Source organism: Mycobacterium sp. 29Ha (assembly GCF_032883055.1).
Taxonomy (GTDB): Bacteria; Actinomycetota; Actinomycetes; order Mycobacteriales; family Mycobacteriaceae; genus Mycobacterium; species Mycobacterium gallinarum.
Map to the genome: position 1 here is coordinate 1 of NZ_JAMQTI010000016.1, position 57671 is coordinate 57671.

Consider the following 57671-nt stretch of genomic DNA (forward strand, 5'->3'; position numbering starts at 1 on the left):
TCCAGCAAGGACGAATCCTCACAGGTCAGGAGTCAACCAAACTGGGGGCAGTCCCGACTGTGCACACTGCAGCAGCGACTCGTCACGCACAAACACCCAAAGTTGGGCAAGCGAGCCGCCCATATTTGAAGCACCGTCGCGGTGACCGTCTCCGCAAGTCGGCACAGCATTCCGTCCGCAGGGCCGCCGATGGGCAGGCGCTCGAATGCTCAGCGAAGTCGACCGCCGAATTGGATGCGCGACAACGATGCTTGTGCTGACGAAACTAGAAGTGAGAATCTGCCTTACGAGACGCGTGGGAAGTAGGGCAGGTTCGCTGGTAGGCCACGCTTGCAGAGTCCGGTGCCCGCCCTGCCTGCGATGCAGCACGTTCCGGTGTGGGTGCCGGCCAACACCGTTCCCCTCGCGTCGAGGTGCAGCAGCGGCGGCACCAATGCTGTAGCGGGCCGACGGGACCGCGATCGATGTCGGGGCATCGCAATCGGCGCGCGGCGGCGGGGCGGTTCCGCAGGCCGCCAGCATCAACACCGCGACAGCGACGCGTTCGGCCACGAAAGGATCTTCTAGGTATCGGTACTGACTGATGCACCTCTGTCGGCGCGGATGTGGCGAGTGGCTTGTCGGGTGTGGGCCAAGTGGGCGGGGTCCAGATCGAGGCGGCGCAACAGTTGGGCGTTGAGCGCGACGACGATCGTCGAGACCGACATGAGCACCGCCGCCGCGGCAGGCGGCAGCACCACCCCGATCGGAGCGAGTACACCGGCGGCCAACGGTACGGCGATGATGTTGTATCCGGTCGCCCACACCAGGTTCTGCCACATCTTGCGGTAGCTGGCGTGGGACAGCTCGATGATCGACAGCACTGCGCGCGGGTCGTTGGCTGCCAGCACCACCCCGGCGGATTCGATCGCGACATCGGTACCGGCGCCGATGGCCACGCCGACGTCGGCGCGGGCCAACGCCGGTGCATCGTTGACGCCGTCGCCGACCATCGCCACCCGGTGCCCGCGGTTTTGCAGTTCGGCGACCTTGGCGTCCTTGTGTTCGGGCAGCACCTCGGCGAACACCTCATCGATGCCCAGATCGGCGGCGACCGCGTCGGCGACCTGTTGGGCATCGCCGGTGATCAGCGCAACCTTGACGTTTCGTGCGTGCAACGCATCGATCGCCTGACGCGATTCCTCCCGGACGGCGTCCTCGAGCGCCACCGCGCCCAGCACCTGGTTATCGCGGGCGATGTGCAGCACCGACGCGCCACGCTGCACCCACCCCCCGGTCATCGCGCTGACATCATCGGGGACCGACAGTCGCAGGTCAGCCAGCATGGCCGGGCCACCGACAGAAACATCCAGCCCGTCGACGCTGGCCCGCACCCCCCGGCCGGGCAGGGACCGGAAGTCGCTAGCGACAACCCGCTCACTGGACGGCACTCGTGATTGGGCCGCGGCCACGATGGCCCGGGCGACCGGATGCTCACTGTCGGACTCGACCGCGGCGGCCAGCGCGAGCAGTCGCTCTTCGCTGATCCCGGCGGTGGCAACGGTGCCGGTGACCTGATGTCGCCCCTCGGTCAAGGTGCCGGTCTTGTCGAAAAGCACCACATCGACCGTGCGCATCCGTTCCAGCGCCAGCCGATCCTTGACTAGCACCCCGGCGCGGGCGGCGCGTTCAGTGGAGATCGCGATGACCAGCGGAATCGCCAGCCCGAGCGCATGTGGACACGCGATGACCAGGACGGTGACCATGCGGGTCACCGCATAGTCGAGGTTGCCCAACAACGTCCACACCGCGAAGGTGATCACACCGGTGACGGCGGCGAAATAGAACAGAAACGCGGCGGCCTTGTCGGCGAGTGCCTGCGCCCGCGAAGACGAAGCCTGCGCGGCGGCGACCATACGCTGAATACCGGCCAGGGCGGTGTCATCGCCGACCGCGGTGATCTGCACCCGCAGAGCGCTGTCGGTGGCCACGGTGCCGGCCACCACGGTATCGCCGACCTGGCGGGTCACCGGCTTGGACTCGCCGGTGATCATCGACTCGTCAACCTCGGCGCGGCCGTCGGTGACGGCGCCGTCGGCTGGCACCCGGGCGCCGGCACGCACCAGCACCACATCGCCTAGCCCCAGCTCTGAGAGAGGGACCTCGCGGACTCCGTCGTCGGTGACCTTCTCGGCGGTGTCGGGCAACATCGCCGCCAATGCGTCCAGCGCCCCCGATGCTGAACCCAAGGCCCGCATCTCCAGCCAATGCCCCAGCAGCATGATGACGATCAGCAACGCCAGTTCCCACCAGAAGTCCAGGTTGAAACCCCCGATCCCCAGAGTGGTGACCCACGAGGCGACGAACGCGACGCTGATCGCCATCGCGATGAGCAGCATCATCCCGGGACGACGCGATTTCAGCTCGGCCCAGCCGCCGGTGAGAAACGGCATGCCACCGTAGACAAAGATCACCGTGCCCAGAATCGGGGCGATCCATGTCATGCCCGGAAAGTCCGGCCGGGTGTAGCCGAACAGTTCGGCGATCATGTGGCTGAACACCACCACCGGTACCGACAGAACCAGGCTGAACCAGAACCGCCGGCGAAACATCTCCCCGTGCGCGCCATGGCCGGCATGTCGATCATGACCGTCATGTCCGGCCTGGCCATCTTGTCCGATGTAAGCCAGATGCTCTCCGTGCCCAGCGTGGGGATCTTCGTCGCTAGGCGCTGGGCTCTGTGCCTGGGTGGCATGCTCGTATCTGGCGGATCTCGGATGTGGGCCGACGTGTCCCTTCTCTGGGTTGGACATCACAGCTCCTGACAGCAAGTAGGTGGGATGAAACTAATGCAGGTATTCACCGGTCAACCCTGCGCGCTCGGTTGAATCGGTACTCTCAACGTCTACTGACCGCCATAGTACGATAGCGTCCCGCTACTCGAATCTTTCGGGACGTCGCCGGATTGCGTCCGATTGTGGCATCATCCGCACAAGCTCAAGTCGATGGCGTAATGGTCCGCGCCGGCGCTCGAAAAATCAAGGCGCACGCAATCCGTGTAGAGCCGATCATGTTCGCGGGCATTGCCGTTTCATGGACGCGGAATCCGGGATTTGCAAGTTCCGTCATGCACGTAGTGGACAACCGATAACCAGCTCTAGATAGATAACACTACAGTCCTTCGGCAAGAACGAGATCTGGCTCGATCTCGCCGCCCTGGCCTACGAGCTGCTGACCTGGACCCAATTGCTGGCCTGGCCCGCCCCCCGCAGCTGGGAACCCAAACGATTACGCCTGCGGCTACTGAGCCTGGCCGGGCGGATCATCACCACCGGCCGCCGCCACATCCTGCGCCTGAGCCGACGATGGCCCTGGTCAGAGCTGCTGATCAACGGACAACGAAACCTCGCCGCGCTCAACTGAATCCACCACCAGCAACCCCACCACCAAGGACACAGGAGAATCAGCGACACAGCGCCGAGGACCACCCACGCCCAGTCCACCGCACCCGACACAACCGACCCAACCCCCAACAACTGAGCCCTTAACGTAGATCGAGGCTAGGGGAGGCTAGGGGCCGATTTCGAGCACGTCGGTTAGCGGCCGCCGCGGTGTGGGAGTTGCCGGCGGATCGATTGGCGGCGCGCTGCCGATTCGGATCAACACCTGCGGCTCGGCGGTTCGTCTGGTGAGGCGGCGCACGATTTCGCGGCTGGCGGCCGCTTCGATCATGTGTGTCAGGGTGCAGGTGCCCAGATCGGCCATGGTGGCCTCCAGCAGCACGACGGAGAGCACTTCGCCGCAGACCAGCACGGAGTCGCGGCTGTCATCGTAGGTGGACAACACCAGAATCTTGGCGTCATCGCGATCGATGTCGGCGCGCCGGTTGGTCTCGCCGCGGACAGGAAATGCCCGCCCCACATCCACCCGAGCCGATTCAGCGCCGGAGGCCAACGCGGTCGGCGGGATGCCCTGTGTGGATGGCGGTTGTGTTGTCCACCATGCTAATTCGGCGTGGTAGGACGCATCGTAGCGTCGCAACTGCTCAGTGAGCCGCGACGCGTGTGCCAATTGGGAGCGGGCATCCGCGTCGAGGACATCCAGATGCGTGCCGTTGCCGATGACCGTTGCGCGCAACACGGTTTCAAACGCCTCCCAGCCCGCGGGGACCGCGAACGCAAGCCGATCGGTGCGCCGGTGGGCGATGGCCGCCGCGCGGCCGCGTTGGGCATCGGTGACGAACACCGCACGCGCGAACTCAACTGTTGCCAGGTGATCGCGATCGTTCGGGTTGGGGAAGCGCTCGGTGAGGCTGTCCCAGCCCGCCGCGGCCATGGCCACCCGTAAATGATCCAACACGGCACCACAACTGAGCAGCACCTCCTTCCCGGTGTGGTCGCTGCCGTGACCGATACGGGAGGGATCCGCATGCAGATCAAGCACCCCGTCGTGTAGCACCCATCGCCAGGGTTGACTGTTATGCAGCGACGGCGCCCGCACCGCCAACTCCAGCGCATCCTGGATCACGTCCAACGCCACCATGTGTTCGTTCACGGCCACTCCCGAATCCTTCGCGCCTGTCCCCCACACTCAAGACTGGAGGCCGCTGGGGCGTCAACGCAGTGGTACTAGGACACGAAATCGAGGGTAGAAGGCCCTTTTCAAACCGCGGGGAGTTCGTCAAAACCGCTGGGCCCCGACGGTGCCACGTCGGCTGGGCTATTGGGGCGCCTGGATCATCGCGCGTAAGCGCTCGGTTTTGTCGGCGGTCCATGCCGGTGGTCTGCAAGACCAACGCCCAAGCGTCACAAGGTCTTTGACGCAGCGGTGGCCGTGGCCGTCGGGGACCCCGGTCGCCACGGCCATGTCCGCGGCGACTGCAGGAATGTCACCACCGGAATCCACTGCACTGCACGCTCGCCAACACGTCATGGCCGCGGTCCTCTTTGAGCCAATCCGGTTTGCGCAACGCCAGATCGGGATCCCACCAGGCGATGGGATCGGAGGGGTGCTGCAGATAAACGATGCGCGGGTGATCCCACCCGGCGTCGGGCCGGGAGAGATCTGCAGCGCGGGCAGCGAACCGCACGTTCTGGCCGCGCTGGTAGACCGGCAGCCACTGCGGTGAATCCGCGTCGCGGTCCTCGGTCAGCCCTGTCCACATCGTGTTGTTGAACGTCGGGCCGGAAAACACCGCCCCATCCGTGCGGGCGATGAGGTTGTTCAGCGACGAGAACGCCGCCTCGGCGCCGAAGGAACCGAGGCTTTCCCCGAACACCACGAGATTGGGCCGCTGCCCGTCGGGCAGCGTGCGCACCCGCGCGGAGACCGCTTCGAACAGGGCCTCACCGGCGTTCGGTGCGACGGTGCGCCCGATGGCGGTTCGGTGTGCGGCGTGAAAACGTTTGACGCATCGGCTTTGCGGCGACGGATTGGGTCCACAACGCCCTTACCGTCAGTGGCGTGGCTGGCGCGTGCACCAGGCGATCCCGCGCAAGCCTCCATGCGCGCCGAAAACGGCGACAACCATGCTTCGCTCGTCACGGTTGATCAGCATGTCTTCCGACTTGCCGGTTGCATCGGCCCTCGCGCTGCGTCTGATCCGCGGTGTCTTTGGTGGTTATGGCCGCCCGGCGGAGTCGCGATGAACGTGGCTGTCGGTGGACTCACGATCGGAACCATGGCCATGGCCATGGCCGCCGCCCATTCCGCCCATCATGAACATCATCATCACCGGGCATGCCAGCAAGAGCAGGGCCAGCAGGACAAGCGACGCCGGAGCGCCCAAGACGATCGCGGCCAACGCGACGGCGACGACCGCAGCGCCATACCAAAGAGCGTGCTGAGTCTTCATCGGGAATCCTTTCATCGGTGCTACGGTGTCGATTTTGCGCTACCCACCGGGGCGCGCGAACAGCACAACGTCCACTACCGGCGGGCCAATTGGGCTCTATCGCAACCGACCAAAGTCCCCGGCTGTGCCCGACGGGGCGCAATGCCGGCGCATGCCGGCCAGCGACATTCGCCCCTCGTCTAATACTGTTTGAATTGGCAGACGATGGCGACACCGAAGCGCCGGCAACGTTGCATGCGGTGGGTGAGGACACTGCGAGGTGTACGCGGTACTTCGCTCCCCAGGCGGTGCCGCTGAGGCGGCTCGATAACATCCCACGCCTTCTCGCTGGGCCGTTCGCAGGCGATGATGAGCGCGGCATCCATGCGAGATCACCGAAAGAGATATCGCGCCCCCGGAGATCATCGCTGAACGGGTTTCTCGCACTTATGCTCAAGCGACTGCAGCGACTGTTCTGTCGTGTTACGGCGACGTGCTGCGGCGGGCGAGGATGACCGCTGCGGCAATGACTAACCCGGCGAGCCAGGAGGCCAATCAACAGCGGGCCGATCTGGTCGAATTGTGCGGTGAGGCCGGTATCCAAGACCACCTTCGTCCAATCGTATCCGGGCAGCGCCCGCGCCCCTGGTGGCGGCGCAGGCCGAGGCATAGGGCTTTGGACGTTCGTCCCGGATCCGGCGGTGGTTTGCCGTGGTGGCGGTGAAATTCGCGTCCTCCCCCGTCCTACCCGACCCTCCGCGCCGTAGCGGTGAAAGCCGCTTCTGTGTCCGCATGTCCTTCAGGACGAAATTCATTGGCTTGATTCGGTTGTCGACCACAGCCGCAGAGACAACCTGACATTCTGCCCAACGTGAATCTGTCGACGACACCAGAGATGTGGCAGCGACGAACAGCCGACACTGTCGGTGACAGACACAACTGACCGGAGTTGGCGCAAACGTGTGCGGTCACCACTGGTTGTTTTCGGCGAGGCTATCGCCGCGGCCGCGGCCGCCATGATCGACCGCTTGGGGTCCACCGCGCCGAAGTGATCGCAACCAACGGAACACAAAGCTGCAGTTGACCGTTGCGCTGACTTCGGCGCAGGCCGTCCCCGGGTTGTATGTGCATCCTGATCACCGGCGTCGACGACGCCGGCCGCTTGTTCGGAGTGCGTTGGATGGCCGAGTAATTATGACCGCACATCGAGCATTCAATGTCGCATGGTTGGCGGTATCGGCTAAACACGCCCCAGCGGTGACCGCGGCGGTCAAGACGGTTTTCGCCCACACCGACCCCGCCGACGTCGCTGCCCCGAGGGCACGCGTGAAGTGTTGAGTACCGCGGTGGGTGACAGTGAGTCCTACGAGTTCTGGCGCGAGTTTTTGGCCTCGCTGCGCGCCCGCGGCCTGGCCGGGGTGCATCTGGTCATCTGCAATGCCCACGCCGGGCTGAAAGCCGCTGTGGCCCAACAGTTCACCGACTCATCATGGCAGCGCTGCCGGGTGCATTTCATGTGCATCTGCACACCGCGGGGTACCACGGCGCAAAAGCTTGGTAGCGTCCGAGCCCATTCGGTCTCAGCCTCGAAATCCAACCACCCCAGGGGGCTTACCCCCGCAACCAGCCAGGTCCAGGCGCCGGCGCCACGTTCACCCTCAGGTTGCCCATAGCCACCACGTCCACGCGACAGCTACCAACGCCGCCCCTGACAGCCACGTCAGGCCCGGCTTTAAATGAGTGAGGCCCCGGCCCCACCGACGAGTGTTCCACACTCTTACCCTGGCCAGGTCCATTCGGCGACGTCGGGAATGTCGGCGCCGTACTGCCGGGTCCATGTCCTCGCCCGAAGGCGAGCATCGGCCATTTCCTGGCGCAGCCCGGCGGCCCGGGTGCCTAGTGCGGGAACACGGTCGATGACATCGATGACCAAGTGGTACCGGTCCAGGTCGTTGAGCATCACCATGTCGAAGGGTGTTGTGGTGGTGCCTCTTTCCTTGTAACCGCGTACATGGAGGTTCTTGTGGTTGGTTCGGCTGTAGGTGAGTCGGTGAACCAGCCACGGATAGCCGTGGAAGGCGAAGATCACCGGACTGCTTTCGGTGAACAGGCTGTCGAATTCGTAGTCGGGCAGGCCGTGGGGATGTTTGTCTTCGGGCAGCAGTCGCATCAGGTCCACGACATTGACCACACGAACCCGCAAATCTGGGAGGCGGTCCCGGAGGATCGATGCGGCGGCAAGGGTTTCCAGTGTTGGGATGTCACCAGCGCAGGCGAGTACGACATCGGGCACGGTTCCCACAACATCGTTGTTGCCGGCCCACGACCAGGTCCCCGCCCCACGCGCGCAGTGCAGGGCCGCGTCGGTCGCCGACAGCCAATTGGCTTGTGGTTGTTTGCCCGCGACGACCACGTTGACGTAGTGCCGTGAGCGCAGGCAGTGGTCATAGGTCGAGAGCAAGGTGTTGGCGTCGGGGGGCAGGTAGACCCGCACGATCTCGGGTCTTTTGTTCATCACCACATCAAGGAAGCCTGGGTCCTGGTGAGTGAAACCGTTGTGGTCCTGCCGCCAAACATGTGATGACAGTAGGTAGTTGAGGCTGGCGATGGGGCGGCGCCATGGCACAGCCATGCTGGCTTGCAGCCACTTGGCGTGCTGGTTGTACATGGAGTCGACGATGTGGATGAACGCCTCATAGCAGGTGAAGACGCCGTGTCGGCCGGTCAGCAGGTACCCTTCCAGCAGCCCTTGGCACATGTGTTCGGACAGCACCTCGATCACTCGGCCGTGCGGATCGAGCCCTTCGTCGAACTCGCCGATATCGGCCTGCCAATTACGGCCGGTCACCTCCAGAATGTCCTGCAGCCGGTTGCTGGCCAATTCATCAGGCGCGAAGGTCAAAAAGTTCGAGCGATTCCAGTCGGTCACATCGCGAAGCCACCGGCCCAACACCCGGGTGGCCTCGTGCGAGGTGGCCCCCGGAGCCGAAACCTCGACACTGTACTCGCGCCAGTCGGGCAGCAGCAGATCGCGCAACTGAGTTCCGCCGTTGCTCACCGGATTGGCGCTCATTCGCCGATCACCGTCAGGCACCAGCTCCGACAGCGCGGCCACCGGGCGCCCAGCTTCGTCGAAAAGCTCCTCCGGACGGTACGACTGCAACCACTCTCGGAGCACCTCGCGGTGTCGGGTATCGGTGCGGGCGGCCGGCAGGGGCACCTGGTGGGAACGAAACGTACCCTCGACCTGCTGCCCGTCAACCATGGGCGGACATGTCCAGCCCTTCGGCGTGCGCAACACAATCATGGGCCAGCGCCGGTCGGAGGGCCGATCGGTATTCAACCGGGCCGACTCTTTGATCTGTGCGACCTGGTTCAGACAGGCATCCAGAGCCGCGGCCATCGCTTGATGCACCGCCGCGGGATCATCACCGCTGACCACATGTGGGTCATAGCCGTATCCGCGCAACAATTCCAACAGTCGAGATTCGGGCATACGGGCGAAGATGGTGGGGTTGGCGATTTTGTACTCGTTCAGCGCGAGAACCGGTATTACCGTGCCGTCGCGGACCGGATTCAAGAACGTGTGCGCGTGCCAACTGGTCGCCAGCGGCGCGGTTTCGGCTTCACCATCACCGACGACGCAAAAGACCGTCAAGTCAGGATTGTCCAGCGCTGCCCCGAACGCATGAAACAACGAATAACCCAACTCACCGCCCTCATGGATCGAACCCGGCGTCTCCGGCGCACAATGGCTCGGAACGCCCCCTGGATACGAGAATTGGGTGAAGAACGCCTTCATCCCGGCGAGATCCTGCGGGATGTGGCTGTAGAGCTCGGAATAGGTGCCTTCCAACCACGCGCACGCGTTGGGCCCCGGACCACCATGCCCGGGCCCGGCAACAAACAAGGCGCTCAGCTCACGGCGAATTATCTGCCTATTGGCGTGTGCCCACACCAAATTCAGTCCGGGCACGGTGCCGAAGTGACCGAGCAGACGTGGCTTGATGTGGTCGGGCTGCAGCGGCTCACGCGCCAGAGGATTGTCCAACAGATAGATCTGCCCTACCGACAGGTAGTTCGCCGCACGCCACCACGCATCGACCAGGTTCAGCTCATCGCGAGTCAGCGGTCCGTCAGCATCCCCCAGGGTGTAAGGCTGCGGTGCGATGGATTCCCCGGTGCTCGTGTCCACGTCGTCGGCCGACGTGTCCCCTCCCATACTCGCTAACTGCCCCATCTAAGGACCCTTCTCCTCGTTGTCATGATCAAGTCTGAGTTTGTCTCCGATGTCGGCTCAGCCATCACCCCTGATGTGCTGCGGCCGGGTCGTGATGCGCCCGGCAACGGCGACGATCGCCAGCGCGGTGACCACCGTCGCTGCACCCAGCAGTTCGGCCAAAGCCACCCTTTCCCCGACCACGACGACGCCCAGCGCCAAACCCACCACAGGCACCAGCAACGTCCACGACGTCACCGCAGTGATCGACGCGCGCCGCAGCTCGACAAACCACAACAGGTAGGGCAGCGCGGTGCCCCCAACAGCCAGCACGGACAACGCCACCCAGCTGCGCGCCGACATTCCCACGGTCGGTGGCCCATCGATCACTCCGGCGAGGACGGCCAGAGCGGCACCGCCGACCAGAAACTGCCAGTAACCCAACTTCAGCACATCGACGTCTGTCAGCCGCCGAGCCAGCAGAGCGCCCGCCGTGACCCCTACCGCCGCCAGCAGCGCCAGCCCGTAACCCTGGCCACCGCCCGAGGGCACCGCAATGATAAGCAGGCCTCCCACCCCGAACACCACCGCGGCGATTTCGGCGGTTCGGGGCCGCTCGCCGAACAGCGCCCACGCCGGCAGGACCACCAGGAGCGCCTGTGAATTCGCCAGCACCGTGGCCATACCTGTGGCGATGCCGGTGGAGCTGGTGGCCATCGCCGCAAACGACACCGTGACATTCATCAGTGCCAGTACGCCGATCAACGCCCACGTACCCAGCCTCATCTGCGGCGATGGTGCCCCAGGAGTCCAGTTGACCGTTGCACCAAGGGCCCACAACACCAACCCGGCCACGATGGCGCGCCAGGTGACGAACCACAGCGCCGATACACCGTCGAGACCCCAGTCCAGCAACGGGAAGCAGGAGCCCCACGCTATGGCGATCACCACCATCCGCCACGGCCGCACCCCTCCCTTCGAGACGCCAACGCGGACGACATCGCTCACAGGCTCGCCTTCCACTGCGTGCGAATAACGCGCAGTTGACACGTCGGGCGCCGAGAAGATCTCCTACTATCGAAGATAGTACTAACCAAAGACGTGCTGGGCGACACCAGTCGTCAGTTGGCTGACAACGCACAGACCATCGCGACGGCTGCCCCCATCAGCAGCAGCGCATGACTTCTTGGAAGCGGATTGAGAGTTCCTCCCTATCGACGTATTCACCCTCTTCCTCGCGGTAACGCCGGCCCGGCCGTAGTCACACGACACATAGGTGGGCGCAATGGATCATGAGAATCGCTTTGCCAGCGGCTTACACGCGGTCATCATCGATGCCGGCGCGATCCGGGCGGACGAATCAGTGGCGAAGCTGGTGCGCACTTTCCACTCGGCCGGCGTACCCACCGCGGTTGTCCTCAAAGAGCTCCCCGCCGACGAAAGCCTCGAGGATGCCGCTGCCCTCGACGCGTGGCCCCTGCGCGTCGAGGGCACCGACGGCCCACCGGTTTTGCGCAGTAACAACTCCGACCGCGCAGTGTTTGTACAAGCCGCACGTCGCCTGCGCACAACGCCGGCGGAAACGGTCGTGGTGACGCGCAATGCGGCGGGTGTGCGCACTGCGGCGGCCGCGGGGATCGGCTTGATTGTCGGGGTGGACACCACGGGCGACCGTTCGCAACTGACCTCATCGGGCGCGGACGTGGTGGTGACCGACGTGGCCCAGGCCAACCTGACCGGTCTGCTCAGCGGTACCGACCCCGAGCGTGCCGCCAGCCCGTCGGACGGCGCCGGCGACCAATGGTGCGGCGGAGCGGACCCGGCAGTCAGTGGCTGGCTTCTCAGCTACGACAGTTTCGATCCCGAACACGAGGGAACCCGCGAAACGCTGTGCACCTTGGGAAACGGCTATTGGGCCACCCGCGGTTCAGCACCGAGCAGTACTATCGACGAAACTCACTATCCCGGAACCTATTTCGCAGGCGTATACAACAGGGTGATCAGCGATATCGGTGACCGGCTCGTCGAGTCCGAACACATGGTCAACGCACCCGATTGGACCTACGTCAGAATCCAGGTAGCCGACGGCCAACCCATGTGTCCCGGAAGCACCGAGATGATCAGTCATGACCAACGCCTCGATTTGCGCCATGGAGTGTTGACCCGCACCACTCGTTACCGCGACAACCACGACCGCATTACCCGAATCACCAGCCGACAGCTGCATTCGCTGGCAACGCCACACCTAGCCGCTCTCGAGATCGCAATCCAGGCGGAGAACTGGGCCGGACAGATCCAAGTGCGTTCAGCGGTCAACGGCGACGTGAGCAACAGCAACGCCGCCGACGACGCGCCGTTGAATCATCACCACCTGACGATTGTCGATGTGATTCAGCCAGACGCAAAGACGGTGGTCGTCGAAGCCGTCACCAACCAGTCGGGGATCAGCCTGGCTACCGCAGCACGAACCCGGCTACGTCAGGGCCAGGTCCCCGCGGCCGATGGAGAGGGTTTCACCGAAGCCGCGCTGGCCGGCCATGATTTCGTGCTCGACGTCAAACCCGATGCTGAGGTGATCATAGAAAGGTCGTCGCGGTCGCTACCTCACGCGACCGGGGCACCTCAACAGCACCGTTAGCTGCCACCGACCGGATCCAACAAGCACCCCACTTCGACCAACTGCTCACCGCGCACGTCAACACATGGCAACAGTGGTGGTCCCGGTTCGGCATCGGCATGCTGACCGGAGCGCGCCAACGACTCGCCCTGAACCTGCACATCTTCCACACTCTGCAAACCGTGGCGGCCACCAGCCCCGAACTCGACGCCGGCGTACCCGCACGCGGCCTGCACGGCGAGGGCTATCGCGGACACATCTTCTGGGACGAACTGTTCATCTACCCGATGCTCACATTGCGCCGACCCGCACTGACCCGCTCGCTGCTGCTCTACCGCTACCGCCGACTCGCGAAGGCGCAAACCGCCGCGCGCACTGTCGGGCTGGCAGGGGCGATGTTTCCATGGCAGAGCGGAAGCGACGGCCGCGAGGAGACGCCCACCGAATTGTTCAATCTGCGCAACGAGCAATGGATGCCCGACAATTCCCACCAGCAACGTCATGTCGGCCTTGCCCTGGCTTACAGCGTATGGCAGTACTACCAAGCCACCGCCGATATCGATTTCCTCGTCAATCACGGTGCCGAGATCGTGGTGGAGGTCGCCCGGTTCTTCGCCGACCTTGCCACCCATGACAAGGCAGATGACCGCTTCGACATCACCGGCGTGATGGGCCCTGACGAATTCCATGACGGCTACCCCAACGCCCCCGGCGAGGGAATACGCAACAACACCTACACCAACGTGCTCGCATCCTGGGTACTGACACGAGCGCGCGACATAATTGACCTGCTACACCAGGGCGACTGCGGCCCATCGCTGTCTCGACTCGCAGTCAACGCCGAGGAACTGAACCGATGGGACCGGATCAGCCGGCGGCTGCGGATTCCGTTTCATGACGGCGTCATCAGCCAGTTCGAAGGCTATGAGGACCTCGCCGAATTCGACTGGGACCGCTACCGCCAACGTTATGGCAACATCGGGCGCCTCGACCTGATTTTGCAAGCCGAAGGTGACAGCACCAACTGCTACCGACTGTCCAAACAGGCCGATGTGCTCATGCTGTTCTACTTGTTCTCCGCCGAAGAACTACGGGCCGTCTTCACCCGCCTCGGCTACCAGCTGCCACCAGAACTCATCCCCCGCACCGTGCACTACTACCTTTCCCGCACCAGCCATGGGTCCACCCTGAGCCGACTGGTGCACAGTTGGGTGCTTGCTCGGTCAGACCGTGCGCATTCATGGTCCCTGTTCACCGAGGCATTGGACAGCGACCTCGCCGACATCCAGGGCGGGACAACACGCACGGGTATCCATTTGGGTGCGATGGCCGGCACCGCGGACATGGTGATCAGATGCTACGCCGGAGTCGAAACCCGTGACGATGTCCTGCGCCTTCACCCACTGCTGCCCCGCCAGCTCGGCGCCGTCACCTTCCAAATGCGCTACCGCGGCCAACCGATCGACGTCGAACTCAGCAGCAACCGTGTGGTGCTGGACCTTCATCCGTGTGCGACCGGCCCGATCCGGGTTTGCCTCGAAGATGTCACACGAACACTGATCCCAGGCCAACGCTGGGAAATGGCCCTGTCCGATCCGAGTCACACACCAGTAGCTAGCTTAGCTAGGCAACAGGCACGCGCGACCGATGCTACGAAGTAGGCAACTGGACGAAGCCCAGCCGTTCATCGGATCGCGGGATTTTCAGTTATTCCGAGAGTGGCGCCGTATGTGTTCTCCCGCTGCACTTTCTCCGCCGTCGGCGTTGCGTTCCGCGCATCAGAAGCGCTACCGTGGTTGACACCGACGATACCCCTTAGGGTATCGAGTCAGACGACGCCTAACCTAACCAAAGTGTTCTGCCCTCACGGAAAAAGGATGTACTGACCCCGATGATCATCGGAACGTATCGGTCGTATTGAACCGAACAAGCTGGCTGCAAACGGTCACACGAGCCTCCGGGATTATTAGCAATCTTCAAAATAGTGGCAATGTATGCGCATAGTCTTGCCTGGCGATGACAAGATATTTTCTTCGCTTCTTGTCCCAGGAACGGAGGACTTCCATAGCTGACCTGTAACCGATTCTCTCCGCATAGCCATTGAAGGTGGCCAGAGATCGCAAAAGATGCCAGGCAACCCTACCTAACCGTGACGGTTTGAACCCTGTTATATGAATAATGTCCCACCCCGGAAGGAAACCGTCGTCTTGTAAGAGGCGTTCCCTTTCGAAACCAATCATCCTTTCTACAGAGTCATTTTTCCAAAAATGCGTGATAACAGGTCGTGAAAACTCATACTGCTCTCTATAATATTCGGCGCGTGTCTCAAATCTCGACACAACGTATTCCATTATGTGCCAAACAGGAGAGCTTTTGGCTCCACCGCCTCGGGGATAGTACATATCCATGCCTGGTTGAATAAGAAGAACTTCTGCTCGCAATAACGTCCTCGGTACCGCGGAACTGCGTATCGATTGCCAAACGATGTCGGGGTCCGTGTCAAACGCAAGGACAATAACCCAATAGTCAGTCCAGAAACTTTCCACGCTTTCTGTTCCTAATGGCTTATGGCGGAATGGAAGCAGCCCCACAATTTTCCTGGACGTATGCAGTGCAACTAAACTGGGTATCAGCTCTTGATCTACATCTCTATTAAATTGCATACGGCGGTTTTTGGGGACGCGCCACGTCAACCCAATCGCCCTATCAGTCATGTTGTTGGCTCTTGACCTCGATCTTTCACCCAATTCGGTCTGATCGGGTGTCGTAGACCCGAAAGGTGCACTGCCTCAAGGATATCGGAGCTACTCACACAACGAATCTCCACGAGGAAGCGCACCTGTCAGGTGAAGACTACTACGGATTGGTCGAAAGCTCCCTTTCAAGCTCGCGAATGCGGCGGGCCGGGGCGATTCGTCATAGAACGCGCGCCGCAAACTGGTCGCGGCTCCACCCTGTAGCGCGCATCGGGTTGACAGCCCGCAGCAGGGGTAACGTGCGGTTCTCCGCGGGCGAATCCTCCCAAAGTAAGGACGAAAGACAGGAGGTGGAGAGTCCGGGAAGGTCGGTTGCGGTAGGTCGGCCAGAAAGGGTGCCGGCCATCCGCCCATTGCTTCGGGTTGGGTCATCCATGTGGCGCGCATGTGACAGCGCGGCGCACCGTCACACCAGCTTTGAACCAATCCCAAGGGCTGCATCAGTTTTCGACATCGACGCCTGAGGGTCCTGATCGCGACTTGTCAGAGCTCGTATGGCATCGATCGTATCGGGAACGACGATGGCCTGGTTGTCCACCATGTAGGCGTAGAAGGCTTCGCCCTCGCTCACCGCCACCATGTCTTCCCACAACGCGACCTCGTAGAGATCGTCACGCGGGCGCCCGAGGTCTGCCATCAATTCCTTGACAGTGTTGAGCGCTGTCAATCCGTCGTCCACGCGGATCATCGCGATACGCGAGGACTGCCTGAAGGCGTCGATAACCTCTTCGGCGGTGGAGTTCCGGGTGAGCTGAATCGACCAGCTGTGCATGTGAGCGAGCGTCTGCGGCACCTTGACCGCGATCGTCACCACGTCAAGCTCAGCATCCACGGTCTGCGCGTCCGGCGCCTGATGGCTGGGTATCTTGGCCTCGGGCACCAGCGTGTTCATGATGCCGCCCTCGTGACTCTCCCAAGGGTCAGTTGCCCGCCGCATCAACGTCCCCCGTGCCTTCTTCAAAAGGCCGACGCGTTTGAGCGCGATCAGCGTCCGCACGATCGAGGTGGTGTTGCAGGAGACGACGCGAGTGGACTCTCGGCCTACCGCACTGGCGTAATTCGCATCGGCAACAAAGGAGTGTCCGGTAACCTCATGCTTCTCACCGCCTTGAACTATGAACCTCACCCCGTGCGCGCGGTAGTACTCAGCGTTCTGCGCGCCCAATGGTTTGGGCGTGCAATCGACTACCACTTCGGCATCGCGGAGTAGGTCGTCGAGATTGCCCGCGACTTGCAGACCTCGATCGCGCATGGCCTCGGTACGGTCGTCAAGGGAGGCGAAGATTCGGAACCCTTTTTGCTCCGCGATTCTCATTCGCCAACCGGCGTCGACATCGGCGATACCGACCAGTTCCATGTCTTCCTGATTCGCCACCGCGTCGGCGACCCGCTTGCCGATGACGCCATATCCGTTCACCGCAACCCGAACTCTTGCCGACTGTGTGGTCATATCTGCTCCGTCTCTGATGTTCTTTTGCTGCCGGCCTCCGCCGAATCAGCGGCGCTTGCCGGTTCCGCGTCGCAAAGTGGACGCCTTGGCGCGTTCGCATCGGTTCAACGATGCTGCAGCTACCGAGCATCGTGGTCGGATTGCACGGATTTCGCATGCGGGTGCGGAGCCACGGTCCGAAATCACCCGACAGCAGACGTTGTAGAAGGATACATGGACGATGGCGAGTAGACGCTTCCCGGCGCCGTGACGCACCGCGGCCCGGCCACCGTTGTGCTTACCCTTCGGCCGCAGGCCTCGCCGATCTCGGCCTCAAACATCGCGGCCGTCACCGCCATCCGGGCGGCCACGCTCGTCGCCATCAGCCCTCACGTGCGGCGCCGACGATACCGAGAGCGTGCACTTGATTGGAGCGCGGAGAACTTTCCGTCGATTGGTGAGATGTATTTCCGCCGCGCGTGGGACCATCGTGTGGCGATGCCAGAGTCAATAGAGCACCCTCCAGCGACTTGCGACGAGGAACTGCTGCGTTGGTTGGGACCGGACTTCGCTGCACTGGCCGGCGGTGACCCCGACCGGGTGACCCGGATCCGGGACGAAGTGACGTCCGGATTTACGGCTTTGGCGAACGTCACGAACGCCGTGTCAGTTTTCGGCTCCGCGCGCACGCCGCCGGATCACCCGCACTACAAGCTGGCGCACGCGCTGGCTGCACGGCTGGGCGCGCTGGGTTTCGACATCATCACGGGTGGAGGACCCGGGATTATGGAGGCCGCCAACCGCGGCGCACGCGAGGCTGGCGTGCGTTCGATCGGCCTTGGCATAGAGCTCGCCCAAGAACAGGGCATCAATCCCTTCGTCGATCTCGAGCTTCACTTCCAGTATTTCTTTGTCCGCAAACTGATGTTCGTCCGCTACGCGAACGGGTTCGTAGTCCTTCCGGGAGGCTTTGGAACGCTCGATGAGCTCTTCGAGGCCTTGACTCTGATACAAACCGAAAAGATCCGCCACTTTCCGGTCGTGCTCGCGGGATCGGCGCACTGGAGTGGACTGCAGCGATGGATCCGCGAACGGCTGCTTGAGCCGGGAATGGTTGCGGCCGATGACGTTGAGCTACTTGTGCTCAGCGACGATCCTGACGAGATCGGCGAGATTGTCGATCGTTGCCGCCATCGTCAGTTGCAGACCTACCGATCGTCTGGATCGTGAGTTGAGCGGGACTATGGTGTTGCCTGTTTCACCGCACAATTGTTCGGCGTCGTCTCGATTGAGGGCAGCGGAGGCGATATTGCGATTACTTCGAGGTGCCGCAGCCGACGAGCACCAATGTGGAACGATGAGCCTCCCACCAAGCCAGGCCAATCCGCGCCTCAGCTGCCCGGTTCAGTCAGAGTGGGCGGTGGGCTCAGTGTCGAAGAGGACTTTGGTCCAGCCGTATCCGGGCAGCAAATCCGCCGTCGACCGAGAATGAAAGACGGTGCCCGAGCCTTGCGCGGTCGAACACGCGACAATGACCAGCCGCGGGTGTGGACTACATGTGCCGATCGGTTTCCGGTAGTACTGAAGTATCCGACGATGCCAGGCCGCGCAGAACTTCTCCAATTTCGTTGGAAGTCCACATGAGTCGGGCTGATCGGGCGACTGTTGCTAGTGCTTGCGCCGTGGTTTGCTGGTTCGCTTACCACGGTTGCGGAGCCAACAGCTTTGCGCCGGACAGTGCCGCTTTTAACGGACGCTCTGGTGTTCGGCACGCGAACGACGGTCGATCGTGACGCGGCAGCACAGGTTATATGCCCAGACGAACACCACCCCGGCGTACACGCTGTAGACGATGCTCCAGCCCATGCCGGTCAAGAATCCGACGACACTCCAGCTGAAGCCGGGAAATGCGGCGGCAAAGGCACTGTCGGTAAACGTCGAGTGCGCCAGAGCCCGCCAGATAAAGCAGACCACGTAGGTGATGACGCCGAACACCGCCAATGCTGAGCTCACGCGCGTGATGCTCAACCTCTTGTTAATCACCTGACGTCCCCTCGATGTATGCATTCTGTGTGTATGAACAACGACTGTGACTTAGAAGTGCGACACCGGCAAGAGGACTTCTGATCACCACGCGGGGCCGAAAGCTCTCATTGCTTCAACCGCCCGGCCACTGGCGAGCCCAACTTCGACTCGTGGCGACCGACCGCCAGTCCCAAGGTACCTGCTCACATCATGTTAGATCTCGCAATACGCTTCGCTGGTTGTCTTCATAGAGACGACGCACTTACCGGATCGCAGTGCGGTGTTGGCATAGTCTCCTCGATCGCAATGCCCCGCGTAGCGGCCCCGTTTTGCAACTACTCAACCTCCGTCGGGGACGTCGATGCGCAGGCGCCGGGCTGGCGCGGCTATTTAGGTTCCCTAATGACTCTAGTACTGGTATAGATAGTACTGATATGTCACGTACTGATGATGCAAATAGTACCTCAAGGGTGCGCACGGACACGTACGGAGATCGGGACCTGGTGCGATGCGCTCAGTTTGTTCCGGCGCATTTCGGAGCCGTTGGCAGGCCTAAGACTAAGCCGTCATGTCTGAGCAGGGCGCAACCGGTGAGGGGCCGCCTCGCAGACGTCGTTGACGGCCTTGCGCGGGACGCCACCATCGCTAATATGGACATTGTTAGTACTAGGTCACCCAATGGAAACTTCCAGCGGGCCTCAACGGCAGAAAGCATCGTGATGGCTATCGACAATCCCGTGCGGCGGCTTTTTGTGAGGGCGTGGATTGCAGCCGCTGCTGGGCTCCTCCTGTTGGCCCTGGTCCCGGCTGTGAACAGCGAGCCGACCGCGTCAGCGCAACCGTGTGTATCCGGCGAGGAACCAGATCCGTTGACCGGGACGTGTGTGCCCCACCTCGTTCCCAGAACACCGCAAGGCGCCATCCCCGGGAACCCCGACGTACCAGCGGTGCTGGGGCGGCCCTGCACTACACCCGCGGAATGCGCCCGCCTGGGGCGGGATCTGGGGACTCTGCCCCCCCAACCGGTTCCGCATTCCAAGACCGGCCACGACGGTAATGCAAGCAGTCACCCATAGCCACAGCGCGTCGGCCGCAGTTTCCGAAGACGACCACACCCCTGCGATCCGGGACGAGTCGGACATCTAGAAAACGAACGTTCCGGCGTGTCGCCCCGCGGCGCGAACTTGCGATGTGGCTCGCGCTCAGTAGGCAATGACGACCCGACGAGGATGAAGACGGCGAGCGAACCCCGCGGTTACCCAGCTCGATGACGACGTCCTGCAGGAACATCGTGCCCTCGCTGTGTCGAGTGCAAAGCCTTGATTTCATCGACCGCGACCTCGGTAAAAATTGGAGATCCGCTCCCCGCGACACCGACACGCGTACACCTCGGCCAGGTGCATCATGATATCGGGGGTAGCTATGCCGCGCGGATACAGCGACAGCACAATGGAATTGATGCTGTCGAACCGGCGGTCTTTCTTCGCCGCAAATCGCCGGATCAAACGACCCGTGCGGTCGCGGGGCGAGTCAATCTTGACGCGACCATTGAACGTGGTCACCGTTTTCGGCGTCGTGCCGTTCGCGAGAATACCCGAGCCAGGCCCTGCCGGATCGCCGGCCTCATACCCGAAGATATGGGTCAGCTCCGAGTTCAGCGCGCGTTCCAGCACGGCCTTGGTCAACTCGTTTCGCAAACCATCAGCGCCGTCGATCGTGGTTCCCTCTTTGACCGCATCCTTGATCAGCGAATCCAACTCGGCGGTAGGCGTCTCAGCGGTAAACGTCTCCGCCAATCGCCGAGGCGCGTTCCGCCGTACCCGCCACCTGACGTGGTCTTGCCCGCAAAACATCCTTACTGTCTGCCCGAACGGCGCTCCGCTGATGGACTACCCCGGCCTTACACAGACGGAATGACACGGCCCGTGGGAGGGCTGGCCTCGTACAGGTGCCCGCGGAGAGCGCGCAGCACTTTGGTGCCGTCGGGGAGCTGGTGATCAGTCCAGCCTTCGAGCCCGGTGATGAAGAGTCTTGATCACATGATGAGTGCGGCAGTGGTGTAATGCCCGGTGCTGCTGATACCTCGTTAGTATGTCTTCCGGTCGGTCCACCTGTGGCGAGTGGTGTGGTCATGCGATGCGTGCAAGCCCGTCGCTGGCCGCGACCGATTTGAACGCCTGTCAAACTGCAGTCGGTGTGGTCTGTGGCTAATGCCCATGGTCGTCGGGCGACTCTTCTTGACTGCTGGTAGCCGGTTCTGGCAACTTCAATGTCGTGGTTGTGGACGCGCCCGGTGCGGGGCGGCGGATTGAATAGCTGATGCCGGTGGGTTCGGCGCCGGTTGGAACCGTTGACGCCACCGAGGACGTGGCTAATTCGATAACCGAGACTGTGTCGCTGTAGCTGTTGGTCACCCATGCCCGTGTGCTTGTGTCATCGATAACGACACCGTGGGGTCCGGAACCGGTGTTTACTCTGCTGCGCACGGTCATTGAATGGGTGTCGATCACCGACGCGGTGTTTCCCGGCTGGTCGCGTGTGCCCTGGTCTGCGGACACGACGGTTTCTCCATCGGGAGCCAGAAAGACCTGGACTGGCGGGGTCGGCACGGATACGGTACCGACCACCGTCCGAGTAGCCAGATCCACCTTCGCCACCGACGACGGATCACTGATTCCTGTGTAGGCGTAGCGGCCATCGGCGGTGACGGCCACCTGAGCCGGGCCCGCGCCCACGGGAACCGCGCCCAACAGCGTGTCAGTGGCGGGGTCGATCACATCGAGCGCGCCGGCCATGGTGTTGGCCACGACGATGATTGAGCCGTCGCCGGCGGGTCGCAGACCGTGCGGCATCCCGCCAAGCGTGATGCGGCCGGTCGGCTGCAGTTCAGGGGCCCGGTACACCGACACGGTGCCATCTGCCGCATTGGTCACGTAGACCTTGCCGTTGGCTTCGATGACGTGCGCAGGCTCTGCACCGGTTGGGGCGGTTGCCTTGACCGCAAATGTCGCTGCGTCGATCGCCACCAACAGATTTTCGCTACCGCTGACCGCGTACACGGTGTCCCCGCCAGGGCCCATTTGAACGTTGTGCGGCTCCTCGATCCCGTCGAGCGTGGCGATCACGGCGTTCGTCGACGCGTCGATGACCGTGATGCTGTCGCCGTCCTCATCTGCTACCCATACCGAGCCGGTTACGCTGCCAGCTGGCTCGGGCGATGCGCCTTCCTGTCTCGCGGGTCCATCCGCTTCGCCTGAGCAACCCGTCAATGCCATTGCCAGCGTCACGACTAGGGCTATCGGATGTAGCGGAACTCCCCTTTTACTCATGGTTGAAATTGGCTTCAGCCGATGCGGCACATAGTGAGTCCATCGGAACACAGCCGGTCTCGCCGAAGGCAAAAGACTTCCCAAGCGCCAGACGAAAGCCGTTCATGGTGCTGCTCTATGTTTCCTGAGCACGCTGAGGCGCCGACGGTACTCGTCGTGATCCAATTCACCCTGCGCGTAGCGTTCGGCGAGCACATCTTCGGCCGGGCCGAAGGGTGAGTAACGAGGCGGCGAGGAAGTGCTGTTACGAGTCAGAAAGCGCATGGCCAGCACCACGACCGTGAGGATCGCCGCCAACACCAACACCATCGCGATAACCATTAACGCCCAGCCGCCCCAGCTCCAGCCGTCATGCCACATCCACCCGTCATCGCCATGCATTCTGCGGCCACCTCTCCTACTGTCTTGTTTCCTTGTGCGTTCGCGTGCTCGCTACCACGCTGTTCCGTAGTCCGATGGTCGTGGGAGTGTTGAGCTCGCCAGGTCGCGCCCCGATACGCGACCACTGCTCTCGTTGCCGGCGCTTCGATGGGCGGGCACGTGGATACTCCACCACGTAGAAGACGCTTGAGGCCGGGTCAGGCCCTGCTGATATAAAGGCCTCGGGCATTCGAGCTCGCGAATAATTCGACACGGTCCCCGATCGTCCTTGGGACTCCTCGTTTCTGGCCAGACGACGAAATGTTCCATGCGGCTAGGTCGCCTGGAGTTCGCAGCACGCACACGGCGTTGCCGATTCCTTACACTGGCAATCGCCCATCTGCATGCCCGGCCCCATTTGCATGTCGAGCATGGGTCCGCTGCAGCACCACATCATCACAGGTCGTGGCGTGCCGGTGGTATAGATCAGGGCAACAGGGTCGTCAGCGGTGACGTCGAAGTACAGTTTGCCCGTCGAGGTCTGTCCGTCTGCAAGGGTCGTACTGGGGATTCCGTTGGGGCTGGGCACCTGCCAGAGCGCCGGATACCGGACGCCGGAACGCGATACGGCCTGAAAATTGGGGATGATCGGTGTGACCGCTCCGTTCATGGCGCTCACCGACACGCCTGCCTCCCACAGCTTGCCGACTGCCGAATATCCAGGCAGGAGGTCGGCGCCTCGCTGCAGATCGATGGCTGTCCACTCTTGCACCACCGGCGCACCGGCGTCAGCCACTCGCTGTTGGGAGCCGAACATGTGAGGACACTTCGCCGCTGCAAACGCGGCTGGTATGCCGGTGCCCACCAACAGCATCATCGCTGCGGCCGCCGCCATCACAATCACGATATTTCGCACTGCCTGTCCATTCTTTACGCCGCCGCAGGCATACGCAGCTGCTACGTACTTCTACGACCATGCTTACCAGATGCGGCACCGCACGCGGAAGGCGTCCAGTAATCGGTCGCATGAACTTCGAGGCGAAGGGACCCGGTTCAGATTTGCACCGACAGGCAAGAGCGACAATGCTTCTCGTGACCTCGACGGCCCTCGCATCAGCGCCGGCTGGCATGTAAGGAACGACTGAGGCGCCACCCGAGCTAGGGAGATCGGACCGGCGCCCCAGCCGCCCCGACACATACTAACCTAAATAGTAGATAGCGAAAGTACTTCCTGAGACAGATACCGAAAGTTCGCGTATAGCCGTGTCGTTCGTGGCAAACTGCCACGGCTGCAGATACCGAGGCGGCTTTCGAAGGGCGCTGGAAGCGTCCGGAGCGTCACCCGCCCCCGGCGCCATTCGAGCGGTTGCAGCCTCCCTGAATCGCCATGGGGAGCCGTGCCAGAGAGCTGCCGTTCTCGACGCTTGTCAATAAGTAAGCGCCACCCGCGTCAGCACCTGGGCTGGTTTCGGCTGAGTGTGCCATCGTGGCGTGCCGCCGCTGTGGACACTACCTGGACGGTACTCATGTCATCCGCACGGCGGTATATCCGGACTCGTCTACGGCCGCCATTATGGCCGCATCGGCGATGGGCTCCTCACTGGTGACGACCAGTTCGCCGGTGGCAGCGCTCACCTCGACATGCTTGACGCCGCCGAGGGATCTGACTTCCTCGCGGACCGACATCTCACAGTGACCGCATGTCATCCCGGAGACGCGTATTCCGCTGTGGCCATTGGTGTATTCCTCCTCATGGGGACGATCGGCCAGCTCACTTCGTTTAGGAAACCGGGGCAGGTCAGGCTCTGCGTGTCATGCCGCAGAAGCGGGCCGGGCCCATACTGAATCACAGAAGCCAACGATGCCATCGGCAGGCTGGCTACCCTCGGGAGGCTTCGCAGCGATCAGCCCAGCGATGAGAGCAGCTGTTCGCACGCCTGCCCGCAACGCCGACACACCTCGGAGCAGATTCGGCAGTGCTCGTGGTGCTCGGCATGCCTAGCGCATTCATCGCCACAGGACTGACACGCCGTGGCGCAGGCCTGCAACACCGAACGGGTCAGATTGGCATCGTAGCCGGTGTGGCGCGAAAGCACCCGACCCGTCGTCTCACACAGATCTGCACAATCGAGGTTGGTGCGAATGCAGGTGGTCAGCTCTTGGACCGATTGTTCACTCAGACAGGCATCTGCGCATGCGGTACATGCCTGTGCGCATTCGATACACGCCTCGATGCACGCCGTCAATGCCGCACGGTCGATGCCGCCGAGATCCTGCGGGTAGGTTTCCAGCATTTCAGCCGCGGTGCTCATTTGCCTCACTCCATCACTGTTGTCAGGTGTTGTGCCGCGAGGTTTCATCAAGACGCGGCTATCCGTGTGACCGCGGCCAGCCTGACGGCACAGCCACAACTCATGGACGACAGGCGCATACCCCACACATCTACGGTGAAACTCCGTAGGCCAAGCGTAGGGCAAGGGCGTGCCGTCGACAAGTACCCCGCGCGCCGCATCGGCCTGCATCGAACGCCGGCGGCTTGGATACCGGGACGCGATACGCCAGTTAGCCTGCACCACACCGACGCGATGAACGCGACGCTGACGCGATACCGATCAGCAGCATCATCCCCGGGCGACGGACTTCAGCTCGGGCCCACCCGCCGGTGAGATAAAGGCATACCGCCGGAGACGGATAAGCGTGCCCCAGATTCGGTGCGATCCACGCGACACCACGCTGCCCGCCATCCGAGGTAGCCGAACAGTTCGGCGACCATGTGGCTGAACAGCACCACCGGTACGGACAAAATCAGGCTGCCCCAGAGAACCTGCCGCGCAACACATCCCCGGACGTCCCCGTGCCCGCCATGGCGGTCATGGCCCGAGCCCGGGCTATCTTAAGCGACGTAGGCCAAGTGTTCGCCGTGTCCGGCCTGGGGGTCGTGTTCGCTCAGGATAGGACTCTGTATCTGAGGGGCCGTGGTGTCCGAGCCGTTCGAGGTGTCGGTCAGCATGTCCGTGCTCCGGGCGAGAGATCACAACTCCTTCTGTGGGCCGCCGTGTGGCCGGTGGCGCTGTCGCCAGCCCGTTCGCGGTCGCGTGTCCGGCGGTCGAGTCGGATACCGTGATCTTCTACTGGCCGTCTTAGTAGGACAATGTCGGACTCCGCAGAGTTCTAACTTGTCTGCATCCGAGTTGGCGATGATGTCGGCTGAACAACGCTTGACAGAGCTAAAATCGGTTGCGGGCCTGCGTCGGACGGGCCGCACATGTTCGCCGGAGCAGCCACCGGCCACGCGGTTTGCCCTACTACCAGGCCAGCGCGCGGTCGGCGGCCACACCGATCCTCGGGTCTTCTGCTTGCGCGACATTCGTGGAGCTAACCGCACATCAGCGTGCCCGATGCCATCAACGCAAGAATGAGCAACGGTCCGCCGGCCATCAGCGTCGATGCGCTGGCCAATGCTGCCCGGGCGCGTATCTGCGTCGGCGGTGTTGCAGGAACCGCCAGACGTTCGGCCCTGCTGAGCACCGCCACATCGGCCGCCCCCAGTGATCCTGCCGGCGCTGCTCCGACCAGTGACATCAATCCCAACAGCAGCGCGCGGTGACCGAATCGACGGGCCGCCGCGTCGTCGGCACACATCTCCAGTATCCGCGAGACCTCAGTGGCACCCTGTGTCATCAGCGAGAGTTTCGGGAAGACCACCGCCAGACTGCGGAGGGCGGCTATCACTTGATGATGGCGTCCCGCCAGATGAGCGCGCTCGTGTGCGAGCACGGCGCCCAGCTGATCGTCGTCCAGGGCCGCCAGCGCACCGGTCGTCACCACAATGACCGGTGGGCGACCCGATACGCAGTAGGCGGCACGCTCGGAAGCATCGATCACGAACACGTCCTGGCCAACCGGCCGACCTACCAACCGCACCCCGTCAGCGTGCTCGAGCGCCCCTGCCCGCAGGCGAGCAAGAGCGCGGGCAATTCGGGCACCGGCGAGCGACGCGGCGATGACACCGGCGGCTGCGGCGGCGAGCAACAGTACTTGAGGGATGCGACCGGCATACCCAGTCAGCACGTCGCACAACACGGCAAGACACGACGCCACCACACCGTTGCTGTGTTCGCCGCCGGTGACAAGGTCCCCGACGATGAGCACTGCGGCCATCAACCAGCTGATAAGCACACTGCCGATGGCAGTCAGCCATGCCGCCACACCGTAGCGAGGAGCATGCCCTTCACGGGTGAGCCGACGCAGAATCGGCGGGCCGACCACGCACACCACGAAGCTGTAGAGCAGCAGGCACGCAGCGACGCTCACCGTTTACCTGTCCGCTTCTTCGGCAGCCGCCGCAACGCCGTGCGCAGCCGCTCAGATTCCCGGGGACCGATCTGCTCGATGAAGTGGCTCAGCACCAGGTCAGACCGCCCCCCGCCCTTGAGGGCATCGCGCATCAATCGTGCCGTGTGCTGCTCGCGCGACAGTGTTGCCCAGTAGCGATACGCCCTACCGTCGCGTTCGCGGGCCAGCCAGCCTTTGGTATGCAGATTGTCCATGGTGGACATTACCGTGGTGTAGGCGATTTGCCGTTCGGCGGCCAGTTGCTCGAAAATCTCGCGAACCGTCATCGACGCCTCAGGACCGTAGTCCCACACGCGTTCCATGATGACCGCTTCCAACTCGCCGAAACCGCGCACCCGCACCGTTGAACCTCCACTGTTCGACGATGAGCTTACCGGCCACCATGGCATACGCGCGATTCAACAAGCGCTGAAGCAGGGCGCACAGAAATGCGCAGGGGTGGCCGCTGTCGCCGAAACGGCGTCAACTCACGCTGGATCGGCGCGACCCGCTATGCCTGAACGGTGACGGGATCCCCTACTCGCACCATGTCGAAATACCACTCGGCGTTTTCCGGGCTGAGGTTGATGCAGCCGTGGCTGACATTGGCCGATCCCTGCGCGTCGACTGACCAGGGGGCCGAGTGCACGTAGACACCTCCCCATGTCACACGCACGCCGAATTCGCCGTCGATAAGGTAGCCCTCCGGGTCGTCAAGCGGAATACCGATGGTGCGTGAGTCGAACACGACGTTGCGCTGCTTCTCCAACACCGTGAAGTCACCGACAGGTGTTTCGAAACCGGGTTTACCCAGTGACGCCGGCATTTCACGGACCACCTCGCCGTCGACTTCGACGGTGAATGTGTGCGCATCGATGTCAGCGATACTGACCACCGCAGCACCGGTGCTGAACTCGGTCTTCAACCCGCCAGCTCGCACTTCGATCCTATCGTGGGCCGGCCAATAGCCGGTCGGCATCCACTCCAACGTTGCATCGTCGAGCCATGTGAATTCACCGGTCGTCGACTGCGAAGTGGTGATTGCAACCGTGCGTTCGGCGGCCTTCCTATTGACGACGGGCGCAATGAACTCCACCACCACTGGGTGGGCGACCCCGACCACCTCACCGGGACCCGGAAGGACGCGAATCACGCCGAAAGTCTCGGTGGCCGCAGCTTCGGCGGCTGGCGTGCCCGCCGACGGCGTCAGGAAAGCAGCCACCACGGCTGCCGTGGTTAGGAGCCATCGCAACTAACCTTCACCACCTTCGTTCAACCGCGGCGTGCGCCACAAACGGTACTCTACGTACTTACTACGTATAGTAGCTCTAAACGGTCCGCGACGAACCTCCCCTGCCACACGGTTGGACCACGCGCTCGAACGTCATACATCCTTGCGTTGATCTCACGGGTCAGCCCGGCCACGACACCCTTGTGTGCATTGGTCGATCGGCCGCTAGCCACGTCGCCGCAGCGCGGCCTCTCCTAGCAGGTGACGTCGACGTACATTGTCCTGTACACCACCCGCTCCACGGTGCGGTCGCGCATGTCTCTGCGCATCTCGGTGACGTCGCGTCCTGGTCGAATCGAGCTCACGGCGCACTTCGTAAGGGGCGCGGATCCGGTCTTGCTCACGATGACCGTATATCCGCTGTCCTCAAGGCTTTTCACCGTATCCTGCGCAGAGCCAGGGCCCGTTGGGGCAGCAGATGCCGGCGCAGCGACCAACACGGCCGCGGTGGTGATACCGGCGACTATCGTCGCCATCTTTGCCAATGTAGCCATGTCCACTCCCAATTCGCCGCTGGACCAACCATTCATCGCCCTGGTTAGTACGTAGTAGCTCAGTAGCTACTAGTTAAAGGTACCTCAAAGCACTGACAGCATTACCGGTCTTGCGGGCACGGTTGGATAACGATGAGAACGCTTCTAAAATAGCTACTTTCGGCCTTTCGAAAGATCCGATGGCTGCTTTTCGGAAGTTCATGCAAGGGCCCGCACCGTGACGCCCGGTCAGTCACTGCGCAGGAGGGTGGTCCGGCGAGGTCACTCGACCCGGATCCGCGGCGGCTTTGACCGGCACCGGCTGCAGTCGCCCGCTGCGATTAAGGTAGAAGAGCGCTGATGCCGTCAGCCCGCCAATTAGGCTCAGCGCTACCCAGATCAGCTCTGGCGCGCCGGCATCGCGCGCGGCTTGCATCAGCGCACCGGTACCCAAGTTGCCGGCGAGTATACCGACACCGATGATGGTGTTATAGAAGCCGTAATGCGTTGCGACCAACCGGTTCTGGGCGAGTGATACCACGGTGTCCATTTCGAAGGGAAATACCGCCGCTGATCCGACTGCCAGCAGCGCAGCGGCAGACAGCAAGGCGATCGCGGACGCCACCAGGCCGAACCGGCCACTATCGGGAACGACGGCCAGCGGCACGAACGCGACCGCCAAAATGAGCGTTCCAATGATTAGTGAGCGTCCCGCGCCCCATCGTGCACCGAACACGCGAGTGATGCGCAGTTGTCCGCCCACGGCGACCAGTCCAGAAACCACGAACACCGCTGCAACCAAGAGCGTTTCGGCGTCTGGCGCCAGAATCGCTGCGTGCAGCGGCAGTGCGAGATATACCTGGAAGGACAACACGTAGGAGCCGATCATGGCCGCCGCGAACAGCAGAAAGGATCGGTTGGCCACCACGGCGCGCCAGTCATCGAGTACGGACGCCTTCTCGGCGTTGAGTGTGGCGCTGTGCTGGGGAAGGGCGAACAACTGGGCAACGGTCAGTAGCGCGAACACTGTCGCCGCCGCTGCCGCGGTGACGCGGAAGTCGAGCGCCATCAGCGCCAGTCCCGCCAGCGGACCGGCCAGAATGCCCGCCTGGTAAAAGATGTTGAACACTGCGAACGCCTCGACGCGCCGATCACCGGAATCGGCTGCCAAATAAGCGCGTACCGCCGGGTTGAACAATGCTCCGGCGAAGCCCGTCGCCGCCGAGGCGATCAACACCATCGGCAGTGACTCGGCCACGACCAGCAACCCGAACCCTGCGGTACGCAGCAGGCATCCCGCCACGATCAGCGGTTTGTAGCCCAACCGGTCAGCAAGCGTGCCTCCGATGATGAACATGCCCTGCTGTGAGAAATTACGCACGCCCAGCACCAGACCGACCGCCCATGCTGCGAGCCCCAACGGGCCGGCCAGATATCCCGCCAAGTAAGGCATCAGCATGTAGAAGCCCAGGTTGATGCCGAACTGGTTGATCATCAGCAGCCGGCTCGGCCAACCAAAACTCCTGAACTGTGCGGCCACTGCCCTCACCGCGCCACCGCCACGGGGTCAACCACCCGCGCGCACCGCGTCCACGACTGCACGACGCACTCTGTCGGCTCCGCGACGACCGCGGGCTCTGCGCTTGGAGGGCCTGCCAGGATTCCGTGTGCCCGGCAGTAGTCGTCGTTGTAGACGGTGTCGAAGTAGCGTTGCGGGCCGTCGGGAAACACCGCGGCGATCCTTGTACCCTGCGGGTAGGTGCGCGCCGCCCAACCGGCCACCAGCGCGACCGCCCCCACACTCCACCCACCGCTGGCGTAGTGGGTGGCTGCCAAGGTTCGGCACGCCCACACCGCCTCCGCGGGCGCCACCCAGTGCACCTCGTTGAATGCGCGGTAATCCACATTGCGGGGGTAGATGCTCGAGCCCAGGCCGCGCATCAACCGCGTGCTTGCCGGCTGGCCAAAAATCGTCGAACCAACGGTGTCCACGCCGATCAGCTGCAAGTCGGGATTAAACTCGCGCAACACCCGCGCCACGCCGGCCGAATGCCCGCCGGTGCCCACGGAGCACACCAAGACGTCAATGGACCCCAGCTGATTCTGCAACTCCAGCGCTAAGCCCCGATACGCGTCGACATTGTCGGGATTGTTGTACTGATCCGGATACCAGGCGGTCGGATCACCGGCCAAAATCTCGGCCACCCGATCGCGCCGAGCCTGCTGCCAACCGCCCCGCGGGTGCGGCTCGGTCACCAGATCCACCTGCCCACCGTATGCCGAAAGCATTCGTTGAACAATCGGTTCCATACCGGGATCAGCGACCAGCGTCACCGGATGCCCGTATACGGTGCCCGCCAGCGTAAGCCCCAGCCCGAGTGTGCCGCTGGTGGATTCGACGATCCGGCCACCCGGCTGCAGATCGCCACGGGCGAGGGCACGCTCCACCATGTGCATGGCCGGGCGGTCCTTCATCCCGCCGGGGTTGAAGCCCTCGAGTTTGGCCCAAAAGCCCCGCTCTTCAGAGCTGAACGGAGCACCGATCCACAGCACTGGAGTGCGGCCGACCAGCGTGGCAGGCCGGCGGTGATACCGGCCGACGGCGCGGCGACGTGAGGCGGACAGGTCGGGCGTGTGTACGGATAGGACATGGTTCATAGGGTTTCCACGCTTCTGCGTCGGAGCCGCAGCGCTGAAGAGGACGCGGCTATGGATGGTGGGCAGCAGACATCGACCCGAGTCCGCTCAATGCGGACAGGTCATGCGCCGCCCACTCAGCAGCGTGTGATACAGAACCGGGTGAGCCGATCACGACCCCAGAGCACAGCCCGGGCCGCCGGCGGCGGGCCACGCATGGATGTGCCGACCGCGGCGCCCCACCAGCCCAGCGCCAAAGCCACGGCGGTGACCAATCCAAGCGCAAGGGGCAGGGTCATGACCCGGGGCAGCACAGCCGCGGCAATACCGTGGTGCAGGTCGATGATGGACCCGTCCAGACAATGTGGGTGATCGACGACTTCAGCGAACTGAGACCCGAGTGCCGATACCACAGCATGGGGTCCGTGCGGCGCCGGAGGATCCACACAGGTGGCTGCCCACCCGGTGACAGCGACCAGCATCCACGAGATCACTGCCAGCCCGATCAGTCGGCGCAGCAGTATCGTGGTTCGCGAGCCATCGTGTTTCACAACGTTGCCCACAGTAACAGCGCGCACGCACGCCACGGCCCAGGCGCGAAGTTGATTCCGTGTTGTTACCGGGTCGCGATTCTTCAATTTCGCCTCACCAGGCCCGCCCCGGGCGTACCGCCATCAGAGTTTGCAATCTGCCTGCCCGCCACCGGATCTCTTCATCCGGCGCCACCCACCCGGCCACTTCTTGAGGAATCGTTCCTGCATATACGTACTATTTGCTTACGTACACAGTTTGGCAGCATTGGGCACCCATTGGTCTTCGACGCGTCAGCGCTCGTCGCACTGCTCGGAACACAAGGCGTGCATTAACAAGTCACCGACGCCGGAGATGTTACGGATATCACTGAGTCATTCTGGCGAAGATCGACGCACGGCCCTCAGGTCCTGTAGTTCAGGCTGGTCATCATGCCGGCCTCCTGGTGATAGGTGTTATGGCAGTGCAGCATCCATATCCCCGGGTTATCGGCATCGAAGACCACCGTGAGTTTCTGCATCGGAAGCACATTGACGGTGTCCTTGCGGGGGCCTGGCCGCCGCTGGTCGGCTGTCACTACTTCGAAGGTGTGGCCGTGCAGGTGCATCGGGTGCCACATCATGGACATGTTGTTGAACGTCACCGCGACGCGCTGGCCCTGCTGCACGTTCAGCGGTTCGGTAGCGGCGAACGGCCGACCATTGATCGTCCAATCGTAGGTGGCCATTGATCCTGCGAGGTCGGCGGGCAGTGCCACGTCGGCGGTGCGGCTCGGCAGCGTCACGCTGGGCGCCGCGCTCACCTGCTCTACCGTGCCGACGCGGCCAGACAACTCCGGTGGCCGGAAATCCGGCGCAGCAGGCGCACCGGCTCCGGTGACCAGCAGCGCTCGCGCCACGGCGTTCTTACCTTCAGCGGCGGCGACGAGCGGAAAGACCCCGTCACCGGCGGTGACCACCACGTCATAACGCTCCCCCATCCCGACCAACACAGCGTCAAACTCAGTCGGAACCACCGGGAAGCCGTCGGTATGTGTGACCATCATCGAGTGGCCGGCCAGCGCCACCCGAAACGCGGTATCCGAGCCGGCGTTGATGAGCCGGATACGAACTCGTTGGCCAGGTATTGCGCGAAACGTGCTCGGAGCTTGCGGGATTCGGCCGTTCATCAGGTAGTACGGGTAGGTGATATCTCCGGCGTCGCCACCGAGCAGTTCGCTGCCGCCCGTGCCGCCCACCCCGGGCACCGTCGCTGATCCGGGCATATCGCCCATGTCTCCCATCCCCGGCATATCGTGCGCAGGCGGGCCCATGGCGCGAAGCCCCTCATAGAGCTGTTGAGGGCTCGAACCCACACCGTCGGTCCAGTCGTCCAGCATCACCACCCATTCGGCGTCATAATCGCCGGGCTCGGTCGGGTCGTCGACGATCACCGGAAGGTACAGGCCGGTGTCGGCCTGCAACCCGGTATGGGGATGCGCCCAATAGGTTCCCGGGTGCGGCACCGAGAATCGGTAGATGAAGTCGCGTCCGGCATCGATGTTGGGCGTCGCCGGAGCGGCACCGTCCATATCGTTGCGCAGCGCAATGCCATGCCAGTGAACCGACGTCGGCTCGCTCAATCGGTTCCGAACGGTGACCGCCAACTCGTCGCCGACGCTGGCCCGCAGCAGCGGCCCCGGCACGGTGTCGTTGTAGGACAGCGTCTCGGCAATCACCCCGCCGAGGTCGGCGCGGGTGCGCTGGGCGGTCAGTGTTGCGCTGACCGTGCGTCCGCTGTGCGGGCGACGCGACTCAGCGACCGCCACCGGATCCGGTTGCGCGGTCCTGTCGGTTGAGCGCGTGCAACCCGCTAACACCATCCCAGCCGCAGCGGTGGCCCCTAGAAACCGCCGTCTGCTTAAACCGCCGCCCGATGCCACGAGGTCACTCATCACACGCTGCATTCCCGGCGACCGGGCCCAAACCCACCTGGCACCCACCGCAAGTCCACTAGTACCACATCATGTCGGATCCGGTCTCCTTCCCGTCTTCACCGTGCGCCGCGATACCCACCGAATTGATGAAGAGGATGTGAAGATTCGTTAAAGACGCCATCGGCGTTCAATACACGACTGGATGATAGACGTAGAGCGCTGTTGTCGTGGGTGCCCCGATGTGTAGCCTATTAGCACCAGTCCCCCCCCCGGGCCGGGGCGCCAAACGACCAATACCGTTGGTCCTATCGATGACCATGTGGCAAACGTTTGGCATTGCAAACGAACGATGTTGTGCTCGAGCACTATCCATTATTCCGCGAACATGTGGGTCACTGTGAACAGCCCACCCGCATCCTGAATGTCGCGACACTCTTAGCAGCGTTGCGAGGGGTGCCGGCGACCATCGGGTCGGACACCTCACCCGACCACCGTCCGCAACCGGCCTGCCCGCACCAGGCCGCTTACACAGTCTCCCCACTGTTGATGGCACCCGGTGCGCGCCAGCCACATACCGGCTCCAGGCACAGCGCTCGACGCCCAAAAACTCATCGAGTCTTTAACGCCGATCGGGTCTTCAACGAATCTTCATAGGAACTCGATCGATTCGGTGCATATCGCGGCGCACGATGAAGTCGGGTAGAGGAGATCGAACCCGACATTAAGCCGGCACTGGCAAGTGCTCGCTTACATCAGATGGCTGGAACGCTAGCCAACGATCACTGACAGGATCCGCTCGTGACGGTCAAGATCAACGTTATGGCAGGTGCAGCCGCCGCTGCCGTTGCGGCAAGTGCCCTGTTCTCTTTGCCGGGAATTGCGTCGGCCGCGGCCCACCTGGAGGGCCAAACCTACGCCGAGGTCACGGGGGTCATCGCGCAGGAGGGCGGCACGGCAATCATCGCGACCCGGGTCGGCGACAGGCTTCCCCTGAGCAAGTGCATCGTCACTGGCGTTTCGAAATCGACATTCGTGAGACCTCCGGTCGTCCAGGCTGTCCCTGGCCGTGACGGGCGGTACGGACGTCAAGGAGTCCGCTACCGAGTGGTCTCCAACGAATACCGGCTTAGCCTGAACTGTAATGCCCCCGCTGCGACAGCCAACACCCCGGGCAACTCGGCGGCAAGCCCTGAAGGCCGGGAAGCCAAGAGAGAGCAGCAAGCTCAGGAATGAAGACGTACTGCGGAAGGTCGGCATTGGTGCAGGCAGGCAGAAAACGAACACGCTGAATGGTTTCCTCGTCGAATGTGAGGTGGATAACTAATACACGGACCCCAGGCGCGGCGACACCACTATCCTGGGTAACCGCGTTAGCCCGCAGCATCACCAGACGAGGGCTGACACTCACGTCGAACTGGTTCAAAGTTCTTGGCGCGAAGCCGGGCCGGAACGGACGACCAAGACTGGGGCCGGTCGGAAGCGCCAATGCGCGGAGGACACTGGGGCAAGCTGTGCCCCGCCGACGCACTGGCCGACGGGGCAATCTCCCTGGAGGGCCGACCGCCCAGCCACCCAGAGAAACGCGCAGCTCGCTTCCTGATGCCGTTGGCGCTGGCCGACAAGGTCCATATTGCCGAGCCGCGGATCGCGTCCGGGTCGGCGAAACTGGCCACGCTCATTGCGGGGATGTGCGCTGGGGCCGACAGCATCGACGACATCGATGTGCGGGTGGCATGAAGACCGTGTTCGGTGGCGAATACGCCCCGTCGACGGTGGGAACGTTGTTGCGGAAGTTCACCTTCGGTCACGCCCGGCAACACGAGTCGGTGCTGCGCAACCATTTGGTGGCGTTGTGCGGGCGAGTCGAGTTGATGCCCGGGGCCGATGGGCAGGTGTTTCATCGACATCGACTCGCTGCTGCGCCCGGTCTACGGTCACGCCAAGCAAGGCGTTTCTTACGGACACAGCAAGATCGCCGGCAAGCAGATCCTGCGCAAAGGTCTCTCGCCGTTGGCAGCCACGACAAGCACCGCAGGCGTCGCGCCGGTGAGCGCCGAGATGCGGTTGCGCGCCGGAAAGACCGGCTCGGGAAAGGGCGCCGGGCGGATGGTCGCCTCCGCGATCAGCACCGCCCGCGCCGCGGGAGCCAGCAGACATCGACGTGGCCGGCGCGATCCAAACCTATCTGCTGGCTGAGCGCCCCGAGACCGACGCTGATGCACTATTCGTGGTCGCCAAAGGTGCCCACCGCGGACAGCCACTGACCCGGCGGGAACTGCGTACCGTGTTCCGCTATCACCGCGAGCGCTCCGGCGTCGCCGCGGGCCACCCCCACGCATTGCGGCATACGTTCGGGACCGCGCTGGCCGAGGCGGGAGTCGACCTGTCGGTGATTCAGGCGCTGATGGGTCAAGATCATGTCGACTCCGCTGCCGCCTACATCCATTTGGCCTCATCGTTTTTGCGGGCGGAGTTCGATGCCGCCCGCGCTCGGCTACGCGCCCGCCCCTGAGGCCGACCTGCTCGCCGCCTACGCCGAGCATTGCGACCGGCTCGGGTTGATTAGTGTGAACCTTGGTCCGGCCGCGCGCACGTTCCTGCGGCACTGGCCCGACCCGCAGCGGTGGGCCGGCGAGCCGCTCCAGACGCGGTTGGCGATGTCTGATCTCACCCGGTCGTTCGTGATGTACTTGATGCTGGCCGGGCATCTGCGGCCGGGTTATGACTACCTGATCCGCCGCAAGCTGCGCGTGTTCTGGTGTCACCTGCCACCGGGACCGTTGGGAGGACCTGGCCAGATTCCTCGCCGCCGCCGAACTCGGTTTCACCGAACACACCCGCAGCGCCACCGCATCCCAGGTGATCGGCCGACTACTCATCCAGAGCGGAAAGCGACTCGATACATTACCGACAACAACTTCGACGACTTGTTGGCTGCCAGCGCGGCGCGACATGGCCGAGAAAGGCCAGCCGCCATTACAGCAGCGCGGCGCACACTGCCCCAAGTGATGTTCCATCTCGGCGTATTCGCCGAGCAGCCGGTGAACGCAACCAGCCTGCTACGGCAAAGCTTTGCCGAGCGTATGCGGGATGCCACCCCCGCCCTGCGGGACTCGTTGGTGGCCGACCTCGACCGGCTCACCGCCACCCATACCCGCAGCACCGTCACCGGCACCGCGAGCCGACTCAACCACTTCGCCGCGCACTTGGCCGCGATCGACCCAGCATGCAGCCGGGTCCTCGACGTCGGCTCCGCTGCGATACCAGCCCCAGCGGGTGTGCACGGCAAAGCTGTGCCGGTTATGTGGATTCCGCATAACGGCATCAGGTGGACGGCCGGGTTATGCGCCCGGTCGGATCGTTTCTGGTGGCTAGGGGTTGCTGCGGATGTCCGCATAGCACGGGCGCGGCGTCAACGGCCCAGCGAGTCGAACCAGCCGATCAACGCCGCATCCGAGGTCCAGTCCGGCAGCACGTCCGGGGTCGGTGGCTAGGCGTTCTCGATCGCTTTGCATTTGGTCTCGGCGTCGGCGCGGGCGTAGATCTCGGTAGTGGACACGTCGGCGTGGCCGAGCAGGTCGCGAATGTAGTTCAGGTTGACGCCGGCCTGGATCAGGTGCATCGCCCGGCTGCGCCGCAGGGTGTGGGGCGTGACCGACAGTCCGGGCGCCCAGCCGGGGTCGTCGGCCCGGACGGCTCGCACGTGGCGGGCGAGGATCTTGGCGATGCCGGATCTGGTCAGTCTGGAGTGGTTGGGCCCGTGGAATAGCGGGTCGGTGTCGGCGCCGAGCCCGGGGTGCGGTTTGCGGTGCTCGAGGTAGTCGGCGATGAGCCCGGCGGTCGGGCCCATCAGGGGCACGTATCGGATCGTGGAATCCTTCCCGTGGATCGTCACGGTGACCGGGTTGGCGGGGCGGATGTCGGCAACGTTGAGGTCGCAGACTTCTTGTGCGCGGGCGGCGGTGTCGTAGGCCAGGGCGAGCAGCACGGTGTCGCGGATGGCGCGTGTACTGGCGGTGCCGGGCTGGGCGAGCAGTACCTTGATCTCGTCGCCGGTCAGGTGTCCCGCATCCGGGGCGGGGGTCTTCTTCCGCCGGATCGCCAGGATCTGGGTGATTTGGTCGAGCCGGTCGGGCTGCTCGACGGCGGTGTAGCGGCAAAACGACTTGATCACCGCCAGGCGCTGGTTGCGGGTGGCTGCCGAGCAGTTGCGCTCGGTTTCCAGCCAGTCCAGGAACCGCAGGATGTGGGGCCGGTCGATGTCGGCGAGGCGCAGTTTCTCTGGAGGTATGCGCTCTGCGGTTTTGAACCAGATCAGCAGGAGTTTGATCGCGTCCCGGTAGGAGGCGATGGTTCTCGGCGAGGCCGCGCGTTCCCCGGCCAGGTGATCGGTGAAGAATTTCGCGAGCTGGCGCCCGGCCAGGTCCGGGGGCGGCGCCGGCCGCTGCTGCGGTGTCATGACTGGTCCTCGGCCGGTGCGGGGATGACGTAGCCGAACCGGATTTGATGGGCTATCACCTCGGGATAGGCATCGGCGGTCAGCCGCAGGTAGTACTGGGTGCCGCGCAGGTCGGCGTGGCCCAGGTAGCAGGCCAGGTAGGGCAACATCGCGGCCACATCGGTGCCGGCTTCGGCCCAGCGCCGCAGGTTGGCGACGGGGAATCCGTGACGCAGCGAGTGCCGATGCGGGCCGCCGGTGAAATGCGGGATTTCGGCGTCGGCCAAATAGCTGCGGAACCGGACGTAGACGCTCGCCTGGTTGATCGGGCTGCCCGGCGCCCTGCTGTAGAAGATGTGAGCGTCGGGTTCGGGCACCGGGTGCGCGGCCCCGATGTAGGAACCCACAGTCGCGGCCAGCCGGCGGGTGATCGGGATGGTCCTGACCGCACCGTTTTCGAGTCCCGGATCTTCAGCGTCCCGGACTGCGTGTCCACGTCCGAGACGGTCAGGTTCAGCGCCTCGGAGATGCGCAGCCCGGCGCCATACAGCACCCGAAAGAACACCGGGTCGACCATCGCCTTGTTCGAATATGAGGACATCGGCTGGGAATCGATTACAGCGAACGATCGGCGCACCTCGTCGTCGGTGAACACTTAGGGCACCTGATGACGGGCACGGACCAGGGTTGCCGCGGCCGGCATGCAGGCCTGCCAGCCGGCGGCTTGGGCATGAGCGGCCAGTTGGCGCAGGACCAACTCGTTGCGCCGCAGGGTGCTCGGCCGCAGGTGACGGTCGTAGAGGAACCCCGTCGACCGCTTCTTTGGTGATCGGCCCGTCCGAATAGCCTTCCCTCCGGCAGTGGTCGGCGAATTGGCGCAGCACCCGTTCCGGGCTTTTTAACCGGTATCCGCCGGCGTGACGCACAACGACCAGGCCGGGCAGTGTCATTAGCCCACTGTTTGCATGGGATCGATCACCGTAGCGCAGCGGGTCCATGATGTGACGACCTCGTGGGTGGGATCGTCGATCACGTTGGGCTGCTGCGGCGGCTGTGTTAGCAGCAAGTCATGGCGACGGCAGTAGTCGTCGTTGTAGACAGTGTCGAATTAGCGCTGTGGCCCATCGGGGAAAACTGCGGCGATCGTCGTGTCAGTTGAGAAGGTGCGTGCCGCCCAACCCGCGACCAGCGCGACCGCGCCGACACTCCAACCGCCCGTTGCGTAATGGGTGCCCGCCAAGGTACGGCAGGTCCACACCGCCTCTGCCGGCGCCACCCAGTGCACCTCGTCGAATGCGGCGTAGTCGACGTTGCGTGGATAGATACTCGAGCCCAGCCCTCGCATCAGTCGGTTTGCGGCGGGTTGACCGAAAATCGTTGAGCCGATGGTGTCCACCCCGATCAGGTGCAAGTGCGGATTGAACTGGCGCAGTACCCGCGCGATGCCAGCGGAATGGCCCCCGGTTCCGACCGAGCACACCAGCACGTCGACCGTCCCCAGCTGAGCTTGGAGCTCCAAGGCCAGCGGCCGGTAGGCGTCGACGTTGTCGGGGTTGTTGTACTGGTCGGGCTGCCACGCCTCGAGGTCTTCGGCCAGTAGCTGCGCGACGCGGTCTTTGCGCGCCTGCTGCCATCCGCCCGTCGGGTGCGGCTCGGTGACCATTTCGACGTCGGCGCCGTAGGCGCGCAACATCGACACGATGATGGGTTCCATACCAGGATCGGTGACCAAGGTCACCGGATGGTGGTACACGATGCTGGCCAACGCCAGCCCTAAGCCCAGTGTGCCACTTGTGGATTCGACGATGCGCGCACCCGGACGCAAGTCTCCGCGTGCTCGGGCGCACTCCACCATGTGCATTGCGGGGCGGTCTTTTAAGCCACCGGGATTGATGCCTTCGAGCTTGGCCCAGAATCCGCGGTCCGCGCTGCTGAACGGCTCAGAAACCCGCAGTACCGGTGTGCGGCCGACTAGGTTGTCCGGTCGTTCGTAGCGGCCCAATCCGCGGTACTGCGCCGCATGTAGTTCGGGCGCATGGATAGACAAGGGATGACTCATGTGATCGTCGCTTCTCCATCGATCGGGGACGAGCCTCGGGGGCCGTCCGCTCGGGTCTTATCGACCGGGTCAATCGACATGTCGCGCGTCGCCACACCCAAGTTGCGGGTATTCCGGTCGCTGGAAAAGGCGCCAAACCATGCGACCGCCGTCGCGACCACAGCCGTCCAGGATGCGGCCAACGTGCCGCTAGCCACCAGCCAGCTTTCCCAGCCCCAGTACGGCACCATGTATCGACCCGGCCTTCCTTTCGATCTCCAAGGTGCCCGCCCACGTCCGCTGATTCAGTGGAGGTTTTGTGAAGATTTGCTCAAGACCTGATCGGCTGGCGCCAGTGTGCCGCCGCGAGCGGAGTATCGGTGTAGTTGGTGCCTGTTCACGGGCACTATGGACGCTATGGATGGCACGTCAGCTCAGGGAGGTCTGGGCGCGCCGGGCTACCGGGCATTGATCGTCGACGACGAGGCGGCACTCGCCGAAGTGGTGGCCAGTTATCTGCAGCGCGAACAGTTCGAAACCCGCACCGCCGTTGACGGTTCGGAAGCGGTGGCTCTGGCGCGTGAGTTTGATCCCGACGTGGTGGTGCTCGACGTGGGGTTGCCCGGTGCCGACGGGTTGGAGGTGTGCCGGCAGCTGCGCAGCTTCTCTGATGCATACGTGGTGATGCTCACCGCCCGTGACACGGAAATGGACACCATCGTGGGGCTGACCGTCGGCGCCGACGACTACATCACCAAGCCGTTCAGTCCACGCGAGTTGGTGGCCCGTATCCGCGCTCTGCTGCGCCGGCCGCGCACGGTGGCCGGAGGCGACCAGGCTGCACCGCCGCGGCGCTTCGGGAAGCTGCAAGTCGACATCGCCGCCCGAGAGGTGCACCTCGATGGTGAGCCGATCCGGTTGACTCGCACCGAGTTCGACTTGCTGAGTGCGTTGTCTGCGCGCCCGGGCGTGGTCTTGACTCGCCGCCAGCTACTCGAAACGGTGCGGGAGGGACCGTGGGTCGGCGACGAGCACGTCGTAGACGTCCACATCGGTCATTTGAGACGCAAGCTGGGCGAGAACGCGAGCACCCCGCGCTATGTGCTGACCGTGCGCGGCGTGGGATACCGGATGGGAGGCGGACAGTGAGCGCGGCTGCGAACGCCCAACGAGCGCCGGTGCGCGCTTGGTGGCGCCCGGGGATCGGCATGCGACTACTGGTCGCTCAAACCACGGTGTTACTGGCCGGTGCGCTGACCACCTGGATGGTCGCCGCCATCGTAGGGCCACCATTGTTTCGTGACCACCTGCGCCAGGCCGGCGTCGCGGCTCACTCGGCCGAGCAGCATCATGCCGAGGAGGCCTACCAGTACGCCATGGTCGCCGCGGTGGGCGGCGCGTTGGCGGTCTCGGTACTGGCGGCCTTCGCGGTCAGCTGGTACATCAGCCGGCGGCTGCAGCGCTCCGTCACAGAGGTAGCCTCAGCAGCGACCGCGGTCGCCGACGGCCGCTACACCGTGCGGGTAGCTCCACCGCACCTCGGGCAGGACTTCGACGCGCTGGCGGCTGCGTTCAATCAGATGGCCGGGCGCCTGCAGGCAGTGGATGCCACCCGCCGCCACCTCTTCGCTGACCTGGCCCACGAGATTCGAACCCCGGTAGCGGTGCTGGAAGCCTATATGGAAGCGGTCGAAGACGGTGTCGAGTCACTGACTCCGACCACCGTTGCCATGCTGCGTGATCAGACACGCCGGCTGGTGCGTTTCGCTCAAGATGCCGCCGCTCTGGCACAAGCCGAGGAAAGCTCCGCATCGATGACGACGACTGACACCGACATCGCCGAGTTGGTCACGACCGCGGTCAGCGCCGCCGCCAAACGCTACCGAGCCAAACAGGTAACGCTGTCCACCCACCTGCCACCCCGCGTGCCTACCGTTTCGGGCGACCCGCAGCGACTCGCTCAGGTTCTGGCCAACCTGCTTGACAACGCATTGCGGCACACACCGCCACGCGGCCACGTCGACGTCCGCGTCCACATAGACCGTCACCAGCTCGAAGTCAGCATCTCCGACACCGGTGAAGGCATTCCCGCCCAACACCTTCCGTACGTATTCGAGCGGTTCTACCGCGTGGAACCGGAACGTGCCCATGACAACAGCGGGGCCGGCATCGGTTTAGCAATCGCAAAGGCACTCGTCGAGGCACACGGCGGCTCAATCACAGCACGCAGCCAAGGCCCGGGCACCGGAGCCACGTTCATCATCACATTTCCGGTCGCCACGTCCGAGCACCGCCGACCAGACTTGCCGAGGCCAGCGTCTCAAGACCTGCACGTCCGACCCTAATTGGACAATCTGTCCACGTCCGCGGCCGGGCTATGTAATTAGCGGCGTGTCGTGTCAGATCGGTCTGTCTCCCTGGGTTTACCGCGGCGTTTGGCGGCGGTGGGCCAGGCGTTGGCGCGCAGAAGTCGTAACCCGTTGAGGCCGACGAGGATAGTGGAGCCTTCATGGCCTGCCACAGCCAGCGGCAGCGGGAGATGTCCGACGAGGTCCCAGGTGACCAGGACCGCGATGAACGTGGCGGCAATGATCAGGTTGGCGGCCACGACACGGCGGGCGCGGCGCGCCAATTCAAGGACGGCGGGAAGAGTGGCCAGGTCGCGGGTGATTACGGCGTCGGAGGTTTCCAGCGCGAGGTCGGAGCCGCTTCGTCCCATGGCGACGCCGATGTGGGCGGCGGCCATGGCCGGGGCGTCGTTGACTCCATCACCGACCAGCATGACTTTGGCGCCGCTGGCTTCAAGCTCGCGGACGGCGCTGACTTTGTCCTCGGGCAGCAGCCCGGCCCGGACATCGGTGATGCCCAGATCGGCGGCCATGCGGGCCGCTGCTCGGCGGTTATCGCCGGTAAGCAGGATCGGCTGGGCGCCGGTGAGCGTGGCGAGGTGAGCAACGGCGTCGGCCGCCTGCTCGCGAGGACGATCGGATAATCCGAGGACCCCGGCGGGGGCCTCGTTGACGCGCACGATCACGGCGGTATGGCCGGTGTCTTCCAGTTCGCGAGCGGTGGCGTGGGCGGCGGTGTCGTGATCTTGGAGTAGGGCGGGGCTGCCGACTTCAACGATGTTCTCACCGATGCGGGCTCGCACTCCGCGCCCGGGGGTCGAGGTGAAGTCGGTGGCCGCGACCATGGTGAGCTGTGCGTGGTGGGCGGCGGCCGCGATAGCGCGGGCCAGCGGATGCTCGGAGGGGTGTTCGGCGGAGGCCGCCAACCTTAGCAGTGTGGTGTCGTCGAGGTGGCCCGCGGGCAGGGGGCGAATGTGGATGAGTTGCGGCGTTCCCTCAGTGAGTGTGCCGGTCTTGTCGAAAGCCACGTGGGTGATGCCGGCGAGTTTTTCCAGTACGACCGCGGATTTGACCAGCGCGCCGTGGCGGGCGGCGTTGGCGATCGCGGCCAGCAGTGGCGGCATGGTGGAGAGCACCAGGGCGCACGGTGACGCCACGATCATGAATGTCATGGCCCGCAACAGCGCTGATTGCAGGTCGGAGCCCACCAGCATGGGGATGACGAACAACGCGATCGTGGCGGCCACCATGACGACTGAGTAGCGCTGTTCGACCTTTTCGATGAACAGCTGGGTGCGGGCCTTGCTGGCGCTGGCCTGGTCGACCATGGCCACGATGCGGGCGATGACGGTGTCGGCGGCTGGGCGCCAAACCCGCACCCCCAGGCTGCCGGTGCCGTTGACGGTGCCGGCGAACACCTCGTCACCAACGGTCTTGTCGACGGGCAGGGCTTCACCGGTGATGGTGGCCTGGTCGACCTCGCTGGCACCCTCGAGGACCACGCCGTCGCCGCCGATGCGTTCACCGGGACGGATCAACAGCACGTCGCCGACGTCGAGAGTCGCGGTATCAACAATCTCCTCACCCGAATCGGTGATGCGGGTGGCGGTTTCGGGCGCCAGATGGAGAAGTCCGCGCACGGAGTCTTCGGTGCGTTTGGTCGCCGCCGCCTCCAGCGCCCCGGAGGTCGCGAAGATGACGATCAGCAGGGCGCCGTCGAAGACCTGGCCTATGGCGGCCGCGCCGATGGCCGTGACCACCATCAGCAAATCGACATCAAGGGTCTTGTCCAACAGGGCTTTCAGCCCTGCCAGGGCGGGTTCCCAGCCGCCGGCGGCATAGCAGGCCAGATACAGCGCCCAGTACAGCCAGACCGGCCCCCCGGCGAGCTGCGCCAGCGACCCCGCCCCGAACAGTGCGGTCGCAGCCACTGCCCACCGCACCTCCGGTAACGACCAGGCGGTGGATCGGCGCGCCGGCCAGGAGTCGATCGGGGAGCGCTGCAGCGCGGTGGTGGCGTGTTGCACGTCAGTGGTCACCGGATTCATAGCTGCCGCATTCGCGTATATACGCAAATGCGCGCTCAGATGGGCAGATCATCACGCAGACGGCGCTATACTTTGGCCGTGCACTCGTCCTTTGCGGGTTTCTCGATGCCCACCCAGGAGCAGGTCACCAGGGCCGCGGAGACATTTCGCATGCTCAGCGACCCGACCCGGGTCAAGGTGTTGTGGGCGCTGCTGCAAGGTGAAACGTCGGTGGCGTGCCTGGCCGATCTCGCTGATGCCGCGCCCACAGTGGTCAGCCAGCACCTGGCCAAGCTGCGGCTGGCCGGCCTGGTCAAAAGCCGCCGCGACGGAACGTTCGTCTACTACTCGCCCGCCGACACCGACGTGCTGCGAGTGCTCAGCCAAGCGCTCTTCGGCGCCGACACCATCACCGCCGACCCCACCACCGCAGAACCGGTTAGCCGACGCCGCCCGTCATCGCGACGCTAGGTCATTCACGTCAATGCCTAAGCATGACATGGGTTTCGCGATCAAAGGGTACTGAACGGGGCAGCAGTCGATTTGTGCGGCATCAGCGTTGATCGGCGTCATGATGCACGAGGCGATCGATCATAATCGCGGCTACCACTGTGTCGGACAACCTTTTTCCCAGCGGCCGAACGCAGACTGAGGGTCACCATGACCGAGCCCGGCTGCTAGCGGCGGATCTTTTTCAGCTGGCGCTAGGAGATTAGCGTGGTGCGCGGTCGACAGGCGCGTGATCCAGTTGCTGGCGGTGTTGAAGAGTACCGGGCGTGGGCAGCTTTCATGCCCGAGCCCGATCGCCCAGTGTTTTGCCGAGGCCTGGGTCGTCCGAGCAGGATCACGTTTTCGGCTTTCGGCACAAAAATTTCCGGTGACCCAAGTGGGCCAACACATCTCGCCGCAGCGAAGACGGCGATCGAGGTTCAAGCCCTCCAAACTTCTTGACCTGCGGATCGCTGCAAGGGTCCCCGCGCCGGCGGGAATCACCGGCACGGGGACATCGAGGAGAGCTCGACGCTCCTAGCTTTCTGGCACCCCTACAGCGAGCCGAGGATCTGCTCCATGGTCTCGATCTCTTTTTGTTGCGAGGCGATGATCGAACGTGCCATCTCGATCGCCGCCGCGAACTGGCCGTTGTCGACCTCAGTCTGCGCCATCGCGACCGCACCTCGGTGATGCTCGATCATCTGCGTCAAGAACAGCCTGCTCGCCTCGACACCCTGCGCGTTACGAAGCGCGGTCATGTCTTGCTCGGTCATCATGCCGCCGCCGCCCATATTGCCCATGTCATGGCCGGGCATGCCCGGCATACCGGCGCCCGGAGACGTCGTGGAAGACACGCCCCATTCTGATAGCCAGCCTTGCAATTGCTGGATTTCCGGGCCCTGAGCCGCCTTGATTTCGTTGGCCAACGACACCACGCGCCCATCGATGCCCTGCTTAGCCAGCAGCATGTCGCTCATCTCAATTGCCTGCTGATGGTGTGGGATCATCCCTTGGGCGAAGGTGACATCGGCGTCGTTGTGCGCTTGAGCTTGGGCGCCGTTGCTTGCAGAAGCGGATGACGACGGGGTGGCCACCGCCGAGGTAGTCATCGACGACGTGTCTTGTTCGCTTTGTGAGCTGTTACTGCAGGCGCTCAATGCGAGCGCTGCCGCCACTGCAGCGACGGCGATGCCGATTATCCGGTTCATTTGCACGCGAATTCCTTTCGTTGCGCAGCTAGCCAGCCTGCAGGCAAAACCTAAAGGGTCGGGTCCATGTTCGATGAAGAATCGGTAAAGACCCTGACCGCCGGAGCTAGCGTTTCTGTCGCCGATCCCTTAGTCGTGATGGCCCGCCATGTGTCCGGAGGAAAACATGTGCACACTGGCCAGCACTCGGCCGACCCTCGGATCGGGAACGAAACGAGCCACGTTCCACGGTGCCTCAAACCGCTCCAACGTAGTCACATGACGACGGTCGATGGCTTCAACGATCATGTCGACCGGCATAGCCATCCGGTGGGTGGCGTGCAATGCGTCGAAGGCCACCACTCGAAGCGCCTGGACCTTCTGCGGCTAGGGCGTGTTCAACAGCCGTCGGGCTGCGCGTCAAGTCGTGTACGAGGAATAACAAGACAGCATCGACCTCGTTGGGAAGCGGGACGACCGCAGCATCCCCGGTCACGACCTCAAGCCTCCCACCACTTCATAACAGCCCAAGCGTCGCGATAATCGGCCGCGATCACCGGGGCTCTGCGCCCGCCGCAACCGAGTACCGAAGCAACTCTGCGAGCGTCAGTCGTGCGCCGCGCAACACCGCGGCGCCGGCGATTCGCTGGGGTACGACCCCAGCTGACCTCATTACATACGTAACAACTACGCATACCCAGTAGCAGCTGAGGATTTCACCCTGACGCGCCAGACCCTCCCATCACCGAGTGTGTCAGGTGCACTCGGCCCGCTCGCGCCGCGCAGTCAACCCACCTTTGCGCCGCGGGGTAGTTACGATGTACGTATCGATGCAGTAGCCGCTTCGGTGGCGACACGCTCGTGTTGGTAGGTCAAAGGCGACGTTCAAACCTTTACCGAGCCTTCAACGAAGGAGCAGGAAAGCAAAACACCGAGCGGCGACCATGAAGGGCGGTTACGTGTGTAACGCGGCGGGACGGCGCAGGACATCGAGGCTTGCAGCCGTCGCATCTGCGTTGAGACGACGGCAGAAAAGGGGTAGCCATGCTGCTGCGGCGGCGGACTTCACGGATCGGTCGGCGGAACACTCGGCTCGGGCTCATCGCCGGGACGGTGGTGGCCTTGACGGTGCTGCTCATAGGATGCAGCAGCAACGCGGCCCCGCGGCCACCGCAAGTGATCGCAGACAAGGGCGACCCGTATAGCGAATTACTGGTACCTACGCTGCAATCCTCAGTGGCAGACGGTGCCGTCGGTGTGGCGGTGGACTCTCCTGTCGCGGTGACCGCCGGCGACGGCGTCCTCGGCCCGGTCACCATGGTCAATGCAGACGGCATTCCGGTCGACGGGCAGCTCAGCCCAGATGGAGTGACGTGGGCCACGACCGAGCCACTGGGCTACAACAAGCAGTACACGTTGCACGCCGAAGCGCTCGGACTCGGCGGCATCACACGCAACAGCATGACATTCCAAACGCAGTCGCCGAAGAACCTGACGATGCCTTACGTCATGCCCAACAATGGCGAAGTCGTCGGCGTCGGCCAACCCATCGCCGTCCGCTTCGACGAGGACATCCCGAACCGTCTGGCTGCCCAGAACGCGATTTCGGTCGTCACTACTCCCCCGGTAGACGGAGCGTTCTACTGGCTCAGCAGTAGCGAGGTCCGCTGGCGTCCGGCCGAATATTGGAAACCCGGCACTACCGTTGAGGTTTCGGTCAAGACGTATGGTGTCGACCTCGGGAACGGCTTGTTCGGCCAGGACGACCTCAGCACCCGGTTCACCATCGGCGACCAGATCATCGCCACCGCCGACGACACCACCAAGACGCTGAGCGTCAGGCGCAACGGCGAATTGGTCAAGACCATGCCGATGTCCATGGGTAAAGACAGCACACCCACTGACAACGGCGCCTACATCATCGGCGACAGGTACCCGAATCTGATCATGGACTCGTCGACCTACGGCGTGCCGGTCAATTCGCCAGACGGTTACCGGCTCGACGTCGATTGGGCGACGCAGATGTCTTACAGCGGCATCTATGTGCATTCAGCACCATGGTCGGTCAACAGTCAGGGTCGTGCCAACGTAAGCCACGGCTGCCTCAACGTCAGCCCCGCGAATGCCGTCTGGTTCTACGAGAACACCAAGCGCGGCGACATCGTCGAAGTCGTCAACACCGTGGGTCCAACACTGTCCGGTACCGACGGTCTCGGCGATTGGAACATCCCGTGGGAACAGTGGCGAGCAGGAAATGCGAACCTCTGAGCACACCGAACAGTACCGATCAACGCTGCATAATCATCACAGGCGGCTGTCGGGGACAGACCCCTGGAGATGGCACGCGCCCATGCGATCAGCCTTGATCATTATCTCTACGGTTACCGCATTGCTGAGCAGCGCATGCTCAAGTGCCGACAGCCCCCATGGCCGATCCAACCCCAGGGGTCTTGCGCACATCCACGGCATGGGCGTGGATTCCGACGGCGTGTTGTATGCCGGCACGCACTACGGCGTGTACCGACTCGCCGGGGAGCGCGACCCCGAACTCGTAGGCGACCTCGTGCAGGACTTCATGGGCTTCACCGTCGTAGGGCCGAATCATTTCCTGGGCAGTGGGCATCCCGGCGCAGACAGCCGCGACGCTCCACCGAACCTTGGTTTGATCGAAAGCACCGACGGCGGCCAAACCTGGCACTCACTGTCGATGACCGGCGAGGCCGACTTCCATTCCCTCGACTACCGGCATGGACTGCTTTTTGGACTCGACAGCGGAACCCGATCAGTGATGGTAACCGCAGACAAAAAGACGTGGGAGCGACGCGCGAGGATCAGCGCCGTCGACATCGCGGTGTCACCCACCGAGCCGAACGGCGTCCTCGCTACGACCGGCACGGGCATGTTGCGCAGCATCGACCAGGCCAAGACCTTCCACCTGTCGCCGGCACACCCCTCTGATCTTGCTGAGTTGGCCCGACGACGGACCCTTAATCGGGATTACCCCGACCGGGATCGTGTATGCCAGCCAAGATTCGGGGGCGACGTGGCAGGTGCGGCGCGATCTGGGTGAGCGCCCGCAGGCTGTGGAGTCAGCGGGGCGCGGCCTGGTGTTCGTTGCAACCGAGAAGGGCATCCAGCGCTCGACCGACAGTGGAACCACGTTCGAAACGTTCTACACCTTCGATGCACCGTGAACGGGCTTACTCGCAACCCCGCTGCGACGTTGACGTCGCTGCATACCGCAACCAACAGCGCGCCACACAAAGCGCATCGGCCGAAAGCAGCACGGAATCCGATTTGCCCCGCCGCTTATGCACGTACATGAGGTTCAGTGCGAAAGGCACGCGGCAATTCCCTCTTGATGGATAACATTCGTTATCCATGAAATCTAGCGGTGAAATTGACACGTTGACGACACCGATAACGACCACTAATCTGGTCGGCTGGGACATTGGCTACGGCCACTGGTCACAGGTACAGACCTTCCGGAACTGCCGCGCGGTAGCGTCTGCTGCCCACCTCGGCGAGCAGCACGGCGGTACTGACGTGACCTTGGTCGCCGGCTAGGACGGCGCGGCGGACAATCTCTCGAATATCACTGCCGCTGGTGCTCTCGGGCAGCGCGGCGACCACCGCCGCGGTGTCGATGGCCTGTCCGCCGGGCAGAACCTCGACCAGGGTGGTCAGGATTCGGGCGGCGTCGGCGCGGTTGGGGTAGCCGACCTCCACGATGGAGTCGAATCGGCCGGCGCGGATGGCCGCCCTATCCAGAGTAGCGGCGTCGTTGGTGGACGCCAGCGTCAGGATGCGGGCGTCTGGTTGGATATCCATGGCCTGCAACAGTTCCGAGAGGCCGCCGCCGCCGGCAGCGCGGGTGTAGCACCACAGATCGACATCCTCCAAGATGAGAAGCACTGGGCCGCCGAGACGTTGGGCCTCCTCGACGACGGCAGTCAGTAGTTGCGCACCTGCCTTGGCTTCGACGTAGATAACGGTGAACTCCCCGACTACCTCGCCGGCCACGACCGCGCACACCGCGGACTTGCCGGTGCCTGGCGGCCCGCATAGCAGCACTCCGCGTCGTGCACCCAGGCCATGAGCGTTGAGCAGGCCGTGGTGATCGCGCACCGCGCTCACGCCGAGGTCGACCTCGGTCCATACCCAGTCGGGGACGATGACCGTGGCGCGGTTGACTAAGGCGGACAGATCGATCACGGTCAGGTCCAGACCGTGCCCGGTATAGGTGGCGCGGACCGCGCGGCCTCGATACGGGTTGAGCTCGTTGGCACGGGCGGCCAGTCGGTCCAGAATCGTACGGGCCTGGTCCTGGGCCTCGGGGACCACGTAGGCGCTGACTTCTGGCGAGCGCATCATGGACTCGCGAGCCTCGATGCCGATGACACATCCAGTGTTTGGCAGCAGGGTGCCGGCCTGGAAGTAGACCCGCAGACACAGCGGGTGACGGTAACGTTGGCCACCGATTTCGGTTTGGGTCCACTTCGGCGCGTCGGTGTGCTCGCCCGGACCGATCTCACAGTGGTCGGCGTGTTCATCGATCCACTCGGCCAGGGCCACTGCCGTGGTTAATCGGGACACCGGACTGAGCGGACGTTCCTCGTCGATAAGGTGTCCGCAATCGGTGACGTCAAGGCAGCGGGCGGTGAATCGGCCGGCGGTCTCGGCGCGATCACGGTTGGGCGCCGCGGCGCCGATCAGCAGTTCGCCGAGTGCATACAACGCGGGGCGCACGCTCGAGTCGAGGCCGTTGAGCCACGCGTTGACGTCGGTGATGCGTTGCCTCTGCGCGTCATCGTTGCCCGTCGGCGCGGCGGTCGGTTCCAGCTGTTCGTCAGTCAGGGTCATCGCTTTGGTGGTGGTCGGGGACAGGGCAGCCCACCAGATTCGCACGCCGCCCGCTGAGGGTCAACCTGGTTTCATCGCCAGGCTAAGTCACGGGCGGCCAGCGACATCTCCGCCCTGGTTCTGCGAACTGGGCGAGTACTGGCCCGAGCGCTACTTCTGCCGAGGATTGCGGACCTTCACGAAAATTCACGCGACATGACCGCGCCGTCGTGTCATCCTCGATCGCTGTGGACGACAAACCCGACCTCGGCGCGAGCCTAGCTGCGGAGGCCGCCGAATACCGGGAACGTGTCGAGCGTGCCCGCAGCGAGGCGCACGCACGTTACCGCGAGCATCTGGAAGCGGTGTTCGATCGCCACGGCGCCCCCGCTCCCGGCGAGCTGGCTGATGTCGCGCTCGATGCGCTAACCGTGTGGCGCTCCATCGACAGCGCAGACCGCTGTCGCTGTTCCTGCCATCCTCGTCTGCCGGAAAGCGAGTTGCACGACTACGGATTCGATTGTCCGTGCTCACGCACCTCCGAGGCCCGTCGTCGCGCCGTTGACCAGTGGCGCGAGGACCTTGAGCGGTTTTGGAAATCGCCTGAGGGGCAACGGATCACCACCGCCAATCAGGCCGCCGATGTGGAGCTGCAGGCCTGGCTCGTACAGCAGCCGGGAGTCCGGGTACACAGTCACGGCGGTCTGGCTCCCGAGCAGTGGCGCGGCGAGATCGACGGTCACAGCTTCTATTTCCGCGAACGACACGACCAGTGGCGCGTCGAGCTCGATCTACGTCCCAGTGGCCGCTTCGTGCGCGAGATTGTCGGTACCGATGACGACGGCAACTTCCGGTTCGGCGAGCGCGAGATTGTTGAGGGCGATGTCATCGTCTCCGGCATTACAGACACCGATGGCTACGGGACCACACCGCTTGAGCGGGCGCAGTTCATTGTGGACACTGTCCGCATCCATCTCGCCCGCCGCGACTGCACCCATCACCTCGCTGCGCTGGAATCGATCGAAGCTGTTGTCGGTGGTCCGGCGCGGTGGTGCCCGACATGTGGCGCCCGGCTGCCGGTGCGGTGAACACGAAGGCTGTTCAGTTCTCGCCAATCTGCACCGTTTCGAGTTGCTCGCCCTGCATCGTTCGCCGATTACGCCCCGACCCCGCCGCTACCCCACCGTTCAGCTTTCAGCCGGGTGCCTCCTCCACGAGGCAACCATCCGCAGCGACTTCTAACACCGGTTTGCCGAACGCCTGCCGAATCAAATCGACAGTTCCTTTGAGGTCGTCGTAGCGATCCCAGCGGAGGCAATTTCGCGGATCACCCACCCATCCCAACTTGTCCCCGATGTAGTACACCTCGGCGATGAAGTATTCGCTTTGGTCGAGTGAGCGCACCACGCGATAATCCCATCGGTTCATCGCGGCCTCTCCCGGTGCCCCGCAGATCTTCAGGGGCGTTTCGCCTCCGTCGCTGTCGGGCGTGGAATCGGTGAGGAGGCACGGGGTTTCCGCTCTGGCCATGGGGGCACTCCCTCGTTCTGGGGCGAGCGGGTGCTGCCTGCCAGATACCTTTCAACGGCTGCGGAACGCACGTGCTCTTCTGGTACCTCACGCCCTTCGAGCCGAGCCGAGGCCTTGGTGTTTCGACGTACCGCTGCTTTGAGGGCAGCATCCGTGACGACGCGCCGCTTCATGTTTGCTCAGCCCCTCTCGTTTGCAGGTAGCGGCTTCGTTGCGCAGCCTGGGCGTGGCTGGGCCACAGTTCGGGCATCGGCGCGCCTCGATGGCCTCCAAATTCGCCAAGAGATCGTCGCGGTCAGTCAACATGTGCCGCTCGCCATCGACAAGACTCACTCGGTACGGCGCTGCGTCGGACCATCCGTTGAAGTCGATGAACAGGTGCGTGAAGTCAAGCCTGTCCCCGGGTTCGGACGGTGGCCAGTCGTATACGACGTAGCGGTCTGCGCGGTCTACGGCAACCCAACCGCGGGCGACCAAAAGGCGCTCGAGATCGACGTCTGGAGACTCGAATTCGTGGTCAACTACGGGCGTCATCGCGCTGGGATGCCGCCGCCGAGAGCGTGTCGATGCGCGACGCTTCTTTCGTCGTTCGCGCTCTGCTTTGTTCACGCGCTGCCCCCGGATCAGTGCACGCTTTTTCACGCGTTCCTCCTGTCCGATTGGAGCAAGATGATGCCGAGAATGCTCGCCTGCACGCTGCGTTGTCCCCAAGGTGTTTGCAGCTCTGCCAATACGCATATCGACACTGATACGAGTTGCAACTTCACGGCCTCCATGCGTTGTCGAAACGCGGCTATAATCTGCTTCTTACCCCACTTCACTGCCCTCACTCGAAGGGAGCATCTATATCCGAATAGTACTACTAGTAGGGCGCAGATCATGAGCTCGGCGCGTATCGATCGGGATGAGGTAATGGAAGGATCAGTCGTACGTTCTTGGTGCCCCTAATCAGTCGGCAGACCCCAGTGAAAAAGACGGTTATCGGATGCCCTCCAACAACTCCGACACGCTCACACCCAACACCTTCGCGACATCGAAGAGACGCTCGTGAAGGATGCCCCGCCGGCCATGCTCGACGTCCATCAAGACATTTCGAGAAACCCCCGATCGCAGCGCAAGCTGCTCCTGCGTGAGGCCTTGATCGAGTCGTAACGACTGGATCCGCATGCCGACGGCCCGCCGGCGCCGCTGCCACGCGGCGACGCGTTTGGGGTCGTTTTGATTCGGGCGCGTCGGCACGCCCTCAAGTACTCATCGAAAACGCACCGATGTCTGCCCTACTTGTAGGGCATTCTGACGGTCCATCTGCGCAAAAGAAGCTTTCGGGCGGCCGGAGACCCCTAATTGATCAGCTGCATCGCCGTGCGCGCTGACCTTGAACGCTGTCTCGCCCGGGCCTGAGTCCGCCGGCGCTGGGAGTGAGCCGTGGCTGACGGCCGGGCCCTTCCTGTGGTGCTGCCCCGCCCGTGACGAGCGCGCGCCCAACTAGGCCTTGCGCCGGGATTCGTCGCTTCTGTCGAGTGTGGAGCGACCCGACGCGGCGTCGCTCGGCGTGACGAACAACCCCCGATCCTCGCGTGAAAAGGCCTCTGGAAACAGCAGCGGGGAGCGACGCCACGGCGTCCCCGCGACAGTTGTCGACCCACGTCATGCGCCTGTGTTTAGGTGATCTGAATGGGCATGAAATGGCTTCGTCGCCATGCCAGGCAACGGGGTCCTCCGCTCGCCATCGATCGACCGGAAAGCGGCCCGCACTGCCCATTGAGCTCACCTCCATGCCCGGCACATCCGTGGTGATGGCGAGGCGTCTGCCGTCGTCGCCCCGGGTCGCGAAGTCCGCCGGGATGCCGTGCGGAAAAAGACACCTCGCTAGACGCGCCGTTCTGTACGCGCAACCCGGGCTCGAGGCGGGTTCTGGGCAGTAGTGTCTCCCACTTCGAACCGCCGCAGCGGGCAGCTGTTCGGTTTCACCGTCCACAGCTGCCGATTGGGTCGTCCGCGACGCGGTAATCACCTCGACGGCTGAACGATTCAGTGGACAATCCGAGACAGGTACGCCAAGGGGTCGCCGGGTCAGGACTTACGCGAGTTCGGCAGTCTTCCGTCCTGCACATCCGACCGGCAGCAACTCGTCTCACAGAGTCCTTTCGACACTTCGAATCGTCTCAAGCCAACCCGCTCGACCACTCGATCCCGAGGTGCACCAGAACAAGCAGCTGCGCCACGGCACCTGTGGCAGCGTTGGAGGGGCGGAAATTAGGAAACCGCCGCCTGTCACACCCGCGTGGAGTGGCCTGGGTCATTGCCGGAAGGTCGTCGTAAAGGCGACGGAGATCAGCCGCAGCGATGACGACAACGGGTTGCTGCCATGCACTCACGAAAATGCACACCGGCGATTGGGACATGGTACCGCCCGATCGCGAACGAAACGAGTGCGCGGGCTTCCCACCCTCCGTTTGCCAGAACACCGACCGCTGACTTGTCCGCAGTCCACTCGTGGCGCGCGCCCCGTCTTCCGCATGGCCATCGCAGAACATAATTCTGTCTTTCAATATCCAAGACACACTACTAGTAGTGCATAATTCTCTTGTGACTCGAGAGTGTTCTTCGAGTTGTCGCCAATGACCGCGCTGCGGCGGCAGGAACTTCTACCGGCCCGCGTCAGTCTCGGTGGGGACGAGGCGTTGGATAGCTTCCTGGAGCGCCTCGCGTTCGCTAACGGGCTGCGCTCGGCGGAAATCCTTCGTCGACTCAAGACGATGTCCGGCCCTACCGCGCCGACGACGGCCTTCATGACGTTCAAACCGGATCCACAGCTGATCGAGCGCGTTCAGAGATTAAGCGGCATCCCCGCCACAGCTCTGGCCAATGCCACACTCGAGCGTTTCGACTCGGGCCTGCCGCTGTTCCTCGGAAGGCTCGATCCCCTGGCGCGGCGCACATTTCGGCAGGTCGTTACACAAGGCTGGTTCCCGCAGTTCGGCTCACAAGCTTGTGCGGAATGCATTGCTCAGGACGGCATCTGGCGATTGGAATGGCGGCTCCCGATCGTGACCACCTGCATACAGCATGGCACCTTTTTGTCCGTCCAGTGCGCTGGTTGCGGTCAGCGTTTCCGCAACTACCGATATGCAGCACTGCGGCCGATCATCGACACGTCGCAGCCTTGTGGGAACTCTCTGGGCCTGCGGTTGCGATGTCGTCACTCCGTCTCGGCCCACGCACGAATGCCCGCCGACCCTCGCGTGCTCGCCACAGCGCGCGAGATAAATCATGCCCTACGGGCCGAGTCAACGGTGATGTTGGGAGAACCGACAGACCCTCGGCTGTATCTGGCCGAGCTTCGTCACCTCGCCACTCTGCTACTGCATCTGCTGTCGCGACCCGACGGTATCGCCTACGTCGATTGGGCCGACGACATCCACCGTGAAGCCATCACCCGGACCACCGACTTAAAGGGACCGCGCTGGGGCATCAGCGCCCCCAGTAGCGCGGCGGTGCGTGGACGGGTCCTCGCCGAGGCGCAACTCATTCTCGAACAGGACGATCTGAATTCGGCGGCCGACCACTTGACTCCCTGGCTGGCGCTCCTCGACAACACCCCCAACGGCCCCGCCGATTGGCTGCGTAACCGCACTAAACGCACCCCCACTATGGGCTCGCTGATCGACGCATCCCTTATGCACCGCCACCGCGTCGGTCGCCAACTCGGCAATCGATCGACTGTCTGCGCGCTGAATACCTACGCGATACCGCAACTCGTCGACGTCTCGATCTACCGTGACTTGTTCGATGGCATGCTCGGCAGCTACGAGCGGACCGGCCGCATGTACGTCTCGCTGTGTCTGGCCAGGGCCGCCACAAACGCATCCTCGTGGGCCGAAGCGGCCACCGCCATCGGACTCGAACCGACTCTCGGCACGAACACGGCGCGTACCGCCGGCAGCCACCGGCGCGTACCGCCGCACGTGTTCATCGGGGCAGTGCGAGCCGCCGAACGCGTCTTGCCCCGTAATCGCGACTTCCGCGAGCGGGAGTCGCGCGTGCGAGCACTCGCCGAGCCGTCATCAACGGCCAGGAAAGAATGGTGCACGTCGGTGTCTCCACACCGGCCACGCATCGCGTGGTCATATGCACTGACGTGGATGTGGTGCGAAGTCGCCCAAGGGTCGCTTGATGCCAGTCCGGCGTGGCCAGCGATACCAGGCTCACCAGTCAAGGCCGCCTACCGCACCTTTGCGGCCAGGCTCAGCCCGTCAGCACAGAAGGATCTGCGGTCGCTGGCATCGCGCTGAGTTCCTTTGGCCCAAAGCATTTCATGACGCTCTCTTCGGTGGACTCTTTCTGTGGCGGTAAACATCCTCAGCCCGTTTGCTCAGCTCCACGCGGTCGAGGTGCTTGCGCTGAATCCTGAACGTGCCATCGTGGATCGCCTCGATCGTGGCCTCGGTGACCAGCTCGGTGACATCGCCGATGTACCCCTGAGAGCGGTCGTACAGCTGCTGCGCCAGTTTGGTGAATAGCATCTCCGGTTTGCCTCTGGGCAGGTGCGGAAGCACGAGATTCTCGAGTTGCCGAACGATCGCCTGCCACCTGCGCATGTCATCGACGTTGTCGCGCTCGCACGGATATGTTTGCAGATGATCGAGCCGCAGGCGGGACGCGATCTGGGGGTCGGTCGCCAAGTCGCTGTCGTCGAGATTGGCTCCAATGAGCAGCAGGCTGACGCCAAGCTTGCCGAGGCGAGTGTTGAAGTGTTTGACGTAGTCGAGGACGTCGCGTCCGCCCTTCCAGTTCGTCTTGAGAAGGTGGACGTCGTCGATGATGACGACACGCGTTCTGTGCCGCCGGATCGCACCGATGGCCGCTTCGGACACGTGCCGGGTATCGCCGTCGCTGGGGAGATTGAAGAAGTCGAGGATTTCGCCCACGACGTCCTTGATCAACGCTGCGGCGCGCAGGTCGATCCAGACGATGGGATACAGGTCGGCTTCGCAGCCGGGCGCGGGACGGAAGATCGGATGTCCGTAGTCGTCCGTC

General features: G+C 63.5%; 44 protein-coding genes and 5 pseudogenes (1 of these 49 running past the window's edge). 17 read left to right on the top strand and 32 right to left on the bottom strand.

The window, feature by feature from the left end; translation table 11 throughout:
• Nucleotides 1-563: 563 nt before the first annotated feature.
• Entirely contained in the window at nt 564-2792 is a 2229-nt protein-coding gene (locus tag M1248_RS20495) for a heavy metal translocating P-type ATPase (RefSeq protein ID WP_112557559.1), read from the bottom strand.
• Nucleotides 2793-3144: 352 nt separating this feature from the next.
• Between M1248_RS20495 and M1248_RS20500 the strand changes: the two genes are divergently transcribed.
• On the top strand, nt 3145-3402 hold the full coding sequence (locus M1248_RS20500) for a transposase (RefSeq protein ID WP_371413067.1): 258 nt from the start codon (nt 3145-3147) through the stop codon (nt 3400-3402).
• A 147-nt stretch (nt 3403-3549) separates the two neighbouring features.
• Here M1248_RS20500 and M1248_RS20505 read toward each other — a convergent pair whose 3' ends face one another.
• The 3 genes and pseudogenes from M1248_RS20505 to M1248_RS20515 form a co-directional block, all read right to left on the bottom strand.
• Nucleotides 3550-4533: an Acg family FMN-binding oxidoreductase gene (locus M1248_RS20505; protein WP_317149622.1), complete on the bottom strand. Its 984-nt coding sequence runs from the start codon at nt 4531-4533 to the stop codon at nt 3550-3552.
• Nucleotides 4534-4698: 165 nt separating this feature from the next.
• Nucleotides 4699-5341 (bottom strand): annotated as a pseudogene (locus tag M1248_RS20510) (alpha/beta-hydrolase family protein); the annotation flags it as partial.
• 258 nt (nt 5342-5599) lie between these two features.
• Nucleotides 5600-5833, bottom strand: a complete 234-nt coding sequence (locus tag M1248_RS20515) for a DUF2933 domain-containing protein (RefSeq protein WP_112557616.1) — start codon at nt 5831-5833, stop codon at nt 5600-5602.
• Between the two features lie 1295 nt (nt 5834-7128).
• Between M1248_RS20515 and M1248_RS20520 the strand changes: the two are divergent.
• Nucleotides 7129-7329: pseudogene (locus M1248_RS20520) on the top strand (transposase); the annotation flags it as partial.
• A gap of 260 nt (nt 7330-7589) precedes the next feature.
• On the opposite strand, the gene M1248_RS20525 reads toward M1248_RS20520, so the two are convergent.
• Both M1248_RS20525 and M1248_RS20530 read right to left on the bottom strand, forming a co-directional pair.
• A complete protein-coding gene (locus M1248_RS20525; RefSeq protein ID WP_084377786.1) occupies nt 7590-10052 on the bottom strand; it encodes a phosphoketolase in 2463 nt (820 codons plus the stop codon).
• 57 nt (nt 10053-10109) lie between these two features.
• Nucleotides 10110-11039, bottom strand: coding sequence for a DMT family transporter (locus M1248_RS20530; RefSeq protein WP_240630870.1), 930 nt, complete (start codon nt 11037-11039; stop codon nt 10110-10112).
• Between the two features lie 277 nt (nt 11040-11316).
• Between M1248_RS20530 and M1248_RS20535 the strand changes: the two genes are divergently transcribed.
• Nucleotides 11317-12669, top strand: coding sequence for a hypothetical protein (locus M1248_RS20535; protein ID WP_317149565.1), 1353 nt, complete (start codon nt 11317-11319; stop codon nt 12667-12669).
• Between the two features lie 98 nt (nt 12670-12767).
• Nucleotides 12768-14309 carry a glycosyl hydrolase family 65 protein gene (locus M1248_RS20540; protein WP_317149566.1) on the top strand — a complete coding sequence of 514 codons (1542 nt, stop codon included), beginning with the start codon at nt 12768-12770 and terminating at the stop codon, nt 14307-14309.
• A 1501-nt stretch (nt 14310-15810) separates the two neighbouring features.
• On the opposite strand, the gene M1248_RS20545 is transcribed toward M1248_RS20540, so the two are convergent.
• A complete protein-coding gene (locus M1248_RS20545; protein WP_067393754.1) occupies nt 15811-16854 on the bottom strand; it encodes a type II glyceraldehyde-3-phosphate dehydrogenase in 1044 nt (347 codons plus the stop codon).
• Between the two features lie 621 nt (nt 16855-17475).
• On the opposite strand from M1248_RS20545, the gene M1248_RS20555 reads away from it, so the two are divergent.
• Complete coding sequence (locus M1248_RS20555; protein WP_317149567.1) at nt 17476-18063, top strand: TIGR00730 family Rossman fold protein; 588 nt, start codon at nt 17476-17478, stop codon at nt 18061-18063.
• 516 nt (nt 18064-18579) lie between these two features.
• On the opposite strand, the gene M1248_RS20560 is transcribed toward M1248_RS20555, so the two are convergent.
• The 15 genes from M1248_RS20560 to M1248_RS20630 all read right to left on the bottom strand — a co-directional run bounded on the left by M1248_RS20560 (nt 18580) and on the right by M1248_RS20630 (nt 33747).
• Complete coding sequence (locus M1248_RS20560; protein ID WP_234787752.1) at nt 18580-18846, bottom strand: hypothetical protein; 267 nt, start codon at nt 18844-18846, stop codon at nt 18580-18582.
• A gap of 1337 nt (nt 18847-20183) precedes the next feature.
• Nucleotides 20184-20654: a transposase gene (locus tag M1248_RS20565; protein WP_317149568.1), complete on the bottom strand. Its 471-nt coding sequence runs from the start codon at nt 20652-20654 to the stop codon at nt 20184-20186.
• Nucleotides 20655-21065: 411 nt separating this feature from the next.
• Entirely contained in the window at nt 21066-22145 is a 1080-nt protein-coding gene (locus M1248_RS20570) for a hypothetical protein (protein ID WP_317149569.1), read from the bottom strand.
• Between the two features lie 144 nt (nt 22146-22289).
• The gene (locus M1248_RS20575) at nt 22290-22568 is read right to left on the bottom strand and encodes an SHOCT domain-containing protein (protein ID WP_115326485.1); all 279 of its coding nucleotides are present in this window, start codon (nt 22566-22568) and stop codon (nt 22290-22292) included.
• Nucleotides 22569-22881: 313 nt separating this feature from the next.
• Nucleotides 22882-23442 (bottom strand): DUF1942 domain-containing protein, encoded by a 561-nt coding sequence (locus M1248_RS20580; protein WP_067393767.1) that lies wholly within the window; start codon nt 23440-23442, stop codon nt 22882-22884.
• A 629-nt stretch (nt 23443-24071) separates the two neighbouring features.
• The gene (locus M1248_RS20585) at nt 24072-24254 is read right to left on the bottom strand and encodes a heavy-metal-associated domain-containing protein (protein ID WP_067393770.1); all 183 of its coding nucleotides are present in this window, start codon (nt 24252-24254) and stop codon (nt 24072-24074) included.
• A 197-nt stretch (nt 24255-24451) separates the two neighbouring features.
• Nucleotides 24452-24859 carry a four-helix bundle copper-binding protein gene (locus M1248_RS20590; protein ID WP_067393773.1) on the bottom strand — a complete coding sequence of 136 codons (408 nt, stop codon included), beginning with the start codon at nt 24857-24859 and terminating at the stop codon, nt 24452-24454.
• 1063 nt (nt 24860-25922) lie between these two features.
• On the bottom strand, nt 25923-26861 hold the full coding sequence (locus M1248_RS20595; protein WP_317149570.1) for a M56 family metallopeptidase: 939 nt from the start codon (nt 26859-26861) through the stop codon (nt 25923-25925).
• The gene (locus tag M1248_RS20600) at nt 26858-27244 is read right to left on the bottom strand and encodes a BlaI/MecI/CopY family transcriptional regulator (protein ID WP_083126132.1); all 387 of its coding nucleotides are present in this window, start codon (nt 27242-27244) and stop codon (nt 26858-26860) included. The genes M1248_RS20595 and M1248_RS20600 overlap by 4 nt, the downstream gene beginning before the upstream one ends.
• 149 nt (nt 27245-27393) lie before the next feature.
• Nucleotides 27394-28104 (bottom strand): L,D-transpeptidase, encoded by a 711-nt coding sequence (locus M1248_RS20605; protein WP_317149571.1) that lies wholly within the window; start codon nt 28102-28104, stop codon nt 27394-27396.
• A gap of 263 nt (nt 28105-28367) precedes the next feature.
• On the bottom strand, nt 28368-28667 hold the full coding sequence (locus tag M1248_RS20610) for a hypothetical protein (protein WP_317149572.1): 300 nt from the start codon (nt 28665-28667) through the stop codon (nt 28368-28370).
• Nucleotides 28668-28899: 232 nt separating this feature from the next.
• A complete protein-coding gene (locus tag M1248_RS20615) occupies nt 28900-30141 on the bottom strand; it encodes an MFS transporter (protein WP_317149623.1) in 1242 nt (413 codons plus the stop codon).
• Nucleotides 30142-30191: 50 nt separating this feature from the next.
• Entirely contained in the window at nt 30192-31304 is a 1113-nt protein-coding gene (locus tag M1248_RS20620; protein ID WP_067395748.1) for a PLP-dependent cysteine synthase family protein, read from the bottom strand.
• A gap of 116 nt (nt 31305-31420) precedes the next feature.
• On the bottom strand, nt 31421-31834 hold the full coding sequence (locus M1248_RS20625; RefSeq protein WP_131808612.1) for a hypothetical protein: 414 nt from the start codon (nt 31832-31834) through the stop codon (nt 31421-31423).
• Between the two features lie 383 nt (nt 31835-32217).
• Nucleotides 32218-33747 carry a multicopper oxidase family protein gene (locus tag M1248_RS20630; RefSeq protein WP_317149573.1) on the bottom strand — a complete coding sequence of 510 codons (1530 nt, stop codon included), beginning with the start codon at nt 33745-33747 and terminating at the stop codon, nt 32218-32220.
• Nucleotides 33748-34527: 780 nt separating this feature from the next.
• On the opposite strand from M1248_RS20630, the gene M1248_RS20635 reads away from it, so the two are divergent.
• The 4 genes and pseudogenes from M1248_RS20635 (at nt 34528) to M1248_RS20650 (ending at nt 37223) form a co-directional block, all read left to right on the top strand.
• Complete coding sequence (locus tag M1248_RS20635; RefSeq protein ID WP_067396623.1) at nt 34528-34962, top strand: hypothetical protein; 435 nt, start codon at nt 34528-34530, stop codon at nt 34960-34962.
• A gap of 378 nt (nt 34963-35340) precedes the next feature.
• Nucleotides 35341-35880 (top strand): annotated as a pseudogene (locus M1248_RS20640) (IS1380 family transposase); the annotation flags it as partial.
• A 10-nt stretch (nt 35881-35890) separates the two neighbouring features.
• Nucleotides 35891-36241: a tyrosine-type recombinase/integrase gene (locus M1248_RS20645; RefSeq protein ID WP_234787830.1), complete on the top strand. Its 351-nt coding sequence runs from the start codon at nt 35891-35893 to the stop codon at nt 36239-36241.
• Entirely contained in the window at nt 36207-37223 is a 1017-nt protein-coding gene (locus M1248_RS20650; protein WP_084377851.1) for a hypothetical protein, read from the top strand. The genes M1248_RS20645 and M1248_RS20650 overlap by 35 nt, the downstream gene beginning before the upstream one ends.
• Here M1248_RS20650 and M1248_RS20655 read toward each other — a convergent pair.
• From M1248_RS20655 to M1248_RS20670, 3 genes and pseudogenes are all read right to left on the bottom strand, one after another.
• Nucleotides 37220-38188 (bottom strand): tyrosine-type recombinase/integrase, encoded by a 969-nt coding sequence (locus M1248_RS20655; RefSeq protein WP_317149574.1) that lies wholly within the window; start codon nt 38186-38188, stop codon nt 37220-37222. The two genes, M1248_RS20650 and M1248_RS20655, sit on opposite strands and share 4 nt — an antisense overlap.
• Nucleotides 38185-38768: pseudogene (locus M1248_RS20660) on the bottom strand (tyrosine-type recombinase/integrase). The gene M1248_RS20655 and the pseudogene M1248_RS20660 overlap by 4 nt, the downstream one beginning before the upstream one ends.
• 348 nt (nt 38769-39116) lie before the next feature.
• Nucleotides 39117-40226, bottom strand: a pseudogene (locus tag M1248_RS20670) (PLP-dependent cysteine synthase family protein).
• 387 nt (nt 40227-40613) lie between these two features.
• Here M1248_RS20670 and M1248_RS20675 point away from each other — a divergent pair.
• Together M1248_RS20675 and M1248_RS20680 are read left to right on the top strand one after the other, a co-directional pair.
• Nucleotides 40614-41354, top strand: a complete 741-nt coding sequence (locus M1248_RS20675) for a response regulator transcription factor (RefSeq protein WP_317149576.1) — start codon at nt 40614-40616, stop codon at nt 41352-41354.
• 59 nt (nt 41355-41413) lie between these two features.
• Nucleotides 41414-42550, top strand: coding sequence for a HAMP domain-containing sensor histidine kinase (locus M1248_RS20680; RefSeq protein WP_317149624.1), 1137 nt, complete (start codon nt 41414-41416; stop codon nt 42548-42550).
• Between the two features lie 38 nt (nt 42551-42588).
• Here M1248_RS20680 and M1248_RS20685 read toward each other — a convergent pair whose 3' ends face one another.
• Nucleotides 42589-44601 carry a heavy metal translocating P-type ATPase gene (locus M1248_RS20685; protein ID WP_084377057.1) on the bottom strand — a complete coding sequence of 671 codons (2013 nt, stop codon included), beginning with the start codon at nt 44599-44601 and terminating at the stop codon, nt 42589-42591.
• 78 nt (nt 44602-44679) lie between these two features.
• Between M1248_RS20685 and M1248_RS20690 the strand changes: the two genes are divergently transcribed.
• The gene (locus M1248_RS20690; RefSeq protein WP_067387074.1) at nt 44680-45051 is read left to right on the top strand and encodes an ArsR/SmtB family transcription factor; all 372 of its coding nucleotides are present in this window, start codon (nt 44680-44682) and stop codon (nt 45049-45051) included.
• A 572-nt stretch (nt 45052-45623) separates the two neighbouring features.
• On the opposite strand, the gene M1248_RS20695 is transcribed toward M1248_RS20690, so the two are convergent.
• Entirely contained in the window at nt 45624-46280 is a 657-nt protein-coding gene (locus M1248_RS20695) for a DUF305 domain-containing protein (protein WP_067387076.1), read from the bottom strand.
• Nucleotides 46281-46409: 129 nt separating this feature from the next.
• On the bottom strand, nt 46410-46622 hold the full coding sequence (locus tag M1248_RS20700; protein ID WP_067387077.1) for a hypothetical protein: 213 nt from the start codon (nt 46620-46622) through the stop codon (nt 46410-46412).
• A gap of 687 nt (nt 46623-47309) precedes the next feature.
• Here M1248_RS20700 and M1248_RS20705 point away from each other — a divergent pair.
• The 3 genes from M1248_RS20705 (at nt 47310) to M1248_RS20715 (ending at nt 49453) form a co-directional block, all read left to right on the top strand.
• On the top strand, nt 47310-48527 hold the full coding sequence (locus M1248_RS20705) for an Ig-like domain-containing protein (RefSeq protein ID WP_317149625.1): 1218 nt from the start codon (nt 47310-47312) through the stop codon (nt 48525-48527).
• A gap of 199 nt (nt 48528-48726) precedes the next feature.
• Nucleotides 48727-49329: an exo-alpha-sialidase gene (locus M1248_RS20710; protein WP_317149577.1), complete on the top strand. Its 603-nt coding sequence runs from the start codon at nt 48727-48729 to the stop codon at nt 49327-49329.
• On the top strand, nt 49310-49453 hold the full coding sequence (locus M1248_RS20715) for a hypothetical protein (RefSeq protein ID WP_317149578.1): 144 nt from the start codon (nt 49310-49312) through the stop codon (nt 49451-49453). The genes M1248_RS20710 and M1248_RS20715 overlap by 20 nt, the downstream gene beginning before the upstream one ends.
• Before the next feature lie 274 nt (nt 49454-49727).
• Here the strand turns inward: M1248_RS20715 and M1248_RS20720 are convergent, their stop codons facing one another.
• Nucleotides 49728-51122 carry an ATP-binding protein gene (locus M1248_RS20720; RefSeq protein WP_317149579.1) on the bottom strand — a complete coding sequence of 465 codons (1395 nt, stop codon included), beginning with the start codon at nt 51120-51122 and terminating at the stop codon, nt 49728-49730.
• Nucleotides 51123-51349: 227 nt separating this feature from the next.
• On the opposite strand from M1248_RS20720, the gene M1248_RS20725 reads away from it, so the two are divergent.
• Entirely contained in the window at nt 51350-52189 is an 840-nt protein-coding gene (locus M1248_RS20725) for a hypothetical protein (protein WP_317149580.1), read from the top strand.
• Nucleotides 52190-52295: 106 nt separating this feature from the next.
• On the opposite strand, the gene M1248_RS20730 is transcribed toward M1248_RS20725, so the two are convergent.
• Nucleotides 52296-52631: a hypothetical protein gene (locus M1248_RS20730; protein ID WP_317149581.1), complete on the bottom strand. Its 336-nt coding sequence runs from the start codon at nt 52629-52631 to the stop codon at nt 52296-52298.
• Between the two features lie 978 nt (nt 52632-53609).
• Nucleotides 53610-53870 carry a helix-turn-helix transcriptional regulator gene (locus M1248_RS20735; protein ID WP_317149582.1) on the bottom strand — a complete coding sequence of 87 codons (261 nt, stop codon included), beginning with the start codon at nt 53868-53870 and terminating at the stop codon, nt 53610-53612.
• A 1382-nt stretch (nt 53871-55252) separates the two neighbouring features.
• Here M1248_RS20735 and M1248_RS20740 point away from each other — a divergent pair.
• A complete protein-coding gene (locus tag M1248_RS20740; RefSeq protein ID WP_317149583.1) occupies nt 55253-56926 on the top strand; it encodes a TniQ family protein in 1674 nt (557 codons plus the stop codon).
• Nucleotides 56927-56947: 21 nt separating this feature from the next.
• Here the strand turns inward: M1248_RS20740 and M1248_RS20745 are convergent, their stop codons facing one another.
• Nucleotides 56948-57671: the 3' portion of a TniB family NTP-binding protein gene (locus M1248_RS20745; protein WP_317149584.1), read on the bottom strand. 329 nt of this gene lie beyond the right edge of the window; only the last 724 of its 1053 coding nucleotides appear in the window; its start codon lies beyond the right edge, outside the window; it ends in the stop codon at nt 56948-56950.

Excerpts from the sequence above, each read along its gene's own strand:
- M1248_RS20685 (WP_084377057.1), bottom strand. The coding sequence starts at position 44,601 with ATGAATCCGGTGACCACTGACGTGCAACACGCCACCACCGCGCTGCAG.
- M1248_RS20590 (WP_067393773.1), bottom strand. The coding sequence starts at position 24,859 with ATGAGCACCGCGGCTGAAATGCTGGAAACCTACCCGCAGGATCTCGGC.
- M1248_RS20730 (WP_317149581.1), bottom strand. The coding sequence starts at position 52,631 with ATGGCCAGAGCGGAAACCCCGTGCCTCCTCACCGATTCCACGCCCGAC.
- M1248_RS20740 (WP_317149583.1), top strand. The coding sequence starts at position 55,253 with ATGACCGCGCTGCGGCGGCAGGAACTTCTACCGGCCCGCGTCAGTCTC.
- M1248_RS20610 (WP_317149572.1), bottom strand. The coding sequence starts at position 28,667 with ATGGCTACATTGGCAAAGATGGCGACGATAGTCGCCGGTATCACCACC.
- M1248_RS20710 (WP_317149577.1), top strand. The coding sequence starts at position 48,727 with ATGGGCGTGGATTCCGACGGCGTGTTGTATGCCGGCACGCACTACGGC.
- M1248_RS20575 (WP_115326485.1), bottom strand. The coding sequence starts at position 22,568 with ATGCATGGCGATGACGGGTGGATGTGGCATGACGGCTGGAGCTGGGGC.
- M1248_RS20540 (WP_317149566.1), top strand. The coding sequence starts at position 12,768 with ATGCTGACCGGAGCGCGCCAACGACTCGCCCTGAACCTGCACATCTTC.
- M1248_RS20720 (WP_317149579.1), bottom strand. The coding sequence starts at position 51,122 with ATGACCCTGACTGACGAACAGCTGGAACCGACCGCCGCGCCGACGGGC.
- M1248_RS20655 (WP_317149574.1), bottom strand. The coding sequence starts at position 38,188 with ATGACACCGCAGCAGCGGCCGGCGCCGCCCCCGGACCTGGCCGGGCGC.
- M1248_RS20535 (WP_317149565.1), top strand. The coding sequence starts at position 11,317 with ATGGATCATGAGAATCGCTTTGCCAGCGGCTTACACGCGGTCATCATC.
- M1248_RS20580 (WP_067393767.1), bottom strand. The coding sequence starts at position 23,442 with ATGGCGGCGGCCGCAGCGATGATGCTGTTGGTGGGCACCGGCATACCA.
- M1248_RS20695 (WP_067387076.1), bottom strand. The coding sequence starts at position 46,280 with ATGAACCGGATAATCGGCATCGCCGTCGCTGCAGTGGCGGCAGCGCTC.
- M1248_RS20525 (WP_084377786.1), bottom strand. The coding sequence starts at position 10,052 with ATGGGGCAGTTAGCGAGTATGGGAGGGGACACGTCGGCCGACGACGTG.
- M1248_RS20675 (WP_317149576.1), top strand. The coding sequence starts at position 40,614 with ATGGACGCTATGGATGGCACGTCAGCTCAGGGAGGTCTGGGCGCGCCG.
- M1248_RS20620 (WP_067395748.1), bottom strand. The coding sequence starts at position 31,304 with ATGAACCATGTCCTATCCGTACACACGCCCGACCTGTCCGCCTCACGT.
- M1248_RS20545 (WP_067393754.1), bottom strand. The coding sequence starts at position 16,854 with ATGACCACACAGTCGGCAAGAGTTCGGGTTGCGGTGAACGGATATGGC.
- M1248_RS20515 (WP_112557616.1), bottom strand. The coding sequence starts at position 5,833 with ATGAAGACTCAGCACGCTCTTTGGTATGGCGCTGCGGTCGTCGCCGTC.
- M1248_RS20585 (WP_067393770.1), bottom strand. The coding sequence starts at position 24,254 with ATGACATGCGGTCACTGTGAGATGTCGGTCCGCGAGGAAGTCAGATCC.
- M1248_RS20615 (WP_317149623.1), bottom strand. The coding sequence starts at position 30,141 with ATGATCAACCAGTTCGGCATCAACCTGGGCTTCTACATGCTGATGCCT.
- M1248_RS20630 (WP_317149573.1), bottom strand. The coding sequence starts at position 33,747 with ATGAGTGACCTCGTGGCATCGGGCGGCGGTTTAAGCAGACGGCGGTTT.
- M1248_RS20495 (WP_112557559.1), bottom strand. The coding sequence starts at position 2,792 with ATGTCCAACCCAGAGAAGGGACACGTCGGCCCACATCCGAGATCCGCC.
- M1248_RS20680 (WP_317149624.1), top strand. The coding sequence starts at position 41,414 with ATGCGACTACTGGTCGCTCAAACCACGGTGTTACTGGCCGGTGCGCTG.
- M1248_RS20650 (WP_084377851.1), top strand. The coding sequence starts at position 36,207 with ATGCCGCCCGCGCTCGGCTACGCGCCCGCCCCTGAGGCCGACCTGCTC.